69 protein-coding genes and 1 other RNA gene (1 of these 70 only partly in view) are annotated in these 55,764 nt (G+C 35.5%); 46 read left to right on the top strand and 24 right to left on the bottom strand.

What is annotated here, in order from left to right; all coding sequences use genetic code 11:
• The 3 genes in view from argJ to MVE07_RS07955 are tightly spaced (at most 9 nt apart) and all read right to left on the bottom strand, a layout consistent with a single transcriptional unit that may run on beyond the window.
• Positions 1–279, bottom strand: partial view of a bifunctional glutamate N-acetyltransferase/amino-acid acetyltransferase ArgJ gene (argJ, locus tag MVE07_RS07965; protein WP_297456103.1) — the 5' portion only. It extends 882 nt beyond the left edge of the window; the window shows 279 of its 1,161 coding nt (coding positions 1–279); it begins with the start codon at positions 277–279; the stop codon falls past the left edge of the window.
• A 9-nt stretch (positions 280–288) separates the two neighbouring features.
• Positions 289–801, bottom strand: coding sequence for a hypothetical protein (locus MVE07_RS07960; protein ID WP_297456101.1), 513 nt, complete (start codon positions 799–801; stop codon positions 289–291).
• Between the two features lies 1 nt (position 802).
• Positions 803–2,752, bottom strand: coding sequence for a 2Fe-2S iron-sulfur cluster-binding protein (locus MVE07_RS07955; RefSeq protein ID WP_297456099.1), 1,950 nt, complete (start codon positions 2,750–2,752; stop codon positions 803–805).
• A gap of 88 nt (positions 2,753–2,840) precedes the next feature.
• Between MVE07_RS07955 and MVE07_RS07950 the strand changes: the two genes are divergently transcribed.
• The 5 genes from MVE07_RS07950 to mgtE all read left to right on the top strand — a co-directional run bounded on the left by MVE07_RS07950 (position 2,841) and on the right by mgtE (position 8,407).
• On the top strand, positions 2,841–3,620 hold the full coding sequence (locus MVE07_RS07950) for a hypothetical protein (RefSeq protein ID WP_297456097.1): 780 nt from the start codon (positions 2,841–2,843) through the stop codon (positions 3,618–3,620).
• A 113-nt stretch (positions 3,621–3,733) separates the two neighbouring features.
• Entirely contained in the window at positions 3,734–5,326 is a 1,593-nt protein-coding gene (recN, locus tag MVE07_RS07945; RefSeq protein ID WP_297456096.1) for a DNA repair protein RecN, read from the top strand.
• On the top strand, positions 5,316–6,056 hold the full coding sequence (gene truA / locus MVE07_RS07940) for a tRNA pseudouridine(38-40) synthase TruA (RefSeq protein WP_297456095.1): 741 nt from the start codon (positions 5,316–5,318) through the stop codon (positions 6,054–6,056). The genes recN and truA overlap by 11 nt, the downstream gene beginning before the upstream one ends.
• 60 nt (positions 6,057–6,116) lie before the next feature.
• Positions 6,117–7,025, top strand: coding sequence for a GTPase Era (era, locus tag MVE07_RS07935; RefSeq protein ID WP_297456093.1), 909 nt, complete (start codon positions 6,117–6,119; stop codon positions 7,023–7,025).
• A gap of 8 nt (positions 7,026–7,033) precedes the next feature.
• Positions 7,034–8,407 carry a magnesium transporter gene (gene mgtE / locus MVE07_RS07930; RefSeq protein ID WP_297456091.1) on the top strand — a complete coding sequence of 458 codons (1,374 nt, stop codon included), beginning with the start codon at positions 7,034–7,036 and terminating at the stop codon, positions 8,405–8,407.
• Here the strand turns inward: mgtE and MVE07_RS07925 are convergent.
• The gene (locus MVE07_RS07925) at positions 8,404–9,699 is read right to left on the bottom strand and encodes a TrpB-like pyridoxal phosphate-dependent enzyme (RefSeq protein ID WP_297456089.1); all 1,296 of its coding nucleotides are present in this window, start codon (positions 9,697–9,699) and stop codon (positions 8,404–8,406) included. The genes mgtE and MVE07_RS07925 overlap by 4 nt on opposite strands.
• Positions 9,700–9,790: 91 nt before the next feature.
• On the opposite strand from MVE07_RS07925, the gene MVE07_RS07920 reads away from it, so the two are divergent.
• From MVE07_RS07920 to bioD, 4 genes are all read left to right on the top strand, one after another.
• A complete protein-coding gene (locus MVE07_RS07920; protein WP_297456087.1) occupies positions 9,791–10,183 on the top strand; it encodes a hypothetical protein in 393 nt (130 codons plus the stop codon).
• Between the two features lie 14 nt (positions 10,184–10,197).
• Positions 10,198–10,590, top strand: coding sequence for a rhodanese-like domain-containing protein (locus MVE07_RS07915; protein WP_297456085.1), 393 nt, complete (start codon positions 10,198–10,200; stop codon positions 10,588–10,590).
• 67 nt (positions 10,591–10,657) lie between these two features.
• A complete protein-coding gene (gene fabD, locus MVE07_RS07910; RefSeq protein ID WP_297456083.1) occupies positions 10,658–11,569 on the top strand; it encodes an ACP S-malonyltransferase in 912 nt (303 codons plus the stop codon).
• Positions 11,569–12,231, top strand: a complete 663-nt coding sequence (bioD, locus tag MVE07_RS07905) for a dethiobiotin synthase (RefSeq protein WP_297456081.1) — start codon at positions 11,569–11,571, stop codon at positions 12,229–12,231. Before fabD ends, bioD begins: the two co-directional genes overlap by 1 nt.
• On the opposite strand, the gene MVE07_RS07900 is transcribed toward bioD, so the two are convergent.
• Complete coding sequence (locus MVE07_RS07900) at positions 12,228–13,571, bottom strand: methyl-accepting chemotaxis protein (RefSeq protein WP_297456079.1); 1,344 nt, start codon at positions 13,569–13,571, stop codon at positions 12,228–12,230. The two genes, bioD and MVE07_RS07900, sit on opposite strands and share 4 nt — an antisense overlap.
• Before the next feature lie 83 nt (positions 13,572–13,654).
• On the opposite strand from MVE07_RS07900, the gene MVE07_RS07895 reads away from it, so the two are divergent.
• Positions 13,655–14,374 (top strand): DUF72 domain-containing protein, encoded by a 720-nt coding sequence (locus MVE07_RS07895; RefSeq protein WP_297456077.1) that lies wholly within the window; start codon positions 13,655–13,657, stop codon positions 14,372–14,374.
• Here MVE07_RS07895 and MVE07_RS07890 read toward each other — a convergent pair.
• Positions 14,363–15,622 carry an MgtC/SapB family protein gene (locus MVE07_RS07890; RefSeq protein ID WP_297456076.1) on the bottom strand — a complete coding sequence of 420 codons (1,260 nt, stop codon included), beginning with the start codon at positions 15,620–15,622 and terminating at the stop codon, positions 14,363–14,365. The two genes, MVE07_RS07895 and MVE07_RS07890, sit on opposite strands and share 12 nt — an antisense overlap.
• On the bottom strand, positions 15,612–16,055 hold the full coding sequence (locus MVE07_RS07885) for a RusA family crossover junction endodeoxyribonuclease (RefSeq protein ID WP_297456074.1): 444 nt from the start codon (positions 16,053–16,055) through the stop codon (positions 15,612–15,614). The genes MVE07_RS07890 and MVE07_RS07885 overlap by 11 nt, the downstream gene beginning before the upstream one ends.
• A 271-nt stretch (positions 16,056–16,326) precedes the next feature.
• On the opposite strand from MVE07_RS07885, the gene MVE07_RS07880 reads away from it, so the two are divergent.
• The 17 genes from MVE07_RS07880 to ssrA all read left to right on the top strand — a co-directional run bounded on the left by MVE07_RS07880 (position 16,327) and on the right by ssrA (position 35,125).
• Positions 16,327–17,310 (top strand): rhodanese-like domain-containing protein, encoded by a 984-nt coding sequence (locus MVE07_RS07880; protein WP_297456072.1) that lies wholly within the window; start codon positions 16,327–16,329, stop codon positions 17,308–17,310.
• Between the two features lie 53 nt (positions 17,311–17,363).
• Positions 17,364–18,500, top strand: coding sequence for a YeeE/YedE thiosulfate transporter family protein (locus tag MVE07_RS07875; RefSeq protein ID WP_297456070.1), 1,137 nt, complete (start codon positions 17,364–17,366; stop codon positions 18,498–18,500).
• Between the two features lie 18 nt (positions 18,501–18,518).
• Entirely contained in the window at positions 18,519–18,656 is a 138-nt protein-coding gene (locus tag MVE07_RS07870) for a hypothetical protein (protein ID WP_297456068.1), read from the top strand.
• Positions 18,656–19,156 carry a rhodanese-like domain-containing protein gene (locus tag MVE07_RS07865; protein WP_297456066.1) on the top strand — a complete coding sequence of 167 codons (501 nt, stop codon included), beginning with the start codon at positions 18,656–18,658 and terminating at the stop codon, positions 19,154–19,156. The genes MVE07_RS07870 and MVE07_RS07865 overlap by 1 nt, the downstream gene beginning before the upstream one ends.
• A 28-nt stretch (positions 19,157–19,184) precedes the next feature.
• A complete protein-coding gene (locus MVE07_RS07860; protein WP_297456064.1) occupies positions 19,185–22,094 on the top strand; it encodes a molybdopterin-dependent oxidoreductase in 2,910 nt (969 codons plus the stop codon).
• A 15-nt stretch (positions 22,095–22,109) separates the two neighbouring features.
• Entirely contained in the window at positions 22,110–23,267 is a 1,158-nt protein-coding gene (locus tag MVE07_RS07855) for a 4Fe-4S dicluster domain-containing protein (protein WP_297456062.1), read from the top strand.
• A 37-nt stretch (positions 23,268–23,304) separates the two neighbouring features.
• Positions 23,305–24,486 carry an ethylbenzene dehydrogenase-related protein gene (locus MVE07_RS07850; protein WP_297456059.1) on the top strand — a complete coding sequence of 394 codons (1,182 nt, stop codon included), beginning with the start codon at positions 23,305–23,307 and terminating at the stop codon, positions 24,484–24,486.
• Positions 24,487–24,500: 14 nt separating this feature from the next.
• The gene (locus MVE07_RS07845; RefSeq protein ID WP_297456057.1) at positions 24,501–24,959 is read left to right on the top strand and encodes a hypothetical protein; all 459 of its coding nucleotides are present in this window, start codon (positions 24,501–24,503) and stop codon (positions 24,957–24,959) included.
• A 61-nt stretch (positions 24,960–25,020) separates the two neighbouring features.
• Positions 25,021–25,656, top strand: a complete 636-nt coding sequence (locus tag MVE07_RS07840) for a 4Fe-4S dicluster domain-containing protein (RefSeq protein WP_297456055.1) — start codon at positions 25,021–25,023, stop codon at positions 25,654–25,656.
• A 1-nt stretch (position 25,657) separates the two neighbouring features.
• The gene (gene nrfD / locus MVE07_RS07835; protein WP_297456053.1) at positions 25,658–26,542 is read left to right on the top strand and encodes an NrfD/PsrC family molybdoenzyme membrane anchor subunit; all 885 of its coding nucleotides are present in this window, start codon (positions 25,658–25,660) and stop codon (positions 26,540–26,542) included.
• Positions 26,543–26,559: 17 nt separating this feature from the next.
• Entirely contained in the window at positions 26,560–29,850 is a 3,291-nt protein-coding gene (locus MVE07_RS07830) for a molybdopterin-dependent oxidoreductase (protein WP_297456051.1), read from the top strand.
• Positions 29,851–29,901: 51 nt separating this feature from the next.
• Entirely contained in the window at positions 29,902–30,543 is a 642-nt protein-coding gene (locus MVE07_RS07825) for a molecular chaperone TorD family protein (RefSeq protein ID WP_297456050.1), read from the top strand.
• 2 nt (positions 30,544–30,545) lie between these two features.
• A complete protein-coding gene (locus MVE07_RS07820; RefSeq protein WP_297456048.1) occupies positions 30,546–31,640 on the top strand; it encodes a 4Fe-4S binding protein in 1,095 nt (364 codons plus the stop codon).
• 89 nt (positions 31,641–31,729) lie between these two features.
• Positions 31,730–33,025: an outer membrane protein transport protein gene (locus tag MVE07_RS07815; protein WP_297456046.1), complete on the top strand. Its 1,296-nt coding sequence runs from the start codon at positions 31,730–31,732 to the stop codon at positions 33,023–33,025.
• 56 nt (positions 33,026–33,081) lie between these two features.
• Positions 33,082–33,576, top strand: coding sequence for an SCP2 sterol-binding domain-containing protein (locus MVE07_RS07810; protein WP_297456044.1), 495 nt, complete (start codon positions 33,082–33,084; stop codon positions 33,574–33,576).
• A 125-nt stretch (positions 33,577–33,701) separates the two neighbouring features.
• Entirely contained in the window at positions 33,702–34,721 is a 1,020-nt protein-coding gene (locus tag MVE07_RS07805) for a YeiH family protein (RefSeq protein ID WP_297456042.1), read from the top strand.
• A 52-nt stretch (positions 34,722–34,773) separates the two neighbouring features.
• Positions 34,774–35,125: a transfer-messenger RNA gene (ssrA, locus tag MVE07_RS07800) on the top strand.
• Positions 35,126–35,590: 465 nt separating this feature from the next.
• Here ssrA and MVE07_RS07795 read toward each other — a convergent pair.
• The 13 genes from MVE07_RS07795 to MVE07_RS07735 all read right to left on the bottom strand — a co-directional run bounded on the left by MVE07_RS07795 (position 35,591) and on the right by MVE07_RS07735 (position 41,424).
• On the bottom strand, positions 35,591–35,737 hold the full coding sequence (locus MVE07_RS07795; protein ID WP_297456040.1) for a hypothetical protein: 147 nt from the start codon (positions 35,735–35,737) through the stop codon (positions 35,591–35,593).
• Positions 35,738–36,507: 770 nt separating this feature from the next.
• Positions 36,508–36,708: a hypothetical protein gene (locus MVE07_RS07790; protein WP_297456038.1), complete on the bottom strand. Its 201-nt coding sequence runs from the start codon at positions 36,706–36,708 to the stop codon at positions 36,508–36,510.
• Positions 36,701–37,102 carry a YopX family protein gene (locus tag MVE07_RS07785; protein WP_297456036.1) on the bottom strand — a complete coding sequence of 134 codons (402 nt, stop codon included), beginning with the start codon at positions 37,100–37,102 and terminating at the stop codon, positions 36,701–36,703. The genes MVE07_RS07790 and MVE07_RS07785 overlap by 8 nt, the downstream gene beginning before the upstream one ends.
• Positions 37,089–37,304 (bottom strand): hypothetical protein, encoded by a 216-nt coding sequence (locus MVE07_RS07780; RefSeq protein ID WP_297456034.1) that lies wholly within the window; start codon positions 37,302–37,304, stop codon positions 37,089–37,091. Before MVE07_RS07780 ends, MVE07_RS07785 begins: the two co-directional genes overlap by 14 nt.
• Complete coding sequence (locus tag MVE07_RS07775) at positions 37,301–37,480, bottom strand: hypothetical protein (RefSeq protein ID WP_297456033.1); 180 nt, start codon at positions 37,478–37,480, stop codon at positions 37,301–37,303. Before MVE07_RS07775 ends, MVE07_RS07780 begins: the two co-directional genes overlap by 4 nt.
• 305 nt (positions 37,481–37,785) lie before the next feature.
• The gene (locus MVE07_RS07770) at positions 37,786–38,499 is read right to left on the bottom strand and encodes a hypothetical protein (RefSeq protein WP_297456031.1); all 714 of its coding nucleotides are present in this window, start codon (positions 38,497–38,499) and stop codon (positions 37,786–37,788) included.
• Positions 38,496–38,933, bottom strand: coding sequence for a hypothetical protein (locus MVE07_RS07765; protein WP_297456030.1), 438 nt, complete (start codon positions 38,931–38,933; stop codon positions 38,496–38,498). The genes MVE07_RS07770 and MVE07_RS07765 overlap by 4 nt, the downstream gene beginning before the upstream one ends.
• Positions 38,934–39,020: 87 nt before the next feature.
• A complete protein-coding gene (locus tag MVE07_RS07760) occupies positions 39,021–40,193 on the bottom strand; it encodes a recombinase RecT (protein ID WP_297456028.1) in 1,173 nt (390 codons plus the stop codon).
• Positions 40,190–40,570: a hypothetical protein gene (locus tag MVE07_RS07755; RefSeq protein WP_297456026.1), complete on the bottom strand. Its 381-nt coding sequence runs from the start codon at positions 40,568–40,570 to the stop codon at positions 40,190–40,192. Before MVE07_RS07755 ends, MVE07_RS07760 begins: the two co-directional genes overlap by 4 nt.
• Positions 40,551–40,781, bottom strand: a complete 231-nt coding sequence (locus MVE07_RS07750) for a hypothetical protein (RefSeq protein WP_297456024.1) — start codon at positions 40,779–40,781, stop codon at positions 40,551–40,553. The genes MVE07_RS07755 and MVE07_RS07750 overlap by 20 nt, the downstream gene beginning before the upstream one ends.
• Positions 40,781–40,993, bottom strand: coding sequence for a hypothetical protein (locus tag MVE07_RS07745; protein WP_297456022.1), 213 nt, complete (start codon positions 40,991–40,993; stop codon positions 40,781–40,783). Before MVE07_RS07745 ends, MVE07_RS07750 begins: the two co-directional genes overlap by 1 nt.
• A 12-nt stretch (positions 40,994–41,005) precedes the next feature.
• Entirely contained in the window at positions 41,006–41,179 is a 174-nt protein-coding gene (locus MVE07_RS07740; protein WP_297456020.1) for a hypothetical protein, read from the bottom strand.
• 14 nt (positions 41,180–41,193) lie between these two features.
• Positions 41,194–41,424 (bottom strand): hypothetical protein, encoded by a 231-nt coding sequence (locus MVE07_RS07735; protein ID WP_297456018.1) that lies wholly within the window; start codon positions 41,422–41,424, stop codon positions 41,194–41,196.
• 130 nt (positions 41,425–41,554) lie between these two features.
• On the opposite strand from MVE07_RS07735, the gene MVE07_RS07730 reads away from it, so the two are divergent.
• Complete coding sequence (locus MVE07_RS07730) at positions 41,555–41,857, top strand: hypothetical protein (RefSeq protein ID WP_297456016.1); 303 nt, start codon at positions 41,555–41,557, stop codon at positions 41,855–41,857.
• Here the strand turns inward: MVE07_RS07730 and MVE07_RS07725 are convergent.
• Positions 41,819–42,244, bottom strand: a complete 426-nt coding sequence (locus MVE07_RS07725) for a hypothetical protein (RefSeq protein ID WP_297456014.1) — start codon at positions 42,242–42,244, stop codon at positions 41,819–41,821. The two genes, MVE07_RS07730 and MVE07_RS07725, sit on opposite strands and share 39 nt — an antisense overlap.
• Before the next feature lie 152 nt (positions 42,245–42,396).
• Here MVE07_RS07725 and MVE07_RS07720 point away from each other — a divergent pair, with 152 nt between their 5' ends.
• Positions 42,397–43,269 carry a hypothetical protein gene (locus tag MVE07_RS07720; protein WP_297456012.1) on the top strand — a complete coding sequence of 291 codons (873 nt, stop codon included), beginning with the start codon at positions 42,397–42,399 and terminating at the stop codon, positions 43,267–43,269.
• A 22-nt stretch (positions 43,270–43,291) separates the two neighbouring features.
• Here MVE07_RS07720 and MVE07_RS07715 read toward each other — a convergent pair whose 3' ends face one another.
• Genes MVE07_RS07715 through MVE07_RS07705 form a run of 3 tightly spaced genes read right to left on the bottom strand, consistent with a single transcriptional unit; the run spans position 43,292 to position 45,592 of the window.
• A complete protein-coding gene (locus tag MVE07_RS07715) occupies positions 43,292–43,837 on the bottom strand; it encodes a hypothetical protein (protein ID WP_297456010.1) in 546 nt (181 codons plus the stop codon).
• Positions 43,834–44,937 carry a helix-turn-helix domain-containing protein gene (locus MVE07_RS07710; protein WP_297456008.1) on the bottom strand — a complete coding sequence of 368 codons (1,104 nt, stop codon included), beginning with the start codon at positions 44,935–44,937 and terminating at the stop codon, positions 43,834–43,836. Before MVE07_RS07710 ends, MVE07_RS07715 begins: the two co-directional genes overlap by 4 nt.
• Positions 44,915–45,592, bottom strand: coding sequence for an XRE family transcriptional regulator (locus tag MVE07_RS07705; protein ID WP_297456006.1), 678 nt, complete (start codon positions 45,590–45,592; stop codon positions 44,915–44,917). Before MVE07_RS07705 ends, MVE07_RS07710 begins: the two co-directional genes overlap by 23 nt.
• Before the next feature lie 134 nt (positions 45,593–45,726).
• Between MVE07_RS07705 and MVE07_RS07700 the strand changes: the two genes are divergently transcribed.
• From MVE07_RS07700 to MVE07_RS07620, 17 genes are all read left to right on the top strand, one after another.
• Positions 45,727–45,993, top strand: a complete 267-nt coding sequence (locus MVE07_RS07700; RefSeq protein ID WP_297456004.1) for a YdaS family helix-turn-helix protein — start codon at positions 45,727–45,729, stop codon at positions 45,991–45,993.
• 151 nt (positions 45,994–46,144) lie between these two features.
• Positions 46,145–46,567 carry a helix-turn-helix transcriptional regulator gene (locus MVE07_RS07695; protein ID WP_297456002.1) on the top strand — a complete coding sequence of 141 codons (423 nt, stop codon included), beginning with the start codon at positions 46,145–46,147 and terminating at the stop codon, positions 46,565–46,567.
• A complete protein-coding gene (locus MVE07_RS07690; RefSeq protein ID WP_297455999.1) occupies positions 46,564–46,929 on the top strand; it encodes a RusA family crossover junction endodeoxyribonuclease in 366 nt (121 codons plus the stop codon). Before MVE07_RS07695 ends, MVE07_RS07690 begins: the two co-directional genes overlap by 4 nt.
• Positions 46,919–47,323, top strand: coding sequence for a single-stranded DNA-binding protein (gene ssb, locus MVE07_RS07685; protein ID WP_297455997.1), 405 nt, complete (start codon positions 46,919–46,921; stop codon positions 47,321–47,323). The genes MVE07_RS07690 and ssb overlap by 11 nt, the downstream gene beginning before the upstream one ends.
• A 19-nt stretch (positions 47,324–47,342) precedes the next feature.
• Positions 47,343–47,606, top strand: a complete 264-nt coding sequence (locus tag MVE07_RS07680; protein ID WP_297455995.1) for a hypothetical protein — start codon at positions 47,343–47,345, stop codon at positions 47,604–47,606.
• Positions 47,607–47,608: 2 nt separating this feature from the next.
• Positions 47,609–48,694 (top strand): helix-turn-helix domain-containing protein, encoded by a 1,086-nt coding sequence (locus MVE07_RS07675; protein WP_297455993.1) that lies wholly within the window; start codon positions 47,609–47,611, stop codon positions 48,692–48,694.
• Positions 48,681–50,060: a replicative DNA helicase gene (gene dnaB / locus MVE07_RS07670; RefSeq protein ID WP_297455991.1), complete on the top strand. Its 1,380-nt coding sequence runs from the start codon at positions 48,681–48,683 to the stop codon at positions 50,058–50,060. The genes MVE07_RS07675 and dnaB overlap by 14 nt, the downstream gene beginning before the upstream one ends.
• Before the next feature lie 23 nt (positions 50,061–50,083).
• The gene (locus MVE07_RS07665) at positions 50,084–50,413 is read left to right on the top strand and encodes a hypothetical protein (RefSeq protein WP_297455989.1); all 330 of its coding nucleotides are present in this window, start codon (positions 50,084–50,086) and stop codon (positions 50,411–50,413) included.
• Between the two features lie 13 nt (positions 50,414–50,426).
• Positions 50,427–50,651, top strand: a complete 225-nt coding sequence (locus MVE07_RS07660; RefSeq protein WP_297455987.1) for a hypothetical protein — start codon at positions 50,427–50,429, stop codon at positions 50,649–50,651.
• Positions 50,652–50,717: 66 nt separating this feature from the next.
• A complete protein-coding gene (locus MVE07_RS07655) occupies positions 50,718–51,086 on the top strand; it encodes a phBC6A51 family helix-turn-helix protein (protein ID WP_297455985.1) in 369 nt (122 codons plus the stop codon).
• Positions 51,086–52,474 (top strand): terminase family protein, encoded by a 1,389-nt coding sequence (locus MVE07_RS07650; protein WP_297455983.1) that lies wholly within the window; start codon positions 51,086–51,088, stop codon positions 52,472–52,474. The genes MVE07_RS07655 and MVE07_RS07650 overlap by 1 nt, the downstream gene beginning before the upstream one ends.
• 2 nt (positions 52,475–52,476) lie before the next feature.
• Positions 52,477–54,399, top strand: coding sequence for a poly(3-hydroxybutyrate) depolymerase (locus MVE07_RS07645; RefSeq protein ID WP_297455981.1), 1,923 nt, complete (start codon positions 52,477–52,479; stop codon positions 54,397–54,399).
• On the top strand, positions 54,392–54,625 hold the full coding sequence (locus tag MVE07_RS07640) for a hypothetical protein (RefSeq protein WP_297455979.1): 234 nt from the start codon (positions 54,392–54,394) through the stop codon (positions 54,623–54,625). Before MVE07_RS07645 ends, MVE07_RS07640 begins: the two co-directional genes overlap by 8 nt.
• Positions 54,618–54,881 (top strand): hypothetical protein, encoded by a 264-nt coding sequence (locus tag MVE07_RS07635; RefSeq protein WP_297455978.1) that lies wholly within the window; start codon positions 54,618–54,620, stop codon positions 54,879–54,881. Before MVE07_RS07640 ends, MVE07_RS07635 begins: the two co-directional genes overlap by 8 nt.
• Positions 54,881–55,354: a M15 family metallopeptidase gene (locus tag MVE07_RS07630; protein ID WP_297455976.1), complete on the top strand. Its 474-nt coding sequence runs from the start codon at positions 54,881–54,883 to the stop codon at positions 55,352–55,354. The genes MVE07_RS07635 and MVE07_RS07630 overlap by 1 nt, the downstream gene beginning before the upstream one ends.
• Positions 55,355–55,356: 2 nt before the next feature.
• Positions 55,357–55,584: a hypothetical protein gene (locus MVE07_RS07625; RefSeq protein ID WP_297455973.1), complete on the top strand. Its 228-nt coding sequence runs from the start codon at positions 55,357–55,359 to the stop codon at positions 55,582–55,584.
• The coding region (locus tag MVE07_RS07620; protein WP_297455971.1) for a hypothetical protein at positions 55,554–55,764 on the top strand (211 nt) is incomplete at its 3' end. The genes MVE07_RS07625 and MVE07_RS07620, both read left to right, overlap by 31 nt.

The following is a 55,764-nucleotide window of genomic DNA, read 5'->3' as shown; positions in this document are numbered from 1 at the left end:
TGGAATATCTAAAAGCTGTGAAGTCAGTTGTGCCATTTGGATTGCATTCTTTAATCCCTGTTCTCCTGTTGCGGCATTAGCATTTCCACTATTTACAACAATTGCAGAGATTTTATCTGTTTTTTCTCTAAGGTTTCTGTCATAAATGACAGGTGCTGCTGCAAGGGAGTTTTGGGTAAGGACAAGGCTATAAACAGAAGGTTTAAATTTTAAAACAAGAATATCGTAATCTCCAGAAGGTTTTATTCCTGCTTTAGCAACACCCATTTTTATATCCATTTTTTACCCCTACACCATATCTATATCATCAAATCCTGTTCCAAAATCATCAAAGCCAAAATCAGTAATATCAGGCTCAATAGAGTTATCTGTTATCTCATCTATGCTCTGGTCTATTTCATCAAGTTTTTCATCTATCTGTGATATTTCTTGGGATAATTCATCAAGTTTGTGGTCTATCTCTGATAGTTCATCCTCAGAAAGTCCTGACTGCTGTGCAACTTCATGTGCAGAAATATTGTTATTAAAAAGCAAGTTGAAAAGGCTCATTCCCGCAAATGTTCCAAAAAGTGAGCTTAAAAATCCTGTTCCAAAGTTTCCTATTCCTGAGGCGCTTCTACTTTCCGGTTGTGATATTTGTTGTGATTGAGCTTGGGTTGTAGTTTCCTTTTTTCCTTCTTCTGCAAGAAGTTTCATCTCAAGTTTTGTAATTCTTTTGTCCAGTTCATCTACTTTTTTAACAACTTTGTCTAAAACAATGGCCATCTTTTTAAGTGTATTTTCAATATTTTTTTCTTCCATTTTATTCCTCCGTGTAAATTATTTGAGAACGTTTTGCTCTCATATCTGCCAGATTTTTAGACCTTCTACCTAAATATCCAAAATCCCACAGATTTATCTGGGGATAATCAAATCCTTCGTAATTATAAAATTCAATTTCTGTTTTTCTTTTTTCTCTAAGAGATACGGGAGTAGTTTTTACTATTTGTAAAATATTATCTGTAATATATTCTTCCGTAAAAATATTTTCAAATGCTTTTCTGCCTTTTCTTATACCTCCAAATCCTTCTGTTGTTTGTTCTTTTTCCATCCATAAGGCTGAACCAATTGCTATATTTGAGGACAATGCCAATCCGTCTGAGAAAGGTGTTATTACAATGCTGTTTTCCAATTGTGTATAAACTTCCTGTAATTCTTCATCTGATATATGGTCTACTATATCTTCTCCGTATAGTATTAGATTTTTGATTTTTCCTTTTTTAATTTTTTGGAGAATATCAGGTAGATAATCAAGGTCAAGTTTATTTATTACTCCGTAGGCATTTGTTTCTTGAGGAAGTATCAGGACTTTTGCCTTTGTTTCTTTATGAAGCTGTCCAAGGAGTTTTCCAAATTCATAAGCAGTTTTACCTTTTAATGCTGTGGTTGAGTAGACAACAACGGTATTTTCATCTAAGTTTATATTTTTAATTTGGAATAAATCATCTGTCTGAATATGTTTAGGGTTATATTTTTTTAGATGCCCAAGTTTTTCACCGACAAAAATTATCTCTTTGTCTTTTCCTATCTCAAATCCTTCAAGGTAGTTTTTGTGGAAGAAATAACTGATTACAGGGTTTATGTCTGCAACATCGTTTCCAACAATTATTATTCTTTCTGCTTCTAAAATATCATTTTTGTCCGGAAGTGTATAACTGCCATTTTCTTCTACAAAACCTTTTATTACTGGAAGAAGCGTGATTGAAGTTGTTGAACTTATATACATTCCTGTTTTTTCCTGTAATTCTTTAATCTTATCCAGTGCTTCATTTTCTATATAAGGTGAAACTATTATTGCTGTTTCTTGGAGTGCTTCATTTATTATCTGTGCTACTTTTTCTATGGCTTTGTTTATATCTGTAGGCTGGCCGTTTATCAGTGCACCTTTTAGTCTGTTTGAGGAATGGATATCATATCCAAGATACGCACCTGCACATATCTCAAGGTCAGCTGTTGAACGAATTCTGTAAATCTTCTGCTGGTCATGGTCTATTGCAACAGGACATTGCATTGAACACATTCCACAGTAGGTGACAGTTTCATCAAGAAGCCATGCCCTTGCATTAAATTTAAATGGTTTAAATAGGATTGCACCAACAGGGCAGACATCAACACATAATCCACAGGCTTCACAGGAGCTTTCACTATCCATAGGTTTTTTGTCAGGGGATATTAATATCTCAAATCCCCTTTCTTCCTGAAATAGTGCATCAGCCCCAACTACATTTTTACAAACACTTATACATCTAAGGCATAAAACACATCTATTGGAAACAAACTCAAAATAATCACTTTGCCAGTCTTCCTCAGGTCTAATTTTTTCAAAAGGAGTTATTGTGGAAGGATTTATCTGAGGCCCATAATAAGTTCCCCAATTTTGTAAATCACACTCACCAGCTTTATCACAGATAGGACAGTCTAATGGATGACGGGTAAAAAGCATCTCAAGAATAAATTTTCTTTCTTCAAATGTTTGTTTGTTTTCTGTTTCTATTTCCATTCCTTCTTGTGCCGGAGTTGCGCAGGCAATTATATTGGTTCTCCATCTTTTTTCATAAACAAGACACATACGGCAACCGCCGAAAACAGGCAGCTTAGGATGATAACAGAAGGTTGGAACCACTTTATTTAATTTTTTTATCGCCTCTAAAACTGTTGTTCCTTCGGGGACAGCTATTTCCTGTCCATCTATTGTAAGCTTAATTTCTTTCATTTAACCTCTCCTGAGGGAAATCAAAAATATCTTATAATCTATACAAAACCATTTCAAATAAAAATTTAGGGAGGAATAAAAGGGGAGGATGGCAAAATTAGACATAACTCTAAGGGATGTAATTCAAGAGATACCACCAAAGTTTATCCAGATATTAACAGGTAAATCTGCTACAAAACTACTTGATACATCTCTACCGGAAGTAAAAGACAGAAGAGTTGATTTCCTTGTGGAATTGGAAGATGGAAAGATTTTTCATCTGGAACTCCAGACAACAAACGATAAAAATATGCCCTTTAGAATGCTGGAATATTACACGCTGATTTCCCCAAAATATCCATCAAAGGATATTCTTCAGATGGTCTTATATCTGGGAGAAAAACCTCTAAAAATGGAAAATAAAATTGAAAAGGAAAATCTAAAATTTAGCTATATTTTAAAAGATATAAAAGAGATAAAATGTGAAGAACTTTTGGAAAGTGAGGATTTAACAGACAAAATACTGGCAGTTTTATGTGATGTCAAAAATCCTTCAAAATATTTTAGGGAGATACTTACAGAGTTATCAAAACTACCGGAAAGAAAAAGGAGAGACTATTTGAAGAAATTATTGAATTTATTATCATATAGACCTAAATTAATGGAGGAGTTAAGAAAGGAGGAGAATAAGATGCCACTTACCATAGATAAAGAGACAATGGAAAAGCATCCACTTTATAAGGATGGGGTAGAGAAAGGCAAATTAGAAGCTAAAAAGGAAGATATTTTAAATTTACATAAAAAAATTGGCTGGGATTCCAATAAAATAGCTGAAGTTTTAGAACTTCCTGTAGAATTTGTTAAAGAAATTTTAAAGAAAAATAAATAAAAGCAGGATAATATCATTTCTAACCTTATAAAAAATTTTTAACCAGATCCTATTTATTTATTACCCCCTTACAGTTTAAAATTTATTGTTAAATCCAGGAAGTAGAGGTCTAAATGCTGTCAAAAATCAAAATCGGAAAGTTTTTATACATAAAGGATATAGAGCTTGAGCTTACAGATGGCCTTAATGTGTTTACAGGAGAAACAGGGGTAGGTAAATCCCTGATTGTTGATGCCATATCTTTCGTCTTAGGTAAAAAAGGCAAATATTCTGAAGGGGATTATGTAGAGCTTAGCTTTGAAAATGTTGATAATCAGTATGCAGAAGATGGACTACTTTTTTTAGCCCGTGAGGTAAAAAACGGCAAAAGCTACTATTACGTAAATGGGAAAAGAGCAACCCTATCCACGTTAAAAGAAGCCTCTGAAGGTATTATCGCAATCCATGGCCAGCATCATCAACAGGCTTTATTTAACCGTAAAGAACATATAAAAATGTTAGACAAATACGCCCAAATAGATGATTTACTTGAAAAATATAGAAAACTTTACAAAGAGTATAAATCCCTTGAGAAAGAAGAGCAGGAACTTATCCAGCAACAATCAAATCGTTTAAGGGAACTGGACATACTTAAATATCAGCTTCAAGAACTGGAAGAAGCAGACCTAAAAGAAGGAGAAAAACAGCAACTTGAGGAAAAATATAACTACTTATCAAATATTTTAAAAATAAAAGAAGCAGTTTATAATGCCAGCTGGAATTTAGCTGAAGATGAAAACTCCGTAATAGAAAAACTATCAGAAATCATAAAAGAACTACAAAAAGTATCAGAATTTTCAAAAGAAATCCAAAATACCTTAAATGCTTTAGAAGAAGCAAAGGCAATTTTAGAAGATGCAGGATTTTCTCTATCAAAAATAGACCTTGATTATGACCAGTCATCGCTGGAGGAAATAGAAAATAGATTAAATCTGATAAACAGACTGGAAATCAAATACAACACAGACGAACAAGGTCTTATTGCACTTAAAGAGGAATTTAAGAATAGAATTGAACAGTTAGAAAACCTTGAATTTAAACTACCTCAAATTCAAAACCAAAAGGAGAAAATACTCCAGCAAGTAAAATCCCTTGCAGAAGAGATATCACACAAAAGAAAATCCGCAGCTGAAAACTTTAGCAAAGAAATAATAAAGCACCTCAAAGACCTTGCAATGAAAGAGGCTGTTTTTACAGTTGAAATTACAGAAAAACCCCTTGATATAGATGGTAAAGACAATGTTGTATTTAAATTCTCTGCAAATAAAGGTTTCCAGCCTGAACCTATAGATGAGGTTGCCTCAGGTGGTGAGATTTCCCGTTTATCTCTTGCAATCAAGCTGATAGCCGGAAGTGATGTCAGTTGTATGATATTTGATGAGATAGACACAGGAATAGGCGGAAAAACGGCACTTTATATGGCAGAAAAACTAAAGAAACTTTCTGAAAAATATCAGGTAATCCTGATAACACACTTACCTCAAATAGCAGTTTACGGAGACAAACATTTCTATGTGGAAAAATTACACAAAGAAGATTATACTGTTGCTTCTATTAAAGAGCTTGACCAGAAAGAAAGAATTGAGGAAATAGCAAGAATGCTCAGCGGCAAAAAAGATACAAAAAGTCTTCAACTGGCACAGGAGCTACTGAGCAGTGTCAGATAAGAAAAAGCATAACTACAAACTTACAATCCGATATATCGGAACAAAATACCACGGCTGGCAAAGACAACCTAATCATATTACAGTGCAGCAGGTTATAGAGGACAATCTACGCCAGCTGTTTAAAGAAAAAATCACACTTATTGCTTCAGGCAGAACAGATGCAGGAGTTCATGCTCTTGGCCAGGTTGCAAATTTCAAAACAGTTTCTTACAGAGAACCAAAGGAGATATACAAGTATCTAAATGCCACTTTGCCACGGGATATAGGAATAGTTTCTTGTGAAGAAGTTCCCCTATCTTTTAATGCTAGATTTAGTGCAAAAGGAAAGACATATTTTTACCGTATCTACACCAAACCAGACCCATTTTTATATGGATTTGGCTGGTATATTTCAAAAAGACTTAATATTCTCAAAATGCAGGAAGCTCTATCACTGATATCAAAATACAAAAACTTAAAAAGTCTTGCCAAAAAAGGAGATTACCTGCGGGAAGAGATAGATATAAGAGAGTTATTTTTAAAATATGACGGAACAATTATTGAAGTCCATATTACAGCTTCACATTTTTTAAGATATATGGTCAGAAAAATTGTGGGACATATTGTTCGGGTGGGAACAGGTTCTTTATCTATAGATGAACTAAAAGAAATACTTGATGCAACTGACCCGAATAGAGGGATATATATAGCCCCACCCGAAGGATTATTCCTAAAAGAAGTTTATTATTAATTGCAAAAAAACCAATACTGTCAGAAAATATAAAAAAAATAATATTCAAAAGGGAAAATCATGGAAGAAAACAAAAATTTTAAGGCTGGATTTGTGGCTTTAATAGGAAGACCAAATGTTGGAAAATCAACAATTATGAACAATATACTGGGAACAAAACTATCTATTGTCAGCCCAAAGCCCCAGACAACAAGAATGAGGATACTGGGAGTGAAACATGATAAAGATGCCCAGATTATTTTCTTGGATACACCAGGTGTCCAGAAAGGGAAAGACCTGCTTACAAAAGTGGTTATGGAATCTGCTGTTGGCAGCATGGAGGAAGCCGATATCCTTGTGATGATAATAGAAGCAGACAAAGGTTGGACTAAAGAGGATGAACTTATACTGAACAACTACATCAAAAAATTAAATAAGCCAACAATTTTAGTAATAAACAAAATAGACAAAATGCAGGACAAAAGACTCCTCCTTCCATTAATAGAAGAAAGCAGCCAAAAACATGATTTTGTAGAAATCATCCCAATGTCTGCAATAAAGGGAGAAAATCTGGATAGATTTGTTGAAACTCTGAAAAAATATCTCCCTGAGTCTCCACCATTATTTCCAGAAGACCAGATTACAGACTTACCACTGAGATTTTATATAGCTGAAATTATCAGAGAAAAAATATTCCACAACACAAGACAAGAGCTTCCCTACTCTGCTGCTGTTGAGGTAGAAAGTATTGAAGAAAAAGGAAACTTAGTTGTAATAAATGCCACCATATATGTGGAAAAAGAAAATCACAAAGGAATTATCATAGGTAAAAAAGGACAGATGCTTAAGAAAATAGGACAGCAGGCAAGACAGGAGCTTGAAGCATTACTTGGTAAAAAAGTTCATCTCAATTTATGGGTAAAGGTAAAACCAAGATGGAAGGAAGATATAAGACTTCTTAAAATGCTTGGATACCAGTATATTTCCTAAGGTGATGTATGCTAACACCAACACTAAATGTTTTAAAAGAAACTTTTAAGAGGCTTTTATATAAGGGAAATTACAAAGCATTAGAACGTATATTGCAAAAAACTCACAAAGGTGACCTTGTTGCTATATTCCGTTATCTTTCCCATCAGGAAAGGGTAAAAATATTTCAAATACTTATGAATGTTGATATAGAAAAAGCTTCTGACCTGCTTTACGACCTTGATGAAGATATTCAGCTTGAAATATTGAGAGCCTTACCTACAAAAGAAGCAGTTAGAATTCTAATCACCTTCTCCACAGGGGAAATTGCAAAAATTATAGATAAGCTCCCTGTTGACCTTCAAAATGCATTACTCCAAAAACTTGCTGCAGAAGAAAGAGAAGAACTGGAAAAATTCATATCTTATGGCGAAGATAGCATAGCTCCACTAATAAGTGAAGAATATATTGCTGTTGAAGAGGAAAAAACCATTGAAGAAGTTTTAAATGTTATTAGAAGTGCTCCAGAAGATGTTGAAGTTATTTATATATATGTAGTCGATAAAAAAGACAGGCTTATTGGTGTAGCTTCAATAAAAGAAATTTTAACTGCTCCTCCTAATGCCCAGATTAAAGACATTATGACCACAGATGTTATATCTATAAAAGAAAATGCAACCAAATCTGAAGCGATTGATATATTCCAGAGATATGACCTGTTAATAATTCCGGTTGTTAATGATGAAAATGAGCTAATAGGAGTTATTTATATAGATGATATTCTTGATGCCATAACAGAAAAAACAACAGAAGATTTCTTTAAAATGGCAGGGGCTCAGGAAGAAGAGCTTTTCTATACCAATCAGATATTAAAAACAGCAAAACTTCGTCTTCCGTGGCTTCTGGTCGTTGTATTCGGTGAGCTTGTTTCTGCATTTATTATCAGTGCTTTTGATTTTACGATAAAACAGTTTTTACCAATCATATTCTTTTTACCCCTTGTTGCTGCAATAAGTGGAATGATCAGCTCCCAATCTGCAATTATCACAGCACGGGGACTTGCCACAGGTAAAATAACAGAATATTTCAAAGATTTTTTACATTTTCTTTTAAGAGAAGTCAAAGTTGCTGTTATTATAGCTTTTGTTGTTGCTCTTATAGTTGGAGTTATAGCAAGTATTTGGATAAGTGCACATGTAATCGGTATCGTTGTTGGAATAGCCTTGTTTTTCAATATTGTTATTGCCGCATTTGTCGGAGGGATACTTCCCTACATATCCCTTAAACTAAATAAAGACCCGACTGTAGCTACGGGTCCTATTACTTTAACACTTAACGATATATTCGGGATACTTATTTATCTTGGGATAGCTACATTTTTCTTAGAATATCTGAAGGTTTAATCCTTTAATTTTCCTTCCAAAAATTGCTGATATGCAGATAAATCTAACAATCCATGTCCACTGAGGTTAAACAATATTACTTTTGGTTCTCCTGTTTCTCTACATTTTAAGGCTTCATCTATTGCGACTTTTACTGCGTGGGCACTTTCAGGAGCAGGAACTATACCTTCTGTTCTGGCAAATGTTATAGCAGCTTTGAATATCTCTGTTTGAGGAACAGCAACTGCTTCAATTAATCTCTCATCATATAACTTTGATATTATAGGTGCCATTCCGTGATATCTAAGTCCACCTGCATGTATTGATGGTGGAACAAAATCATGTCCAAGAGTATGCATTTTCATAAGAGGAGTAAATCCTACTGTATCTCCAAAATCATACTCATATTTACCCTGTGTTAATGTCGGACAGGAAGCAGGTTCAACAGCTATAAATCTTGTGCAGCTTTCCCCGGAAAATCTTTCAATCATAAATGGTAAAGCAAGACCACCAAAATTACTTCCACCACCTACAGAACCTATAACTATATCAGGATAATGTTTTACTTTTGCAAGTTGTTTTTTAGCCTCAAGGCCAATAACTGTTTGGTGTAATAGAACGTGGTTCAAAACACTTCCCAGAGCATAATGGGTATCTTCATTTTCCAGAGCCTCTTCAACAGCTTCACTAATTGCTATCCCAAGGCTACCGGGATTATCAGGGTCTTCTTCAAGTATTTTTTTACCTGATTTTGTATATGGGCTGGGGCTTGGAACAACTTCTGCTCCCCATGTTTCCATAAGAATCCTTCTATAAGGTTTTTGTTGATAACTGACCTTAACCATATAGACTTTAACCTGAACACCAAAATATTGACCTGCAAATGCCAGAGAGCTACCCCACTGACCAGCACCTGTTTCTGTTGTCAGCTTTTTAATTCCTTCCTTTGCATTGTAATAGGCCTGTGCTACAGCGGTATTTGGTTTATGGCTGCCAGGAGGTGCTATCCCCTCGTATTTATAAAATATCTTGGCAGGAGTATCCAGATATTCCTCAAGATTAGTAGCCCTGATTAAAGGTGTTGGACGCCAGATTGCATAAACTTCCCTCACCTCCGGAGGAATTTCTATCCATCTTTCTGTGGACATTTCTTGTTCTATCAAAGCCTCAGGGAATAAGGCTTTCAATTTTTCCGGATTCATTGGTTCTTTTGTTTGAGGATCTAAAGGTGGTTCCAAAGGTGAAGGTAAATCGGGGAGAACATTATACCAGTGAGTTGGGATTTCATGTTCATCTAAAAGTATTTTTTTCATAGCCCCTCCATCTATATTTAACAATAAATTTAAAAATTAATAATAAGTAATGTGCTACAATTTGGCAAACAGTAAAAACAAGGAGAAAATTATGAGAAAAATTATTTCTTTGTTTTTATTTTTCATGTTATTTAATTTTTCTATTGCCGAGCCCTCGCATAAAGATAAATGTAGTATATTAAATATTTTAGGTGTCTTACATTTATACTGTGGACAGATTGGAGAAGTAATAAAGGATAGAAAAGAAGGATATGAAAACTGTGTATTTGCCCCTGACGTTGCAGCTGAATACGCAAAAGAAAAGCTTGGGAATAAAAAAGCATACAACGAAATCATAGACACCCTTTTTAAAAATGAAAAGATGCGTCTAAGCTGTGTAAGAAGTTGCAGATATGGATATGAATTGCAGATGGAAGAAATCAAAAAAGAAATCAGGGAGGCTCTATCCCAGGAAAACTGCGAAATAAATAAAATATTCAGATAAAAGGAGGTAAGGAAATGTCAGAAGTAGATGTTCTGGTTAATATCAGACAGGCTATTGAAGCAGACAAAGAAAAACCAAATCTTGGAATGGTGGATATTCACAAAGCAAGGGAGCTTATTGAAGAAACCGGAGCAGTTGTTCTTGATGTAAGACCTCCTGCTAAAGTTGAAGGAGAAAATGCAGAAGAAGCAAATGTTCCAAATGCTTATTATGTTCCTGTTATTGAGTTTGTTCAGCAGTATGAAGATGGAAGAATTCCACAGGACAAAACAACACCAATTATTGTTGGCTGCAAACTGGTAAAATTTGCAAACAGGGTAATGGGATATCTTGAAGCCCTTGGATATCAAAATGTTTATGTATTAGACACAGATATTGCAGACCTTATTGAACTCTACAAAAAATAATCAGTCAGGCGGGATTTTCCCGCCACCTCTCTGGTAAAATATTCACAAAAAATCTCAGGAGAGTAAAATGGCAGTAGCATTTGTTTTTCCAGGACAGGGTTCACAAGAAATAGGAATGGGTAAAGATGCATATGAAGCTTATCCGGAGATACAAGAGCTTTACGAAAAAGCTAATGAAAGACTTGGATTTGACCTTAAAAAAATAATATTTGAAGATGAGCAAAAACTAAATCTCACAGAATACACACAGCCGGCACTTGTTTTAACATCTTACGCACTTTTATATGTGTTAAAACAGAAAAAACCTGACATCGTCCCTAAATTTGTTGCAGGCCATTCACTTGGAGAATTTTCTGCCCTTGTTGCAGCAAATTCCCTTGATATTCTTGATGCAGTCTGGATAACAAACATTAGAGGGAAACTAATGCAGGAAGCCGTTCCTGAAGGTGTTGGAGGAATGGCAGCAATCATAGGTCTTCCTGCTGAAGAGATAGAAAAAACACTAAAAGAAATCTCAGGAATAGTTGAAATTGCCAATTACAACTCTTATGAACAAACAGTTATCTCAGGTGAAAAAGAAGCAGTAGAAAAAGCAATGGAAGTTCTGAAAGAAAAAGGAGCCAAAAAAGTAGTTCCTCTTGCAGTATCAGTTCCGGCACACTCTTCACTGCTCAGGGATAAAGCTAAGGAATTTGAAAAATATCTTAATGAGATTCCAATAAAAGATGCACAAATACCTGTTGTATCAAATATAACAGCAACTCCGATACAATCTGCAGAAGAAATAAGAAAAGAACTGAGCCAGCATTTTTATTCACCTGTTAAATGGGTTCAATCTGTTGAATTTATGGCAAATAATGGAGTGGATACTTTTATAGAAATAGGTCCTAAAAAGGTTTTAACAGGGCTTATAAGGAGAATTGTAAAACCTGCGAAACTAATAAACATCCAGACAATAGAAAGTATTGAAAAACTCTAATGGGAAAGTCTATTTTTATAACTGCAACAGATACAGGGGTTGGTAAAACTACTGTGTCTGCTGCCCTTGCTTATTTATTGAAAGAAAAAGGCCATAAAGTAGGCTATTTTAAGCCTGTTGAAACTGGATGTTCACCAGATTGTTTAGATGCCTCAACACTTGCTCAAATAACAGGTCAGCCTGTAGATGAAATTGTTTTATATAAATTTAAAACCCCTGTTGCCCCCCTTGTAGCAGAAGAGATTGAGGGTGTTCAAATAAATCTGGAAAATATCTTTAGCCATTTAGATAAATTAATCTCAAAATATGACTATCTGATTGTTGAAGGTGCAGGAGGTATCAAAGTCCCAATAACCCGCAGAGATGAAGAGATATTTACATATCTGGATTTTGTTTATGAAACAAAAATGCCTGTTCTGGTAGTTTCCAGAGCTTCTCTTGGAACAATAAACCATACAACCCTAACAATTGATGTTTTAAATAGCATAAATGCAGACATAATAGGTATAGTTATGAACGGGTTTTCTGAAGATAAAAATGAACTTTATAATTCCTATATTATAGAAGAAATGACTGGTATCCCTGTTATTGCAAAATGTAAAAATTCCAATAATCCTGTGGCAGAATGTATAAAAAATATACCTACAAATCTATTCCTTTAAACATTACAGGTCTTTACATTATCAGCAAGTTTTCTCAAGGCAGCAATTAATTCATTTGATTGGTGAACCATCTTAACTCCGATTTCCTTCATTTTATCAAGATTTCCCGCCTTAAAATGTTTTATTACTTCTTCTCCAAGTTCATGGAACTTTTTATGGGGATTTTCAATTTTAATCAGCAAATCAAGACTGCCACCTCCTAAAGATTTAATTTCTTCTTTACCTACAGAATAAAACCATCTTCCGAAAGCACATTCAGTATACCCCGGAGGTTCCCACGGTTTTTCCTCAGTAATAACAGAAGATATATTACCCATATAAATAGAATGGTCTATTATTTTCTGTAAAAGACTTAAAAACATTCTAAATCTTTTATCTGGGAGAATTTCCTGTGATTTCATAACATTATCCCAAGATTGTAACTGCTCATCAAAGGTATCTGTAATAAACTGATTTAGATTTTTTATTGAATTGTATAGAATTTCAAATTCAAACTTAAAAGCATTAACAATATCTTTGATCCCTGAAGAAGTTATATTAGAAATCTCAAGGGTTTTATCAACAGTTTTTACAATTTCATCAATTAGTTTACGAATTTCCTCTGTATTACGTGAGGTTTTAGAAGCAAGACTTCTTATTTCTTCGGCAACAACAGAAAAACCTTTTCCAGCTTCACCTGCCCTTGCAGCTTCAATAGCAGCATTAAGAGATAAAAGATTAGTTTGATTTGATATATTCTCAATAATATCTAAAACCTTATGACTTTTTTCTACTTCTTCTTTAACTGTAGCAATAAAACTATTAAGTTCTTCTAAATCATCACTTTTCATCAACAATTGATTAAGTATATCCTTTAGTTTCCTTTCCATATAAACATTCAAAATATTGGTTAGGAGCTTTGATTTACTCATGTTATATACAGACATTGCTGCGTTATCTGCAAGCACGCATACAACATCATCTAACAATCTTTTCAAAGAAGTTATATCTCTGAAAACAATAAAATTTCCTTCCGGAAAGGAACGTTTTTCTACCTGATATATTACTCCGTTTACATTAATAGTATTATTTTCATCTATATAAATATCTAATCTGTCTATTTCGGCAGTAGATATCCCTAGATTTTTAAGTATTTTTTCTGCTTTAGAATTAATCTCAACTATCTGTTTATTCTTATCTAAAATTAGCAAACCATTATTAAAACTTTTCAGGAAACTTTCAAAAAGCATTATTTTTTCATCTGAAGTATCATTACAGTTGATATCTGTAGTTTCAAATGAAGTTCTAATTTCTTGGGAATTATTATTATTTTTAGAATCCTTAAAAAATCCTGATAACATTGGCCTGCTCCTGATGTGTTAATATTATTTATAAATAATTATTAATAATTGAATCGGATAATGACAACCTTATATTAAGATATATGTATACATTTATTGGAACTTCAGGCTTTTTTTATTGGGGCTGGAAAGGAAGATTTTATCCACAAGAACTTAAACCTTCCCAATGGTTTGAGTTCTACGCTTCAAAATTTAATACAGTAGAGATAAATTCCACATTTTATAACTTTCCTAAAAAAAGTAGCTTAAAAAAATGGCACAAAATTTCACCTGAAAATTTTGTTTTCTCAGTAAAGGTAAATAAGCATATTACCCATATAAAAAGATTAAAAGATATAAAACAAGAGATGAAAGAATTTTATTCAATTGTATCAGAAGCATTAGGAGAAAAATTAGGTGCTGTCTTGTTCCAGATGCCACCAAGTTTTAAATATTTTGAAGAAAATTTAAACAGAGTATTGGATGTTGTAAATCCTGAATTTACAAATGTATTTGAGTTTAGACACAAATCGTGGTGGAATGAAGAGGTTTTTAAAATCTTAGGTAAAAATAATATTGTTTTTTGCAGTGTAAGTGCCCCTAAACTCCCTGAAATTTTTGTTAAAAATACAAACATAGCATATATAAGATTTCACGGAAAAACAGACTGGTATAAATACAAGTATTCAGTAGAAGAACTTGCAGAATGGGTTAAAAAAATAAAAACCAATCCACCAGACAAACTTTTTGTTTATTTTAATAATGATTACTATGGATATGCTCCAGAAAATGCACAGCAGTTTAAAGATTTATTAAATAAGTAAATATGCAACTCCAAGAACAATTGTAATAATAGTAATAAGTGCCATCTCTTTTACCAAATTTTTGTCTCCAAAAAGGAATATATACAGATACTTAAAAATACTATTTGAAACTACAGCCAGCATTATACTTTTAGCAGCAATTATACTTTCAATATTTCCCTGTTTTGCCATATTTGATAAAGAAAGTGTTATAGCATCAACATCTATTACCCCAGACAAAAAGCTTGCTATAAAAACACCTTTCGTTCCCATGTAGTAATTTAAAGCCTTTGTTAAAAACAAAATAACTCCATAAATCAATCCAAATTGTAATGCAGATGTTATTTGAAATGGATTACTAAACTGTATTTCTTGCTCTGATGTTTTTTTAATTTCCTCTTTTTTTCTAAAGAAAATAAACCCAAGAATCAATATATAAATAATTGAAAGAAGAATTAGCGGCAAAGACAAAATAAGAGAAATTCTAAAATTTACTATACCTGCAAGCACTAAAACTCTAAAATTCATTATTAACCAGGCCAGAACAATCCCAAAAAATGCAGAATATATAACTGCAGAATATCTTTTGGATAATTTTGCAAGTTCATAAGAAACAGCAGTAGAAGAAATCATGCCACCAATAACACCTGTAATCCATAATGTTTTAGTTCCTTTCCATCTCAGGATTATATATGCAATAAAATCAATTACAGATACAAGAACAACCATTTCCCATATATTTTTGGGATTAATTGCATCAAAAGGACCATAATTTTTATCTGGTAAAAGAGGAAAAATAATAACAGTCACTAAGACAAACTTTATTATGGCAAAAATATCTTCTTCTGAAATATTCTTTGCAAATCCTTCAAGGGTTCTTTTAAGGGCAAGTAAACCGGTAGTAGCTACAGAAAGAAAAGCGGCTATATAGTAGTATTCATAATAGATAAGTAGTCCTATTACAAAGGCAATGAAAGTTGCTATCTCTGTGGTTGAACCTATATCTTTTTTATATTCCATATAGTAATTAATAACTGCAAGAATAACAATCGCACCAAAAGTAAAATAAAGAACTCCATTCCAATATTTATCAAAAATCAATCCTGATAACATTCCCAGAAGGGAAATAAGAGGAAATGTTCTGATTCCTGCAAATATCTCAGATTTTGTTCTATGCTCCCTTTCTAGTCCTATAAGAAGGCCTGCAGCCATTGAAAAAATTATTTTGAATAACAGTTCATATGTTTCAGGCGTGAGTTTAAATTCCATCAACACTCTCTTTATACTTTTTTAATTTTTCCAGAACCTTTGTCTGCGTAGATTTTTCTTTATGCTCCTTTATTTTAATAATAACACCTTCTTCACCTTTCACCACAATTTTTTCAAGAACCTGTCTATAGATTAAATTATCGTCTTTGATAATTCCTGCATAAACCAGACAATCTCCAAGGGTTTTCATAATATTATCTAAATCCCTTCTTCTTTTATTAGGCAGAATAAAAAGAATGTCCACCTCAACCGGCTTTGAAAAAGTTTCTCCGTCATGTTGATTTTGAAGTTCCCATATAGCTTTATTTATTTTCAGAGAAACATCTTTAGGAACTATATATCTTTTTCCACTTTTTGAGTAAGCTCTGAGGTTTATCTTCACCCTATTTGCTTTTGAGGGAGGGATAAAAGATAGATAAAACTCTTTTTTCATTAGTTTACCTGCCTTTTGTTAAAATTTTTTAACATACAAATACCTATATTTACTTTTTAAATACAACACCCTATTAAAAATCATATCAGCTTAAAAATTATTATTTTCTAAGGCCTTAGGAATCAAGGTAATCAAGTTATTAATTTCCAGAAAAATAAGAAATTTCAATGGTTAGCTGTTGTTAACCCCATATACTTTGAGTATATTATTGACTTAGGTCAAGAAATCTATGAATATGTGAATTAGAAATTTCCTTTCAGGAGGTAGTTAAATGAGAAAAGTAAACAAGGCAATACTCACTATTGCAGGAATGGCTGCATTCGCAGCACCATCTTTCGCTGAAGTTCCAACAGGCGAAGAGTTTGTTAAGAAGTTCATCATTGATGTTGATGGAGCTCACAAACTTCTTGGAAAACCTAATGTAAGATTTGTTGATGGTGACAGTCCTAAAAAATTCAAAGAAGGACATATCCCAGGTTCAGTAAACGCTTTTGCACACGACCTTCACCTTCTCAACGATATCAAAAAATGTGGACTTCCAATGTGTCCTGACAGAGCTGCAAAATTCATTGGAGAAGAACTCGGAATTGACAACAATACACATGTTATAGCTTATGACGATGGTAGAGGTCCAAACGCTTCAGGTGTATGGTTTTTCCTCTATCTGTACGGTGTTGACAATGTTCAAATGATGGATGGTGGTTTTGCCACATGGAAAGCTAAAGGATACCCTGTTGAAACAGGTCCAGCTAAAAAACCTCCACCTAAGAAATTCACACCTCATATTAGAAAAGAAATCATAGCTACAAAAGAAGAGGTTCTCAAAGCAATTAAAGATCCAGACCACTATTTTATCCTTGACGCAAGAAGAATTCAAGAATACACAGGTAAAAAACTTCTTGAAGCTTTAGCTGAACCAGGAAAACATGAAAAGGTTAAAAGAGGTGGACACATACCAGGAGCTGTATTCTCTGAGTGGAAAAAATATGCAGGAAACCCAAAAGGAAAACCAAACAAACATCTTTTCAAACCACTTAAAAAACTCAAAAAAGTTCTCAAAAAACTTGAGAAAAAAGGTTTAACTCCTGACAAAACAGTTATTACATACTGTCACGTTGGTTTAGGTAGAGGTTCTTTCGTATTTACAGCACTCAAAATCCTTGGATTTAAGAAAGTTAAAGTTTACGTAGGTTCTTGGGATGAATGGGGTAACGATCCAAACGTTCCAGTAGAAACAAAAATGGGAAGAAGATAATTCTAAATCTGGGGACTTTGTGTCCCCCTTTTACATAAAAGGAGGTTTTTGCGATGGAACATATAAACCATCTGCTAATGGGACTTTTAACAGGTGCACTCTTTGGAATTGTTCTTCACAAAGTTGGTGCCATCAGATATTCCAGAGTTGAAGGAATGCTTTTACTCAGAGACCTGAAAATTATGAAATTTGCTTTTATGGGTATTGCAACTGCATCCATAATATACGGACTTGCTGATATATTTGGTATAGCCGAACAAACAAATCTCCTGCCAAGAATTATGCCGTATATGGGAATTGCTCATCTTGTAGGAGGATTCCTGTTTGGTATTGCAATGGCTTCAGCAGGTTTTTGTCCAGGAACATGTGTTGCCAGAGTTGGTGCAGGAAAATTTGTTTCTATAGCCGGTGTTATCGGGCTAATAATAGGAATAGTAATTTATTCAATGATAAAACCATGGCTTGTTGATGTTGGCATCTTAGGAATGAAAGAAAAAATCACTCTATATGGTGTATTGGGTATACCTTATGGACCTCTTGCTGTAGCTTGGGGTGTATTATTCATAATATTCGCATTAATTGCAGATTGGGTTGATCCTGCTAAGAAAATAGGCTATGACCAGCCTCAAGGTGAATCACTTGCTGCTAAAATCATTAAAGGTGAGTGGCACTGGGCTATATCAGGTATATTAGCAGGTTTAATAATAGCCTGGGCTACCGCACAGGGTGAATACTTAGGTTTCTCAGGTGGTGCACTTGCTTTTGTAGGATGGGTAGCACATCTGATAGGACATCCTCTTGCTGTAGTGCCAAAAATAAGTCCTAAAATAATCTGGCACGCAGGATTAATTATGGGAGTTTTACCTGGTGCTTTTCTCTCTGCAATAATTTCAGGAACATTCAAATTTGATGTGGTTCCACCAGCATTTGCAAAAGGTGTTGCACCATTCCCATGGGTAAGACTTATACTCGTGTTCTTTGCAGGTGTTTTCCTTGCTCTTGGTGCAATGATAGGTGGTGGATGCACAACAGGAGCTTTCTTATCAGCTTATCCAACACTTTCTGTAGGCTCAATGGCACAATCTGCAACTTATTTTGTGGTAGGAGTTTTAACAGCAAACTTAATCTACTTTGGTAGATGGAGCAAATTTATTCAAGCCAAAAAAGAATCAGATGCTGTTTACGACTAATATAAGAGGTGGATTATCATGAGTATGACAGAAAGAATTTTATTCTGGATAGGAATTTTAGTCCTTATAATCGGAATAATAGGTGTTAAAGCCGATATTTCAAAACTTGAACAACAAGCACAACAAGTTCAGGCTTCTTCAGAAGGAGGAGAATAATGAGTCCTAAAATTGAAAGAGCCATTTATATCGCAGTAATAATAGTTCTATCAGGGGTTCTCCTTGCCTTTGGTAAAAAAGAAGTAGAGTTGAGAAACAATCTGCCTATGACCGTTGATGAACTGGCAGACAAAATGTCAAATCCAAAAATTAATCTTCAAATTATAGATGTAAGACCTTATAAACCATCTGAAGAAGAAGAAGATGAAGCAGAAGATACTGATTTCTACACACTGGTTCATATTCCAGGTGCTATCCCAATGCCAGATTGTGACCTTAGCAAAACTCCAAAAGACGCACGTCCACAAATAAGCCCTTATGTTCCTACAGTAATAGTATCTAAAAACGGAGACCCAAAAGTATTTGAAAAATGTAAAAAATTCTTCAAATTTGTCAGAAATCTTAAAGGTGGCATAGTTGCTTGGGACGAAGCCGGTTATCCAGAAGATGAAGATGAATATACACCACCATCCGCTGGTGGAGGCGGTGGTTGTCTATAAACCAAGACAATAAAAGGAGGTAAGATATATGGCACTGTCAAGGAGAGATTTCCTTAAAGCCTTAACAGCATCAAGCGCAGGAATAGCTTTAGGTGGAAATGCTGCTTTTGCAAAAGACCAGGCGACAATAGTAGAAGACCCAAGAAGCTCGTATCCGAACACCAGCTATACTGAAACAATGTATAGAAAAGAATTCGCATTTACTTACGGTAGCAAAGAGGATCACGGAACCGCTTATCACTGTGTAAACTGTCAGGGTAACTGTGCATGGGATGTATGGGTAAATAACGGAATAATCACAAGGGAAAACCAGGTAGCAAACTACACACCTATTAACCCTAAAATTCCAGACTTTAACCCAAGGGGATGTAACAAAGGGGTTCAACATTCACATGTAACTTATGAAAAAGATAGAATCCTTTATCCTCTCAAAAGAGTGGGAAAAAGAGGAGAGGGAAAATGGAAAAGAATCTCCTGGGACGAGGCTATCACAGAAGTAGCTAAAAACATATATGAAACAATGCTCACAAAAGGTCCTGAAGGCCTCTTTATCCACGTTGGTGCCGGAATGCTCACAGAAGGTAGAGGGGCTGCAGGAAAAAGACTTGGAACACTCCTTGGAGCTGTAAGAAACTACATAGCTTCTTATGTTGGTGATATGTTCCCAGGTGTTACAGTGGTTTACGGAGAGGGAAACGTTGGTTGTTCCTATGATTTCTTTTACACAACAGATGTAAATATCTGGTGGGGACAAGACCCTAACAAAACAAGAATTCCGGATGCCCACTTCCTCTGGGAAGGTAGATACAACGGTGCTAAAAATATAGTTATTACTCCGGACTTCAACGCATCTTGTGTCCACGCAGACTTATGGGTGCCTGTAAGAGCCGGATATGACGGTTTCTTAGCAATGGCAATTATTAATGAGATAATCAAGAAAAAATTATATAAACCTAAATTTGTAAAACACTTTACAGACCTTCCATTCCTGGTAAGACTTGACAACAAAAAACTTCTCAGACTTTCTGATATTGACCCTGAAAAAACACCGGAGTTTGACAAAGACCTTTACAAACTCTTTGAAGAAAAAGGTGAAGGAAAAGAGTGGGAACCAGAAAAAGCATTCTTCGCATGGAATACAAAAACAAATAAACTTACAGCAATGCCTGGAACTGAAGGTGCTCCTGTAAAAACACTCAAACTTAAAGATGTAGGTTGGGATATTGACCCTGCACTTGAAGGTTCTTGGGAAGTAACACTCAAAGACGGTAAAAAAGTAAAAGTCACAACAGTATTTGAGCTTGTAAAACAAGAAGCTGCTAAATTTGATGCTAAAAAAACATGGAAACTAACAGGGGTTCACCCAACAATAGTTGAAGAACTTGCTAAAGATATAGCTCTTCCAAAAGTTGTAATGATTTCTATGGGATTCACAATTGGAAAATATTTCAATGGATTATTAACACAAAGAGCTATAGCATCAATACCGGGACTCGTTGGAAGACTCGGACCTTACGGTGGATTTAACTCAGAAAATGAATGGTCAATTTCTGGAATGAGCAAACTTTCCGGATTCTCTGGAAAATACAAACAGAGATTTGCTTCCGGTTTTGTCCAAGAATTCATTTTAGGAAATATGCTTAAAGATATTGAAAAACTTTATGATGATGAAGATGTAAAAAGAGCAACAGGTCTTTCTAAAGAGGAATACCTTAAGAAAATCAAAGAAGACCTTGCAAACTTTGGAAACGACGAAAAATGGAAAGAAAACTTCCACAATAAAGATGGTAAACCTTACTGGGACACTGTAGAAACATTCCTGATTTTCGGTGACTCAAGATTCAGAAGAAGTAAAGGTGCCACATACAGAGAAGCATTCCTCAAAAAAGCTAAATTCTTCGCTTATGTTGACTGGAGAATGAACTCTACTGCTCAATATGCAGATATAATTCTCCCAGCTAAATCTATGTATGAAGTATGGGATATAAGAACAAACCCTGGATACCATAGATACGCTAATATGGCACAACCACCTCAAAATCTTAAACCTGTTGGCGAATCAAAATCTGAGTGGGAAATCTGCACACTGATTGTTGAAAAACTACAAGAACTTGCTATGAAGAAATACAAAGAAACCGGAGACAAAAAGTATATCAAGATACCTGACCCAACCCACTCTAAAACAGGATACAGAGACCTTGATAAAGTTGTTGAAGAATATACATACGGCGGAAAACTCAGAAATGACAGAGATGCAGTTGAGCTTGCACTTGAAAGTGTTGACCAATTCCAACCTAACGATATTGAAACAGTTAGAAAAAGAGGTGGTTTCATAGTTCTTAACGAGAAAGCAGGAAAATCATCCCCACTTTATCCTGACAAACCTTATAACTCATTTGAAAATAATCTTTATTTATTTGAAAGATTTGAAACACTTTCAGGAAGACTTACATACTACGTTGACCATGACAGGTGGATTGAGTTTGGTGCTAACGTTCCAACAGCAAAAGAACCAATCAGACCTAAGAGATTCCCATTTGTTATGATGACACCTCACGCAAGATGGTCTATCCACTCAACATATAAAGAATCAACACTTCTCCAAAGATTACAAAGGGGTGTTCCATACGTAATGATTAATCCGGAAATCGCTAAGAAAAAAGGAATAAAAGACGGAGATGAAATAAGAGTATTTAACGATCTCGGTGAATTCTACGCAATGGCTAAGGTTTATCCATCATGTCCAAAAGATGCAATTATACTTGAACACGGATGGGAACCGTTCTTCTTCAAAGGAAACAAATCACATAACGCTGTTAACGCATCTCCGTTGAACTTACTTGAGCTTTCAGATGGCTGGGGACACCTTATGTTTGGTGGAAACTGGGATGGTAACCAGCATGCATACGAAACAACAGTAGATATTGAGAAAGCTTAATAAGGAGGTTTAATAATGGCTAAAAGACAATTAGCAATGGTAATGGACTTAAATAAATGTATTGGTTGCCAAACCTGTACAGTTGCATGTAAAACCCAGTGGACAAACAGAAACGGTAGAGAATATATGTATTGGAACAACGTAGAAACCCACCCGGGTGCAGGTTATCCAAGGAACTGGATGGAAGCCGGTGGTGGATTTGATGAAAATGGGAACCTGAGAGACGGAATTATTCCAGATATGGTTGACTATGGAGTGCCATGGGACTATAACCATGATGAAATATTTAACACTCCAGCAGATGAATTTGTTCTTTCCCCAGACGAAGACCCTAAATGGGGTCCAAACTGGGATGAGGATGTTGGTATAGGTGACTGGCCTAACTCTTACTACTTTTATATTCCAAGAATATGTAACCACTGTTCTAACCCAGGATGTCTTGCTGCTTGCCCAAGGGAAGCTATCTTCAAAAGGGAGCAAGACGGTATAGTTCTTGTTGACCTTGACAGATGCCAAGGATACAGATACTGTATTGCAGGATGTCCTTATAAGAAAATCTACTTCAACCCTAAACTTTCTAAATCAGAAAAATGTATATTCTGTTTCCCAAGAATTGAGAAAGGCCTTCCTCCTGCATGTGCTCATCAGTGCGTAGGAAGAATAAGATTTGTAGGTTTCCTTGATGATGAAGAAGGACAGGTATATAAGCTGGTTCACAAATATAAAGTTGCACTTCCACTCAGACCGGACTTTGGAACACAGCCTAACGTTTACTATGTTCCACCTGTAATTGCTCCTCCAAAATTTGATGAAGAAGGAAAACTTATAGAAAACGAACAAAGAATTCCTATTGAATATCTTGAAAAACTCTTTGGACCTGAAGTTCATCAGGCTATTAAAACCCTCAAAGAAGAGATGGCAAAAAGAGAGAGAGGAGAAGAGTCTGAATTAATGGATATTCTGATTGCTTACAACCACGCAGATATGTTCAGACTTGATGAAAACTATTACCAAAAAGTTGCTGCAGAACAAGGATTAAAAGGAACAGAATACTTCAAGCTGATAGACCAAAGATATGTTCAAGGTGCAAATACTCCAAAAGTAGAAGGAATTTATGGAAAAGTTTACTTCCAGACACAACCTGCATTAAAAGAGGAGAAAGAAGGGGAGTAATTTCCCCTTCTTGAAAAATGGAGCAAGGAGGAAAGTAATGAAAAGAGGCATAAAATTCGCAGCATTAGGATTATCAGCATTGATACTTTCAAATGTTGCCGGTGCTACTGAAGAAGACTTTATGAAGGAAGAAGTAATAAATGCTAAAGCTGTAAATGGAACTATTCCTGCAGACCCATCTGCAAATTTCTGGAATTCAATTCCAGGAAAAGAGATTGCACTTTATCCACAAATATCTGTAAGACTTAATGATAAAAAGGCGAATGAACTTATACCTAAAAAAGATGTAGTAAAAGCAACAGTAAAAGTTGCATACAACAAAAATAACATAGCTGTTTACGTTCAGTGGAAAGATGAAACTCCATCTGTCCAGCCAACACTAACTACTAACCAGTTTGCAGATGGTGTAAGTATTGAATTTCCAAACAAATTTGGGAAAGGAACCACACTTCCATATATTGGAATGGGAGATGAAAACCATCCTGTAACTGTTTATCTCCAAAAAGATGTAGCAGGAAGAGATTATCAAAAAGTATTTATCTCAGAAGGATTTGGTTCACTTACAGAGATAAAAGAACCTGCTGAAATTGAGATGAAATACAACAAGGATACAAAACAATGGACAGCTGTATTCAAAAGACCACTTAAGACAGAAAACTCAAACTTAGCAGCAGGACTTGTTCCTATAGCATTTGCTATATGGGATGGGAACAAAAATGAAAGAGATGGAAATAAATCTCTCTCAAGCTGGAAATTTATAAAACTTGGAAACTACAGAGTAGACCCAGAATATCTCAAATATGTATCCTGGGGATACCCTGGAGAAAAATTAGGTGATCCGAAAAGAGGAAAAGAACTTATGCTTAAAAATGGATGCACAGGATGCCACAGATTTGATGACCAAAATACAGCTGTTCCTGGAATGGCACCTAATCTTTCAGACATTGGAGCTATAGCACTTCCTGTATATTTAAAAGAGTCTATAGTAGATCCAAGTGCAATAGTAATTAGAAACCTTAACCCAAATAGACATTATGATAAGAACCAGAAACCTGATAAATTCAAAGCATATCCCAACAATAGCATGTATCAATGGTATATTGTAGTTAACGGTAAAAAGCAATCCAAAATGCCTCCTTTCTCTCATCTCAGTGAACAAGATATAAAAGACATAGTTGCTTATCTTTCTACATTGAAAAACTGGAAAAACTTCAAATAATGGAGGTTAATAAAATGATTAAGCATATTTTGGCATCTGCACTTAGCTTATCATTAGCTCTTGGAATAACGGCTGTAAGTGTTCAAACTGCATTTGCAGAAGATGATGAGGATAATGAAGTTGAATTCACCAGTGCTACTATAACAGCCCTTGCCTGTGCTAAAGATGCTGAAGAAACAGGAGATGTTGATAGTCTTATTTCCTGCCCTCCACACAAAGCATGGGAAGGTGTAAAGGACATCTATACAGGAGAACCTAAAATAGTTGTATTTGATGTTACAGAAGGAGACTATTATTACATTCAAACCTCTAAAGATAGCGTATATTACTACGAATTACTTGAAGGATACGATGGTTCAATGGATGCTTCCGGTGTTATAGTAGGTAAAAAAGATGGAATTCCTGTTCTGAAATTAGATGAATATGAAATTACACCAAAACCAAAACCTGGATTCTTTAAAGGTTGTTTGTAATACGAATATGTTACGGGGAGTTTTTACTCCCCTCTGGTAAATATTATTAGGAGGGTATCCCATGAGATTAGGATTCTTGGTAGACCTGAGCAGATGTATGGGATGTATGGCCTGTGCAGTTGCCTGTAAAGCTGAAAATAATGTTCCACTGCACAGCTGGAGATTAAGGGTTAAATACATTGATCAGGGTGAATTCCCAGATGTAAAAAGACATTTTGTTCCACTCAGATGTAATCACTGTGATAATGCACCTTGTGAAAGGATATGTCCTGTATCAGCTCTTCATTATCTACCTAACGGTATTGTTAATGTTGACCATGATAGATGTATCGGTTGTGCATCATGTATGATGGCTTGTCCTTATAACGCAATCTATCTTGACCCAATTACAAATTCTGCAGACAAATGCACATATTGCGCACACAGAATTGAGGTTGGAATGATGCCAGCCTGCGTTGTAGCATGTCCAACACATGCAAACATTTTCGGTGACCTTGATGATCCAGAGTCTGAAATTTCTAAGTATCTTAAAAATCACAGAGATGTTATGGTCAGAAAACCTGAACTAAACACACATCCAAAACATTTCTACGTAAGAGGTTCTACAGTTGCATTAGATCCATTAGCATCAGAAAGACCGGAAGGTTACACATTATTTACAGAAGTTAAGTTTTTAGACCACATAGGAGGGCATTAAAATGATAGGGGCAGAAGTAACCTTTGATGTGGCTCTCCCTAAAATAGTTTGGGGATGGCTCGTTTCAACAAACATGTGGGCAAAAAGTATAGCAACAGGTTCATTCTTACTTGGATTTTATTTCATTAGAAGATATCCTGAGCAAGACAATTTCTTTAGAAAATGGCTTCCAATTTTAGGAATTATATTTATCGGTATTACGCTCCTTGTAACTGTTTTAGACCTTCATCATATGTTTAGATTCTGGCATATATTCTTCCATCCACACTTTACATCAGCAGTAACTCTCGGTGCATGGGTTGTTTCTGCATTTGTTATAGTCCTTTTGATTTCTTTCTGGGCATGGGCTACAGGAAATAAAAAATTATTTGATAGAGTAGCAATCCCAGGATTTATACTTGCATTCTTCGCAACAATATACACAGCCGGCATTATGGGAGAAGCAACTGCAAGGGAAGTATGGGTATTCCCAGCAGAAATGATTTCTATGCTCCTCAGTGCAATGATAGCCGGTTCTGCAGCATACCTGATAATAGATGCAATTTATGGACATATTTTAAAAGAGGAGATTAGGAGAGAACTTGGTTATATCCTCCTTGGAAGCACATTCCTTGCTGCAGCAATGTTCATAGGAGAACTTGTATTTGCTAAAATGCACAGTGAGTTCTCTTACGAAGTAATTAAAGTTCTTGCCTTTGGTGAAGTTGCTCCATTCTTCTGGCTTGGAATGTTATTTGCATTCATTATTCCAATTGTTTTAGTTGGAATTGCAAATGAGTTTAGAAAATACAGATATGCGTGGATAGCTGCAATTTTTGCATTAATTGGATTGTGGCTTATAAAACATGCATGGCTTATAGCTCCACAATGTTTACCATTAAGCTAATTAGGAGGGTAGTATAAATGAGGACCACAAGAAGAAACTTTATAAAAGGAATTGCTGCAACAATCGGTGGAGCAGCTTTAGCTAAAGGTGTTGTTGGAAAAATGAATCCTGCCGCACAGGCAGAAACAAATTCTGAACTTACTTTTACACCATCAAGATTAGATTATTATCCACCATTTGATAAATGGAATGACTGGAAAGAACCTGATGGGGACTACTGGAAAAAACATGGTGGTGCTTTAAGAAACGGTGTAAAACTTATTAATTATATGATTATTCCTACTGTATGTAGTAACTGTGAGGCTGCCTGTGGTCTTACAGCATGGGTTGACAAAGATAGTCTTAGAGTAAGGAAATTTATGGGTAATCCTTTCCACTCAGGCTCAAGGGGAAGAAACTGTGGTAAAGGATATGCGGCTCTTTCTCAAATGTATGACCCAGATAGAATCCCATTTCCACTGAAAAGAGCCCCAGGTTCCAAAAGAGGAGAAGGTAAATGGGTAAGAACAACCTGGGAAGAGGCTCTTGAAACTATAGGAAAAAGAATGAGAGAAGTTATAAAGAAAGCAAAAAATGGTGATGAATATGCCAAGAAAATGATAATGTATCACGTTGGAAGACCAAACTATAATGGTTTTCAGCCAAGAGTCGTATGGACATGGGGAGGAGATTACCATAACTCCCACACAAACTTCTGTTCTTCAGGTGGACGTCTTGGTTCAATCACATGGTCTGGTGATGATAGAACTTCTCCAGACTTTGCAAACTCAAGACTTATACTCCTCTCATCTTCGCACGCAGCGGATGCTGGACACTACTATCAACAGCACGCAGGATACATTGCAGATGCAAGGGCAAAAGGTGCGAAACTGGTTGTTTTAGACCCAAGGCTTTCTAACTCTGCTGGAATGGCTGATTTATGGCTTCCTGTGTGGCCTGGAACAGAGGGTGCTATATTCTTAGCAATGGCAAACAGATTGCTCCAAGAAGATAAATACAATAGAAAATTTGTTGAAAGATGGGTTAACTGGAAAACATTTATAAAAGATAAAGAGTATCTAAACTATCTTAAAAATGAAGGATTAATCTCTAAGTTACCTGAAGGTGAAACATTTGACGATTTCATAGCAGTTCTTAAAGAACTTTATGCTCCATACACATTTGAATGGGCGGCAAAAGAATCAAGAGTTCCACTTGATAGATTGGAAAAACTTTATGAAATGATACTCTGGGCAGGAGATAGAATTACTTCTTATTACTGGAGAGCACAAGCTGCAGGAAACCGTGGTGGTTGGATGAATGCAGGTAGAACAGGAGAATTCCTCCTCGTTCTTACAGGTTCTATCGGTAGTGTTGGTGGGACAGGATGGCACCACTGGCACGGATTGGGTGTTGGAAACAATGGTGGAGCTTCTACTCTCAAAGACAAGCCTAAACCTGTAGATGCATGGAGTGAGCTATTATTCCCACCTGAATGGCCTATAGCTGCTTATGAAATGAGTATAATACTTCCTCACCTCCTCTCTGATGATGAATGGAGAAAGAAATGGGAACAAAGAGGACTTAAAATACCGGATAAAATAGAAGTATGGTTTGGAAGAATGTATAACCCTGTCTGGACAAACCCAGACGGATTTAGATGGATACAAACCTTAACAGATGAAAACAAATTTGGATTAACTGTTCATCTTTCTCCAACATGGTCAGAAACAAGCTGGTTTGTTGACTATATCTTGCCTGTAGGTCTTGCAGGAGAAAGACACGATAACCAAACAGCAGAAACAAAACCAGAAAGATGGACAGCATTCAGACAACCAGTTCTCAGAGTTGCCCTTCAAAAGATGGGATGGAAACCTAAAGAACCATGGAAAGCAACTCTGGAAGCACATAAAAAAGCAGGACTTGGTGAAGTTTGGGAAGACGATGAATTCTGGATTAATCTGGCATGGGCAATAGACCCAGATGGTTCACTTGGAATTAGACAATACTGGGAATCTAAGAAAAATCCAGGACACCCTGTAACAGTTGAAGAGTGGTATAACGCTGCATTTAGCACAATACCAGGTCTTAAGAAAGTATGTGAAAAAATGGGTATTACTCCTTACGAATATATGAGAGACAGAGGTGCATGGACAGAAGAAACCAATGTTTATTACGTAATGGAAAGAGAAATTCCTTATGATCCCGAAAAAGATGCATATAAATACAAAGGAAAATGGATACCAAGAAGTGCCCTTGAGATAGACCCAATAGAAGGAACTGTATACCTTAAAGGACACGGCGGAGATAAATACCACTCAGAAAGACACGTTATCGGTGTAATGAAAGATGGAAAACTTCTAAAAGGTTTCCATACAGCCACAGGACTACTTGAATACTACTCAAAAACACTTGTAGAGTTCCACTGGCCTGAATATGCAATACCAATATATCCATACAAAGAAGAACATAAGAGAAAATGGATACATATCCTTTCTCAAGTTCACCACTCATTTATGAATGAAGAAAACGCATTCTGTTTAAACCCAATTTACAGACTTCCTTACAATATTCACACAAGGTCTGTAAACGCAAAATGGCTTATGGAAATATCACAAAACCACAACCCTGTATGGATCAATGAAGCAGATGCTAAAAGATTAGGTATTAGGAGAGGAGATGCTATTAAGCTCAGAGTGGTCGATACTCTAACCGGAATAGAAACAGGATATTTTGTTGGTATGGCAATGCCAACTCAAGCTGTAAGACCAGGTGTTGTTGCTTGCTCCCACCACCAAGGTAGATGGAGAGTAAGAAACTTTGTAAATGTAGAAGGCTTCGATCAACCTCTCGGTATAATGACATTTGGCTCTGTAAGAGTTGATATCAAGAGAGAAGGCAATACATGGAAAATGAGAACCCAAGAAGGAACTATTCCAAGAGAAATTGAAAAAGAACATAGTGAAAAATGGCTTAAATGGCCATATCCAGAATTTAACAAAGATATTAAAGAGGTATGGTGGAAAGGAACTACAGGTGTATGGCAAAACGCAGTATTCCCACCAAACCCAGATCCATTATCAGGTATGCAGTGCTGGCATAAGAAAGTTCTTATAGAAAAAGCAGGTCCAGAAGATAGAATTGGTGATGTTGTTGTTGATACAGACAAGACATTTAAAGTCTATCAAGCATGGAGAGACCAGCTTACAAGACCAGCACCTGGACCAAACGGACTGAGAAGACCAAAATGGTTCCCAAGACCATGGTATCCACATACTGATAAAGCATACAGAATGCCAGGATACGAACATAATCAATCTGAAGAATAGAAACTTGAATAGGGGGCAGATGCCCCCATTTTATTTTTAGAGGTGGTAATTATGGAAGAGAAGATTCAGGAGTTGCAAGCACGAATAAATATGTATGGTCTGTTATCAAGACTATTTATTGAGGAAATAGATGAACAAACATTAAGAAAAATAAAAGAGACACCGGAACTACTTGATTTGTTCCCTAAAACAAAAGAATGGAACAAGTTTAATGAAAAGGATATTAAACAATTGATTGAAGAAGATTTAAATGTAGATTTCACAACTGTATTTCTCCTTAATGTATATCCCTATGAGTCAGTATTTATGAATGATGAGGGGCATATAGATGCTTCCATAACAAACCCGACACTTGTTTTTTATAGAGAACATGGATACTCAATTGACCTTAATGAAACAAGAGCCTTATCACCAGACCATATTGCGGTAGAAATGGAATTTATGATGACCCTTGCAAAAGAAGAATTAGAAGCTTTACAGAAAGGAAATCAGAAAGAAGCAGAAAGACTAAGAAAAATCCAAAAACAGTTTTTAGAAGAACATCTCGCAAACTGGGGAACTATTTATCTTCTATCTGCAAAGGACATGGCAGAAACACCTTTTTATCAAGATGTTTGTGAGCTTGCACTGGAGTTTATCCTGTCAGACTATGATGCCCTTGCAGAAGAATTAGGTGAAGAAGCAGCAGTTTAATCATGAAAAACAATCCATTAAGATTTAAATTTTCAGACTGTGTTCATATCTATTACAAAGATTCTTCCTGTAATTTGTGTGCTTCTATATGTCCTATTGAGGAAACTATAACTCAGGAAGATTACAAGATAATAGTTGATTTTGAAAAATGTGTATCCTGTGGAGCGTGTGCAGGAATCTGTCCTTCAGAAGCCTTTTCTTTTGAGAATTTAGATTTTTATGGATTACATAAAAAATTAGTAGAACAAAAACAAAACACTCTCAGCTGTAAAAGAGATTTACCTTGTTTATCAGCCTTTAATATTGAGTATCTTATAGCTACTGTTTTAAAGCTTCAGGAAGATTTGGTTCTGGATATTGGCCATTGTTCTAAATGTGAAATAGGAAATCTACTTGAAAGAATAAAAAACTTAGCTGAAGAAGCAAATTATGTTTTAGAACAAATAGGTTCTGAATTTAGAGTAAGACTTGAGGAATTAAAAATACAACCTGAAAGTAAACAAGAAAATGACAGAAGGTCTTTCTTAAAAAGATTTACAAAAACAGCAGCTGGACTCACATTTTGGGCATTAATGCCTGAAATCCCGGTTAAAGAAGAAAACGAAGAGGATACTCCTAAAAATATAGTAGAGGAAAAAGTTCGCCTTAAAAAAAGAAAAGCACTAATAGAAGCATTAAATAGTCTAAACATACCTGAAGAAAAACAGAAGGAAATTAAATTTTCTGTAGAAAAAATATCTTTTACTTCAGACAAATGGATAGATAATTACAGATGCACAAATTGCTCAGTATGCTATAACATCTGTCCAACAGGAGCATTAAAACCGGGTGCAGAGAGACTACAAATTCTTTTTGAACCTGCCTTATGTATAAAATGCAGAGTTTGTCACGAAGTATGTCCTGAAGATTGTCTTCATCTAAAAGAGGAACTAACTCTCAACACATTTTTAAATGAAACAGAAATTCTTGCTAAACATATTATGATACCTTGTGAAGAATGCATGATACCTTTCTCATATAAGGGGGATACAACACTCTGTCCAAGATGTAGAGAATTGGAGGATGAAATCAGAGACCTTCTCCAAATTGGTGAATAATCAAAGTTAGTGTTTGACAACCCGCATAACACTATGATTTTTTATTAAAAATATAAAAACTATATTAAATATATTTGGAGGTTTGTATCATGAGAAAGGTGGCAGGTTCGGTAGCTCTAATTACAGCGGTGGTTTCCACAGCAGCATTTGCTACAAATGGGGATAACATGATTGGTGTATCTCCTGCATCAAGGGCTATGGGAGGACTGGGCACAGGTATTTGCCTTGAACCGACAGATTCTATTTTCAGAAACCCTGGCTGGCTTGCAAGACAAAAAGGTTTTAACCTTAGCTTTGGTGGAATTTTATTTATGCCTCATGTTAAAGGTAGAAGTAAAGGTTATTGGGATACTGATGACACAACAGCCGGAGGAGTAGTTCCGGTAGATTCCGGTTATCAAACTTCAGATGCAGATACTTTTACTATCCCAGAAATAGCAATTACAAACCAGATAAATGACAGAATAGTTATCGGTCTTGGTGCTTATGGTGTTTCCGGAATGGGTGTTGATTATAGAGATAAAAATGGTTTAAACAGAATGCATACATCTTTGCAGTTTATGAGAATTGTTCCGGCTATCGGATATAAAGTAAATGACCAATTGGCTATCGGTGGAGCCTTACATCTGGCATGGGGTTCTTTAGATTTAGGTGCTACAATGGCTTATGACGCTGATGGAGATGGTGTTCCCGGAACAACATGGAATGCAGGTGGAGGTCAGTCACAGTCTTATGGGATAGGCGCATCTATCGGTATTAATTACAAGCCTTTACATAACGTTTGTCTGGGTGCATATTATCAATCTCCAGTAAAAATGAAATACAAAAATGTATTTATTTCTAATCCTATGACAGGAAAACTTGATGATTTAAAACTTGAACAACCTCAGGAAGTCTCTGTTGGAGTTGGATTTAAACCAATTCCTGAATTAAAAATGGGTTTTGATATAAGATGGATTAACTGGTCAGATGCAGATGGATATAAGCAGTTTAAGTGGAAAGACCAATGGGTATTTGCAGTTGGTGGAGAATATAAAGCCACACCAAGACTGGCATTAAGAGCAGGTTATAACTATGCAAAATCTCCTATTAGAGATAAAAATAATTTAGATGCTGTTAATAGAAACAATACAGTTCCAGATTTTAGTGGTAGATTTTCAGATTATGAGATTGAATGGTTTAACCTAATCGGATTTCCAGCTATTACAGAACACCATATAACACTGGGATTTGGATATCAGTTTACAGAAAACTTCACTCTCAATGCATCTTATGTTCATGCATTTGAGAAAAAAGTTGAATCAACAGCAAACGGTGGAAGGCTTTTAGCAGGAGCTAAAAATGCTCAAGATTCTATAGGTGTATCTTTAGACTGGCATTTCTAACATTTTAGGGAGCTTTTTGCTCCCTTGCTTAAAAAATATCATTAGGGGAGATGAAAATGAAAAAAATGGGAGTAATATTACTTACATTCATATTCACAATTGGATTCTCATATGCGACACCAAAATTTATGGATGAAGAGTATGCAAAACAGTTTTGTGAATTATGGAACAAAACACCAAAATTGGTAGATGGTCTTGGAAAATGGGCAACAAAAGCAATTAAAGAAAAAAGAGAATATAGAATTATCAGATTTTATAGAAAAAAATGCGGAGCAGATAAAGCCGTTGAACTTCATATAGCCCCAAAAGATGGAAAGGCTATCTGTGTTTATGGCGGAAAAGCAACAGATGAAAAAGCAGATTTCATCATGTCCGCCACAGACGAAAACTGGGAATCTCTTGCAAAAGGTGAATTTGGTTTTATGGGAATGGGTATAATGTCAAAACTGGATTTTATTGGTTCAAAATGGGAAGCTATGAACAACATGGGACCTTTCAAAGCTTTTCTCCTCAATATAGATAAAATTCCTCATACAATGGAATGTCCATAATAAGAAGGGGCTTTTGCCCCCTTATTTTAAATTTTTCAATACATTTATAAAATTTCCAAATTGGATAATATCACAAACAATTCTTTATTATATTTAGCTATCAAATAAAATCTTGAGGTAAATCAATGAAATACATTCCAGGGGTAATTTTTGCGACAGTAATTGCCATTATTGCAACATTTATATCAAAGCTTGAAGTTGTAAAAGAGACTGTAAATTTTAGTCCATTAATAATAGCCATTTTGCTTGGTGTTTTTATAGGAAATATATGGAAAATGCCGGAAAGTTTTAAACCTGGAGTAACATTTTCTTTAAAGAAAATTTTGAGAATAGCAATTGTATTCCTTGGTTTTAGATTAACCTTTCAAAACGTTATGGAAGTTGGGATTGAAGGATTAATAGTTGATACGATAATGCTTACATCTACATTTCTTCTTGGTGTATTTATTTCCAGAAAATTCTTTGGCTTAGACCCAGAAATCAGCTATCTTGTTGCTTCCGGAAGTTCTATATGTGGAGCATCTGCAGTTTTAGCGACTGCTCCTGTTGTTAGGGCAGAAATGCATCATGCAGCTATGGCAGTTGCAACCGTAACAATATTCGGAACTACTGCGATGTTTGTTTATCCAGTCATATATAAATATTTTGCCTCTACCCTTGGATTTGACGATATTTTATATGGAATATGGACAGGAGCAACTGTTCACGAAGTAGCTCAAGTAGTGGCAGCTGGTTTTGCTATCTCTGAACCAGCCGGAAATACGGCGACTATTGCTAAGTTGACAAGGGTTATGATGCTTGCACCTCTTCTGATAGCACTTAGCTTTTATCTTGCCAAAAAGCATGCAACTCACGGAGCAGGTGTAACTCTGAGAGACATACCTATCCCATATTTTGTATTTGGATTTATAGCAATGGTTGGAGTTAACTCTCTTCATATAATCCCTGACAACATTGTTCATTATATAAGAATAGTTGATGGGTTTTTACTCACAGTTGCAATGGCAGCTATGGGTCTGGAAACGAATATAAACAAAATTAAAGGTGTAGGTATGAAACCTATCTATGCTGCTGCATTAATATTTGCTTTTCTTTTCTTTGGAGGAATGATAGTAACAAAAGTAGTTCATCAGATATTTGGATAGGTCTTGACAATTTTTATTAAAGGTCTAAATTTATTATGCTCAAATTGAATATGGGGGCGATCCGGGTTCGACGGGAACGGTTACGCCGGGTCAGCAGGCCGGAGAAGGATACTCCGTAAAAAACCAAACAACAACAATTCCCGAACGCGAAATCGCTCTCGCTGCCTAATTAGCGCAGCGACGTCCTCCTGAGCTTGCCCGTGGGCTCAGGAAGGGCGTAAGACACACGGGATAGGAAAGTGCTGACTGCCCTGTAGGCACTTTCCGAAACCTTACAGGGCTTGCCTGCAGATACCCTGCCTGTGGGGTCGCTGCAGGCGAGAATTTAAACACAGGCTAAGCCTGTAGAAAGCCCGAGCAACGGCCGTTCTCGGACGGGGGTTCGATTCCCCCCGCCTCCACCAAAAGAAAAGGTTGGGCGAACTTGAACATGTCCAGATTATAAAAAATCCTGAATTCATCGTTGTCATATTCAATATAATCAATCAGTTTTTCTAACTGTCTTCTAATCTGCTTGGCATTCCCAGTTTTGTAATAGTCAATGATTATGTTTTTAAATTCCTGCAGGTCTATATTTATCTCTACCCAGTTCTTGTTGGCTTGGTGTTCTAAAATCTTTAATTTGCTTTCAAGGTTTTTCTTTTCTTCTTTTAATTGCCTTCTTCTTTCTATTATTTCGTCATCATTGAAATCTATCAGTCCATTTTCTATGGCTTTCAGGATATTGTTTAATTTAGTATCTATAGCCTGAATTGCTTTTTTAATGCTTTCTCGTTCTTGTTTTATCTGCTTTATATGAGTGTTTATTTCTTCCTCTATGGCTTTTTTAATTTGAAGTAGAACTTTTTCGTTTAATATTTTGTTTAAAACTATATCCAACAGATAATTATCAACTTTATCTGCTGGTAATCTCTTCTGGTCGCACTGGTTATGTTTTCTTCTTTTGCTGCATACATAGTAGTGGTATCTATTCCCTTTTGCTGTTTCTGTGACCATTGCAGAACCGCATCTACCACACTTTAAAATGCCGATAAAATAGAGGTTTGATTTCATCTTCCCTCGGCTGTGTTTAATCCGTTTGGACAGTTCCTGTTGAATTTCTTCAAATTCTTCATCCGAAATGTATCTTAAATGCTCATGCTGAAACTTTTCTCCTCCACCGTATAATACACCTTTGTATAATTCATTTTTCAGGAGTTTTAGAATAGATTGGTATTTCCAAGGTTTTCCTCTGTTTGTTAGCCCTTCTTCATTTAATCTTTTAGCTATTTCTTTTGTTCCAAATCCTTGCTTAAACAGAGATAAAATTCTGAAATATATATGGGCTTCTTCTTCTGCTTTTATTATCTTTGATTTTGTTGTGTTCCCGTATTTGACCTTTACAGTTTTATATCCGATAGGTAAGGGTCTGCCGTTCCAAAACCCCTGTTTTGCATTTTCTCTATTCCCTCTTTTTATATGAACAGAGCAAAAGATTGGATACCATGCATCAAAAAGCATAGCTCCACCTTCTGCCCAAAATCTTGCCAACCTTTCTTCGTCATTATTAGGATTTCCGGATAAGAAGGGGTTTGAGGCATAGTGTATTTCTACTCCTAACTTATCAAAGAGTTCTTTATAGTTCATTTTATGCTTAATATTTCTGAATAATCTTGATGTGTCAAAGGTAATGATAGCTTGAATATCGTTATTCTGTATGTAATCTAACATTTGCTGAAAGGCGGGTCTTTTGTCTGTTGTCCCGCTTATTCCTTCATCTGTGAATACTTGAACAACAGTAAATCCTTTATTTTCTGCATACTTGAAGCATTCGCTTATCTGTGAGCTGATTGGTGTTTCTTTCTGTGTTGCTTGGTCTGTTGATACCCTCGCATAAATCACGGCCTTTTTCATGAGATACCCCAATAATAAAGTTTGCTATTTCTTTTATAATACTATCTTCTAAATAAAAGTTGTCATCTTTGAGGTTATCTGTGCATTTAAACATTGTTTTCCTCTAACAATTCAGGGTTTTCGTAAATGTTGCCGATGACTTCTAATACTTTCTCTGGGGCATAATTCATTATTAGTAGTTCCAGGCTCTCCAAAGCCCCACTTTTATTTTTCAACGCAAACGCTGGTGCTGAATATACTATTTGGCCAACAGTGGTATAAGGCGGTAATTCATCTATATTTACCCTCACAATATCCCCCTCATATATTTCTTTTCCGTTTTTGTCTTTTAAACCTGTGTATTGCATCAAATGAGCTTCATGTCCATCAAAGTAGAATGTGTCATTTATCCACACCATTACATCTCCAGAAGTAGCCAAAGTGAGTTTACTCACTTGAATCATAGAATTTAAAGGTTCTATAAAAGCCCTGAATTTAATCTGCCTCATCTCTCTCTCCTCCATGTTTTTTAATAAAACATTTCGAACAATAAAGAACCCACCCTGGATGCTCCCATTTCCAATTTTCTCTTCTCGCTGTTTCTCTTGCTTGCAACCTTGCTTCTTCCTCGCTATCACACCATAGTGAAGCAGGTTTTTCACAAATATCGCAGATGAATTTATATCCGAGCTTCTTATCAAATATTTTCAATTTCCTTTCCTCCCAAACACCGCCTGAAAAGCCCTGTCAAAGGCGGTGTATTTATCCATCTTTAGACTGGTAATGTTGTCAATAAACAAGGACTTCAGCCTGTCAAAGTCTTGTTGTGAATAGTTGTATATGCCCTTTAGGGCAAGTTGTTGTTTAATCCATTTATCTTTGTTCATCTTAAACCTCCTTATTTAATAAAGGGGCAAGAGCCCCATTGTATAGCTTAATCACGCTTTACCCTTGAAACTTACCCGTTTGATGAGGGTATTGCGACAAAACTATACTTTGCTCTGCATTACTGGACGCCGCCTTGGCATTACAACTCGATACATAACCCACACTAAACCCCTCACAGCAAAGCTCAGCCCTGGCCCTGCGATGCTATTCAGAACTTTACCAAGACAGTGCCTAACAGCTCTTGGCTTCACCATAACCATACTTTTCAATACTCGACCATAGCTCCACTGCGCCTATCTAATCTTTACTTAGCCGCAGCTAATTTCTTCTTATTTTTTTTAGATGTAGCCACTTCTTTTATTTCAAACCTACCGTATCCTCCAGTTCGCCACTGTAACAATCCTCCCCATTCCTCTGCTACTTCAAAGAGATCTAAGATCTTTTGCAAGTTCATTCCTTCTAAATTTGCAACTCTGACGTTGAAACTAATCTCTATTTCTGGATGTAGTAGTTCGCTTGTTGCAAGACTAACTATTGGCCCTTGAGGAGTCATAGCCCTTAGTGGTCTTGTAAGCAAGTCATCGGGCTGATAGATATATTCTCCATCTCTTTTCATTGGAATAATTCTTGGCTCAATTTTTACATAACGACTAATCAGGTTCTTGATATTTCTTTCTCTTTTGAAGTTATAGGCTGTTTCCTTGAGTAAGCCTAATATCTGATAGTGAAGTATTGAAAGTCTACCTTGCTCATCTCTTGGAAAAATAGTTATCTGTCTTTCATCGTCAAGACTTATTCCATGTTCTTCAAGGTCTTCCAATATCTGAGCTATTCTCTGTTCTATTATCTCTGCTTCTTCTGCTGTTGTGCTTCTTCTATTCAGAGCCTTTTCAAGTCTTTTTATTTCCTTTTTCGCTTCTTGTTTTTTTAATTCTTTAGCCGGGTCTGTAGAAGGACTTGACCCTAATAGGTCTGTTGTTGTTGCAAGTGTTATTGTTGCTTCTTCTTTTTTAATCATTGTTGTCCTCCTAATAGTTTTTGTGCTTCTCTAAGTTTTTGTCTAAACCTCACCCTTTCTTGGATAGGGAGAGTTTTTTCAATGCGAACTCTGGAAAGTAGATAGGTTCTCAGCTCTTCTGGTAGACCTGAAAACCAGTCTATTTGTTCCTGTGGTTCCTCATAGTTGTAAAACTGAAGCACTTCAAAAAGTTTTTCTTCTTGCTTTTCATCTTCTATGTAGAATTTAGATATTGGTAATTCCTTCTTGTATCTAAGCTCATAGGCTTTTTTGTGTATTAGTTGCTTTATGTTGTCTACTTTGTAATCAATTAGGTAGTCTATGACTGCGTCAAGTAAATCGTCTGGTTCTATTCTGTTATTTCTTGCTACAACGATTATGTAGCCTTTCCAGTTTTCATGTATCTCTTTGTATAACTCCCAAAGTTCGTTCATTTTCTCCTCCTTTTGTTTTTGCCCTGGAGGGCATCGGCAGTCCAGTTGAAAGCTGGAGGCCTTTCTGCCCTCCAGGCAGGTGCAGGGTTAAACTGTTTCTAATGTTTCTTCAAGAGTTTTCTGGTCTATCTTTTTCTCTTTCCAGCCTATTGCAGCAAGGATTTGCTCTCTTTCATTCTGAGAGAGGAAGTTCTTTATCCATGTGTATTCTTCATAGCTTGGGATTTTGTCATCCTCTATTCCGAGATATTCATAGACTTTTGCCTGCTGTTCGTCGTTGAGCTGCTTCTCTACAAATAGTTCTTCCAGTTCTTTCTGCTCTTTTGCTCCGATTAATACAGTTGCTTCCAATAAGCTCTTTCCTTTCTCTCTTAGCAACTGTGTTATTTCTGTAAGTTGTTCATCTGTAAGCTCAGCCGGTTCATTCACAAAGTATCTTGTGTAAATAATGCTTTTGAGTTCCTGAGCTGTTAAACCTGACTCTGTATATGCTTTGTTGAATGCTTTTATAAGTTCTTTTCTCTCATCTGATATTTCGGGCTCTTCTTTTCTGCTTGTTTCATGATAGAAATCTATCTTTTCTTCTGGTAGTGGTGGTAGGATTTTCCTGAGCTGCTTAATGACGGTCTTTTTATACATGTCTGCTTTCCATTTTTCCCAGAAGGAGTTTTTGCCCATGGATTTATCCGCTTTGGAAAGACTTCTAAAATCTTCTTCTATTTCTTCTGCTGACATGGCTACCCCGTTTGAAACTATCTTCCCATCTACTTTGTAGTAAACGAATGCGTAAGCACCTATTATCTTGTCTTTGCTTCTTTTGAATGGGTTAGACTTGTGTCTTTTCAGGATTAATCTACCGTGTGGGTCTTTGTCTATTTCTATATCATCATCTTCATAAACTACATCTGCTATAACATCAACAACATCGGGTCTTTTCATCAGGTCTTTGAGAATGCCTCTGTATCCTTTCTGGAACTGGATTTCTTTTCCATAAGGAATGAAATAAGCTTCTGCATCTTTGGGGTCAAAGGAGTATCCTTGCTCATAAGCTTTAGCTGTTGCAAATATCAGACTTTTTGGGTCGTATTCGGTAAGTTTGGGAACTGCTATAAGAAGCTGTGCAAGTTGTTTACGGTAGTCTATGTATCTTTCAGGTTCTTTAAATACTGGACTAAGTGTGATAGCATAGTTATAGATGTCTTTGTTTTTGAATGATTCTAAAAAGTTTTTTACCTTTAGTTCTATTGCTTTCTCGTTCATGACACTGCCTCCTCTTTTTCTTTTTTAAGTTTTTCTATCTCATAGAGCCTTTTGAGATAATCAAGCTCTATGTTTTCTTTTTTGATTTGATAGATAAGGTCTGAGATTTTTTTCTCCAGTTCTGCAATCCTGTCTAAAACTCCTAAATAAGCGTCCCATTCTTCCAATTTCTGTTGATATCTTGCTTTTCTTTGTGCTTCATTTTTGAGTTCTTTGTCAAATACAACCTCATTCCATACTGTTGCTTCTATGTCTTTTTTCTCTTTTTCTTTATCTGCTTTTACTTCTTTGAGATAAAAGAGTTCTCTTTCCAGTTCTAAAATCTTGATTTGTTGATTCTTGATTTTCTCAATGAGTTCATAGATGTATTCCATCATGATTGTTTACCTCCTTAACGATGTTTGTTTCAAAATCTATCTCGTAAACTTTCCCGCATTTGCTGCATTTTTGTCTTTTAACCTCTTGTCTTTTTGATACTTTATTCCACCAATAAGAATCGTTATATCCATACCATCTGATGGGTTCACAACAAAAAATTTCCCAACATAAATCATTCCTTAAGTGGTTAGTTTTTGCTATCTTGTTCATCACAGCTGCCCTCCTTTCATTTTTTCTATTTCTTTTTGTGAATTTGGGATGTAATTGTCTAAGAGTGCTTGGAATTCTTTGTCCCAGTCGTGTGTTTGCTGGGACTTTCTTTTTTTCTGTTGCTCTAACTCAAACTGCAAAATTCTACAGGCTGATTTGAAATCTGTTGTGTGAATTAAACCCTTACGGGTTGCTACACTAAACTTTTGCATGATAATCACCTCCTATTTTTGTAAGATTTGTTTAACTAAGTATTCTGTGTTTTTCTTTTCTCTTTCTTCATCTACTCTCTGTGCGACAAATTCCAGAGCTTTCTCCAGGAGATGAATTTTCATCTCCAGTTCATTTACTTTGGTTCTAAGGTAAATGAGTTCCTGTAGTTCTGTTGCTGTTTGCATCCTTGCCACCTCCTTTATGAAATCAAGCATTTTCTTTGTCCTCTCCTGCCTATTCTGTATGTTTTCTTCCTTGCTTTTTTACCTTCTGCTTTTTCTATGTCTTTCATTCTGTAGTTTTCTGGATAAGCAAAGTCAGAAACCAGAACATAATACCCTTCATCTACCAATGCAGCTGCCAAGAGCCCCTCATTCTCAACTTTTCTTGGAACCTCTGTTTTCTTCCTTGAGTAGTAGATGTATTGCATCTTCCTGCACCTCCTTCATGCTTTGTTGTTTATTAATATAAACAATTGTTTATAGAATGTCAACCCTTTTTGTAAACTTTTGTTTATTTTATGCTAAAATAAAGGAAACAAAGGGATTGGAGGAGATGAGATGGAAAACAAAAAACCTGATTTGCTTGTGGATGTGATACATCCATTTGTTAGGGATTTAACAGAGGTGCTTAGTAAGCATTATGATGCAGTTCTGGACCATGAAAACAAAAGTCTTGCTATAGAAACGGTAATGGAGCTTTTGGATGTTATTGTAAACCACTATAAAGAAGATTTAAAAAATATAACATACGGACAAACCTATAGTTATGCAAAATGGGCTTTAGTAGACCCTGATGTTATACAAACATTAGTAAAAATCAATTTAAAAGCTATCCGATATGAGATGGATAAAAGAAAATAAATCTGCAATCAGTGCTTCTTCTATTTGTGCGGCTATTTGGTTCAAAATTTCCGAATCTATGAGTAGAGAGAAACTATACATGGTAACGTATCCTATTTTTATAGGTTTTTCTTCCGCTAATTTGAAATTTCCTATAAACTTATCAAACAGCTTAACATCTATATATGCTGTAGAATTGATATCTTTGTATGTGAATTTTAATTCATCAACAAGTTTGAGTAAAATCTCGTCAATCACAATAGGCACATCTTCTTCATTAATTAACAAAAATTTTTCAAGTTCTTGGCAATTGGTTTTAATTCTTTCTTTAAGTCTATTTCTTATTGCCTTCTCTGCGGTTGTAAAAAACAAGTATTTGTGGTTTTGGGTGGCTAATTTCTCCAGCATAGCTGCCCTCCTTTTTGGGTTTTATTTTATCAAACTTTGGAGGAGATGGGCTATATATAGTGCTTTGACTCTTGAGATGACTACTATATGTAGTGGTATTGATTTTGTTACTAATAGGATTTAGGATTATGAAAAAATTTTTGTGGTTTAAAATGAAACCTGTTTCTGTTCAGTTTAAATATAATGGTGACATAGAAGAAATTAAGGCAAACACACTTCTTGTTTCTCTTCTTGGGTATGTTAATCTACTTGAAGAAGTTCACAGCCAATTAAATATTCCCAAGAAGCTAAATATCTATATAAGCAAAACAGAAAAAGGCAGCTTTATTGTTGATTTAAATCTCGCTCTTGACACTATTGATAAGATTAAATCCTTACTCGGAGATAGCATTTCATTAGATAATGTGAAAGATATTATAGAAATCGCTATTGGTTTAATAATCCTAAAAGTCTTTTTAAAAGGAGAAAAGCCCAAGGAAGTAAAAGAAGAGGATGGAAAAGTCATTATTATCAATGGAAGCAATAATCAATTAGAGATAGATAAAACTGTTTATAAACTTGCAAAAGAAGATGAACTAATAGATGAGGCTATTATCAAAATAGCAGAACCTGTTGCAGATGACGAAAATATAGAAGGGTTTGAAGTTAAAAGTGAAATTGGTAAATCTGTAAAAGTAAGCAATGAAGATTTAGGGTATCTAAAAATACCTAACCCTATATTTGAGGAAAGAACAAGAATAATCACAAAAGAAAATGTTTACCTCACTGTCGTAAAAGTAGTATTTGCTGAAAATAGGAAATGGGAGTTTCTATATGAAGGTAACAAAATTTCCGCTCATATAAAAGATGATAAATTCTTTACATCTATTGATAATTACTCTTTTAAAAAAGGAACCAAACTTTTATGTGATTTAGAAATACTACAAGTATATGACACGAAATTGGATGAATTTGTAAATAAAGAGTTTACTGTCGTGAAGGTTCATAAAGTCATTCCTCCTTCAGAAAATAAGAAACTGTTTTGATTAAGAGATATTTGGATTTATTTTATTCGTTGCTTTGATTTGTTTTTTTGACAGGAAGTCTGGCTCCGTATTTTTTCATTGTATTAATTAATTGGTTATATTCATCTTCTGAGATTATTTGTTCTTCTTTTAAATGAATTAAAATTCCCATTGTCCCGCCAACCCCTTCTTTGGGAGGATTTATATATCTACAAGGTAACAATTCTTTATTAGAAAAAAATTCTCTGGCGTGGCTATCATCTGACAATACACAACATCTCTCTGAATTCTCTAATTTCTTTTTAGCACATTGCCAGATACTCCATTCTCCTAAATCTATATTAGGTGGAGGTTCTTCCGAATAGAAATCAAAGGGAACCTCTTCTTTTTCAACAAACAAAAAGACTTCTTCTTTTGCTTCCTCGGGATATTTTATTTCTTCTTCATAAATGTAGGTGGTAGTAATTACTGTTTCTTGATTTTTCTTCCTATTTTCTACAAATGTTATTAAATGTCGATGTATTTGATGGTTATCTTTATAGGGTTTGATAAAATTTAAAATTACAGTTGAGTCTAAATATATTTTCATTTTCTTTTTCTTAAATCTGATATTTTTTCAAATTGACCTAATAATAACTCGTCTGCTCTTTTTTCGGTGATTTTGTTATTCTCGTATAAATCTAAAATTTTCTCTGCATATACTTTAGGAAGTAATATTTTATTTTTAGTAACAGTAGTATGTTTTTCCTTTCTTCTCTCCTCTTGTGAATATTTTTTAAACTTTTGGAACTTCCAAATTTCATCTGGAAGGTATACTGAAATAAGTTTGTAAAAAACAGCTTCGGGAGAAATATATTTGTTCATTTGTCTTACTTTCCTATAAAAAGTCCCAAATTTATAATTAGTAATATAATCTTTTAACTTTTTCCATAACTCTGGAACCAATTCTTCTGGAATTAAAACATTTGAAGCAAAGGCATTCGCATATTCTTCATCTTTTTTGAAATCGGGAGGAGCTATTAAATGTCCTATTTCATGGAGCAAAGAGAATGACCATCTATCTATTGGTTCATTTGAATTTAAAATAATGAAAAAAGGCTCTTCCTGAGGAACAGCCCCAGATTTTGATTTTAATGGTAAACCAAAAATATATATTTCTTTTTCTGAAAGAATGTCTTTTATTTTGTCCCAAGTATTAAAATCTCTGTCGGATAATTTATAATATTTTATAAAATCTCTTGCAGCCACAACTGGATTATTATCTCCTTCAAAATCAAACCTATTATGTCTAATTGCATTTAATTCTATTAAATCATTAATATTTTGTATTATAGTTTGTATTTTAATCTTATCTGAAATTGCTAATTTTTTATTCCCCCTATATGAAACTTCTTGTTTGCTACTATAAATGAAAGCACGAGGAGAAATCCCCAGTTCTTTGCATAAAAAACTTATTATTTTGTATGGTGGAGCGGTCTTCCCATTTTCTATTTCTTTCAATATAGAAACATCTATATTGATTATTTTCGCAAAATCCTCTCTTTTTTTAAATCCAAGCTCTTTTCTTGCAAGTTTTATCTTATTCCCAAGTTGAGTTAATAAATTTAAGGTTTCCATATTTTTAATTATCATATATTTTCTTTTATGAGGCAATAATAATGTAACTTCAATACCTCTTAAACACTCCAAGCACTTTATACAGATATATCGGGCTTTCTTTTAACTGGTCTTTTTTTATTATTATTGGTTCATGGTCTTTGTCGTTTACCGGCTGGAGAATTATGTATTCTCCTTTATCGTAAAATCTTTTTAATGTCCTTTCTCCATTTATAACAGCTATTACTCTATCTCCGTTTTTTATGTCCACAAATCCACCGTAAGCAACCAAAACTAAATCCCCGGGATTTATCTCTGGAGACATTGAAGTTCCTGAAACTTTCCACCATGCTGCAAACTCTTTCGGCACTCCTGCAAGCATGGATTTTGGAGCTGGTAAGTAATCCTCTATCTCTACATCTCCACTCTCAAATCCCCCAGCTGGCACATCAGCTACAACGGGCAATAATACTACATCTGTTATCTCTTCCACTTCCTCTAATTTGCTTCTCTTCTCTTCAGGACTGGATAACAACTCCGCTACACTAACCCCTAAGGCTTGGGCGATTTTTTCTAATGCATTAAAACCTATATTTCTTTTTCCAGTAAGAAAATAAGAAATAAAAACCTGCGACAATCCGCTTTTTTCAACCAAGTCTTTTTGCTTTAGCCCTCTTTCTTGCATTAATGCTTTAACTTTTTCCCTTATCTTATCCTGAATTTCCCGTCTATTAATGTCTAATTCCATATCCATATAAACCATTACTTTTCTTTCCCCTTAAGCATATAAACAAGTGTTGATAAACTCAATAAATTTTTGTTTATTTTTCTATTGACTTTATACAAACTATTGTTTATATTTTCATACAGGAGGTTAATAACATGCAGATAGAACCTAAAGAGATAATAAAGGCTTACATTGATAGGCATGAAATTCCTAAGACAAAATTTGCTGAAAATGTTGGAATTTCTTATCAATTTCTGTGGCTTTTGCTTAAGGGGGATAGAGATATTGGAGCAGACACCGCCATAGCCATAGAAAGAGCAACAGGTGGAGAAATTAAAAAAGAATGGCTTGTATTTCCTGAAGAGTATCAAAAAGAAATAGAAGAATACTTGAATAAAAACCTTACCGGAGCGGCCAAATGAGAAGCACCTCCCCCTCCCTCGGCAGTTGCCATGAGGTCCTCCTAACCTCCAATGGGGCAGAGAGGGCTCTGCCCCTGTTTTTAAGTAGCTCATTAGCGACCCTCCTTGTTAATAAGGGTAAAACAGGAAAAACTGATTGGAGTAGAACAAAATGATAGGTTTAGACCAGTTAAGCTTTAAAGCGGTTTTGTTTATTGCTTATCAAAAATCAGGCAAAACTTATGAGCAGATAGCAAATGAAAGCAACATCCCTTTATCTGCAATAAAGAAATACTTCAATCCTAATGAGGAATACCATCCAAGACCTGACCATATCATAACCCTTTCTAAAGTTTTAAATACCACATTATTGGTTGATTGGTTTGTTGCACATGTAAAGGTAGAGCAAAATCACAATTTGCTCCCTCATCTAATCACAAAAGAACTAACAGATGTAATCAACGAGATGATGAAAGCCTTAGAGGATGGGGAATTAACACTCTTTGAAAGACAAAAGCTTGTAAAAGAAGTTAAAGAAGCAAAAGAAATATTAGACAAGCTGGAAAAAGCCTTAATAAACGGGGAGTTCAAATGAAAATAATCATCCAGGGCAAAATCCCATCGGGCAACAGAAGAGCAATAGGGAAGAAAAACGGGAAACCTTTTATATACAAAACGCAGCAAAAGGAAATAAAAGACATAGTTCTGCAGATAAAACAGCAGTGGAGACTTCCAACAATCACCCAGGAAGTTGAAATATTCTATACGTTCTATTTTCCAGACCGTAAAAAAAGAGATGTAGATAACAGACTCAAAATACTAAATGACTGTCTTGAGGAAGCCGGTGTTATAGCAGACGACAACCTCATCACAGACGGACATTTCAAGAAAAGAGTTTCCAAAGAAAAAGGACATCTAACAATCATAGAAATAAAGGAGATAAACATTGCTGAATAAAGTTTTTCTAATTGGCAGACTTACACGAGACCCGGAGATTAGATTTCTTCCGAGCGGTTCTCAGGTTACAAGTTTTTCTATAGCTGTTAACAGACCTTATAGAGTTAATAACGAATGGAAAGAAGAAACATATTTCTTTGATATTGAGACATTCGGTCAGCTTGCAGAAAGACTTGGGAAGCAGCTTAACAAAGGAACACAGATACTTGTTGAAGGACAGCTCAGACAGGATAGATGGACAGATGCAGCAGGAAATAAGAAATCAAAAATAAAGATAGTAGCGGATAGGGTTAGTATTCTCTCCGGGAAATCATCCAAAGAAGAAAAATCAAAAGAATCAGACCTTGATATCGAAACTGAGGATTTTTCCTCAGATGAAGATGTTCCTTTCTAAAAACAATAGGAGGTAAAGCATGGCAGTAAAAAAGGAAACCAGAGACCTCATACTCTTGGAGGAACTCTGGCAAAAATCAACAGAGTTAGAACAAGTTGTAAAGAGACTACGAGGCTCTCTTCTACAAGCAGCCTTATTATACCAGACAACAGAAGTAAAAATCACAGAAGAAATCGTGGAGATAACAGTTCCTGAAATATTTGAAAAAGTTTTAAAAGAAAACCTTTACCAATTAAAACGAGCTTTTAACAGACCTGTCAAGATTAAAACAAAGGAGGAATGAAAATGAAAGAGCAATATTATTATGCAAACCTGCCAACAAAACTAATTAAAGAAAATTTTAAAAACAGGAGAGACAGAAATCAACATCTGCTTGCTATCACAATCATAACCAGCTGGGTCAACACCAAGACAGGAACTTTTTACCTATCAATAAGTAAACTTGCAGAAGAACTCGAATGTAGTAGAAAAAGAGCAAAAACCATAATAGATAACCTGATTAAACTGGGATATATCCAGAAAATTTCCGATGCTCCAAATCAGTATGGTCAATCTGTTTATAAGTTATTGACTTACAACTGGGAAGAAAAAATGGAAACAGCAAAAGAAACAGCACTGGAAACAGCAACGGAAACAGCACCTAACAAGGAATATCAATATCCAGAGCAAATTCAGGAAACAGCACTGGAAACAGCAACGGAAACAGCAACGGCACACCAAACTAAAAATAATATAACTAACAATAAGAAAACTAACAATGAAATAACTAACAATGAAAAAATAAGTAATAAAGAAGAATTTGAGTCTGTTAATGTAGATTTTGATTTAGAAAATCCAGAAGAACCTTTATTTGACGCTTACTTGCAAACATTTAACGCTATATGTCCAGACAAACGGGTAGTCGCTCTAACAGACAAAAGAAAACAGGCTCTTAAAAACATACAAAGCATTTTAGAAAAAAGTGGGGTGGGCTGGAAGGAAGCCTGCAACCTGTTTAAAAACTCAAGCTGGTTATACTCGCAGACCTTTGCAACCTTTGACTGGTTTATAAAACCGGAAAACTTTGTGAAGGTGATAGAAGGACAATATGTTGATAAACCGGTATCAGAACCAGAACCTGAAGAAACCCCAATCATCAAAGCCTATAGCCTTAGTCTCATACAGAAAATCAAACAACATCCGTTTGCACAGCACCACTACAAAGCAACTGAAACCCTGTCGCTTTTTAGAAAACACTACAACAGCCATTCAGGTGATAAGGTCTTTATCTCAGCACCACAGCACGTTCACTGGCAGATAGAAAGAAACCTTAAGGACCTGATAGAGGATTTTTCAATAAAACATGAGGGGGTTTACCATGCAGCTGCTTAGTGAAAAATTTGCGGATAAATCACTGGAAAGGGCGATACTGGGAGCTTTTATATTTGCTCCTGAAGAGTCTGAGAAATACCTGCACCTAATAGAACCGGAAGACTTTGCAGACCTTAAACACAGAAAGCTGTTTAACTGGCTTAAGACTCTGCTGTCTTCCGGAGAAGTAGCAGAAACATCAATTATCCTTGCCCATTTCCGTGAAGACCCGATATCAAAAGAAATTCCGGTTGAATATATACTCAGCATAGAAGATAGAGATATTTTCCCGGTAAAACTCATGCCCACCTCTATCAAACTGCTTAAAGAAAAAGCAGCAAAAAGAAAAATACTTGAAGTATCCCAGCAAATTCCCTCAGAACTGGAAAGGGAAAATGAAATATCTACAATCCTTTCAACCCTTGAACAGACTATATACGACATAGAAAAACGCTCATTTGAAGATAAAACGGAACCGATTAGTTCCGTTATCTTCAGGCTTTACGAAACGGTAGAAAAAAGAAAAGAAATAGACACCTTCATAACCGGAGTGCCTTCAGGATTTTCAGAGCTGGATAGAAGAACTGCAGGTTTCCAACCCGGAGAACTTATTATCATCGGTGCAAGACCCGGAATGGGGAAAACAGCCTTAGCAACCTCAGTATCACTTAATGCTGCCCAAGAGGGATACAGGATTGGATTTATCTCCCTTGAAATGCCAAAAGAACAGATTGCAATGAGGATGTTGTCAAACTATGCAGATATCCCCCTGTATAACATCAGAACCGGATTGCTTGACAATGAGCAGTTAGAGAAATTGCAAGACTATTCACTCAAACTTGCCCAAATGCCTATCCTGATTAACGATAAATCAGGAATGAAAATAACGGAGCTAAGGGCTTATGCAAAGAAGCTCAAAAGAGAACATGATATAGACATACTCTTTGTTGATTATCTTCAGCTTGTTCAGGCTGACAAATTCTTAGAAAGCAAAGAAAGGGAAGTATCCGAAGTCTCCAGAACCCTTAAAGCCCTTGCAATGGAATTAGACATCCCCGTCGTAGCCCTTGCACAGCTTAACAGGGTTGTGGAGATGAGGTCAGACAAAAGACCTATGCTGTCAGACCTTAGGAATTCCGGGCAGATTGAACAGGATGCAGACCTTATCATGTTTATCCATAGACCGGAGTATTACAAGAAAAACCCAATCCCTGAAGAGCTTGGCCTTGCAGAACTTATTATTGCAAAACAGAGAAACGGCGAGCTGGGAACGGTTAATCTGGAATTCCATCCTAAATATGCCAGATTCACACCTAAAGTTTCACAGACAGAAATGGATATATCCGATTACGGGCAGACTACAGAAACAGAAGATGTTCCATTTTAAAAACCACTAACCTGAGGGGTAAAATGACGGAACTACAGAAACAGATAATTAAATTATTCAAACAAGGACTAAACAAAACACAAATAATATTGGATGGAGTTTGTATGGGACACTTCCATCAACCGGCGACTATGGAAAGAGTTAACGGACCACAAATCATTAACGGAAGTCTGAAAGGACCAGATGAATACTCTCTCCAGTTTGGAGCTGCACTACCTGCCTGCCAGGTTTTATTCGGAGTATCTAAAAACTATGCAAAGACCTTTGAATTTCCTCTGTGGCTTGAAGAAAAGAAAGAACCAACAAGATGGGATATATACATCCCAGATGTTTGGGCAGATTTAAAAATTTGAATGAGGGATAAATATGATTGCAGAAATAAGACAAAAAATCTTAAGAAAGAACGGGCATGAAGCAGTTTTTATTAAACTATCTGTAGTTGCTAAGGTTTTGGGGTTTGCATCTTCTGACCCAGTAATAGACATAGCAGATAAAGAGGGAATTCAAATTCTAAAGGTCAACAAATACAGAGTGATACGAAAAGATGATTTAGACAATCTGCTCAGAGCAATCATCAAAGAGAGGGTGTAATCCCATAATTCCCTTTTTTCGCTTTTTAACTTTGAAATCATTTTAGGGATTTTATAGGTTTGAAGTATGGCAAGGAAAAGAATTGATTTAGAGCTTTTAAAAGAGTTATGGGCTGAACCTGACAACTGGGGAAAATCTTTAAAGGCAATGTGTGAGGAGCTTGGGTGGAATTATGAATCAGTTAAAAACAAGATGAACAAATATGGAACAGATAAATTTTATGAAGAAAGAAATCAGCTTTTAAAGAAAAACTTACAAAAAGTTACAGACACTATCTATAAATCTCTTTTTGAACAAATACAACAAGGAAATACAAAAGCGATAGAAATGGCTTTGAAAATGAGAGGAGATTTAACTGAGAAAGTAGAACTCTCCGGAGAAGTAAGCATAGCTCTAATTACAAAAAGAAAGATTATCTCAAAAGGTAAAGAGTAGTGAATACAGATACAGCTATAAGCTTTAATATAAGTTATCTTCCATGGGCAGATGATATATTCTTTAGCTCAGACTGGCAAAAATTAAGATACAAAGTTATTGCTAAAGGTAGAAGACTTGGTTTTACAAGGTCAACAGCTCAGTATCTTATAGAAACCATGCTCGGCTCAAATGAACTTTCCGTTTGGGACAACAAAAAAGAAGATGAAGGAATATATATACTTTGGGGAGATACTACACATTCAAACATCAGAAGATATTACCAAAGATACTTTAAGCCTGTTTTAGACCAAATAGAAAGGAAAATTAAAAACAAAGTTAAAGACTTTAAGCTTTACGAGTACAAGACTCAAGACTCAATGCTTATAGTCTATAACGGCAAGAGAAAGTCAATTATAGATTTTAGAAGTGCAGATAAACCTGAAAACTGGGAGGGATTTGGATATGACATTATAGTCCTGAACGAAGCGGGGATAATCCTGAAAAACAGGGATTTATGGGAACATTCCGTCGCCCCGATGATGCTGGATAATCCAAACTCTAAAGCTATTATTGGAGGAGTTCCAAAGGGCAAAAATCTTTTTTATGAGCTTTGGCAAAAAGGACACTCTCCAGACTATCCAAGATGGAAAAGTTATACATTCTCAACTTATGAAAACCCTCTACTATCTGAAGAAGATATAGAAGAACTCAAAAAAGGCTTGTCAGAAAAAGCAATCAGACAAGAAATTTACGGCGAATTTGTAGACGAAGTTGGAGCCGAACTTTTCTCTTATGAAGAAGTAGAAAAAGCAATGAGAATAAATCCACCTGCGGACGGCATTGTAATCTGGGGGCTTGATATAGCAAGACACGGAGATGATTCATCAGTTATAGCAAAAAGAAAAGGCAAAAGATTTTTTGAACTTAAATCTGTTGATTTTAACGACACAATGAAACTGGCGGAATGGGTAGCTAATGAATACAGCAAAGACCCTGAAAAACCTTATCAAATAAATGTTGATGTTACAGGAATAGGCTGGGGAGTTTATGACAGATTAAAACAACTTGGCATTCCTGTTTATGCGGTAAATTTTGCAGAAAAATCAACAATGGAAGGGGTTTTAAACAAAAGAGCTGAAATGTATTTAAGACTTAAAGATGAACATATTAAGCAAAACGGTAATTTACCTAAAGACAATGACCTTTTGTTGGAACTTATAAACACAGAATACGACTACACAAACAAAGGTGAAATAAAGCTAATAGAAAAAGACAAAATCAAACAGGCTATAGGTCGTTCACCAGACAAAGCTGATGCAGTTGCTTTAACTTATGCACAGCCAATTAATGAAGCACAAATCAAAAGAAAGAAAATTCAAGTTCCTAAATTTTACGCAGGAGTGTAAATATGCTGACAAAAGAGCAAGAAAAGAAACTTTTAGAGAATACCTTAAGAAAAATCAAAAAGTCAGAAGACTACTATAGAAATGTTAGAGAGCCTTTCTATATAGAAGCTGCTAAAAGATATTATGCAAATGAAGAATACCAAGAAAGATTTGGAAAACTGGCAGAAAAATCAAAAATAGTAATCAAAGATATAATGGCCAAGATTGAATGGGCTATGCCTTCTATAATGAGGCTTATCTATGGTCAGACTGATATAGTTGCGATTCAAGGCAGAACCCCTGAAGATGATGACGCAGCCGAAAAGCTCAAGAAGTTAATCAACTGGCAAATTCAAAGAGAAAATGAAGGCTTTTTAGTTTTTTACAGATTTGCAAAAGATGTTATGAAGTACCAGTTTTCTGTTTTAAAAGTTAGATGGGAAAGAGATATTAGCACTGCTACTGAAGAAATCTATATAACTTCTGAGCTTTTAGAGCAACTACAACTTCTTCAGGCAGCTGGACAACAACAAGAAGCACAATCTCTGCTTTTAAAATACATAGAAGAAAACCTACCGAGATATAAAAAACTACTGCTTAGACAACTTAAAAGTATTGAAATAGAAGAAACAACTTTTGATGAAGAAAAAGCACTTTATAAAGCAAAGGTTAAGTTTAAAAGACTTAAGAAAAATGCTCCTATTATAGAAAATCTTCTTCCGTGGGAGTTCCTTTATATCCCAGACGGAAAGACAATTAATGATGTTTCATTTGTAGCTCATAAGAAAAAAGTTTCTGTTGATTATCTTCGTAAAAAAGGGAAAGAAGGCTTTTATAAAAATGTCAAAGAAGCGATAGAAAACGCAGAAGATGCAACAACTGAAAGCTTAGAAGATGTTGTAAACAACTATGAAAATGAAGAATACAAAGATACTCAAGATGAAAGCTTAAGACAGATAGACCTTTATGAGTGTTATACAAAGTTTGATATTAACAATGATGGGATTTTAGAAGATATAATTGTATGGATAGCTGGAGAGCAGATTTTAAGAATAGAAGAAAACATAACTGGCAGACATCCGTTTTTCGGAACTCCAGCAGTAATTGAAAGTGAAAAACTTGAAGGCTCTGGATTTTCTGAAATAATAGGGCAGCTACAGGATTTAAAAACTGCTCTTTGGAAACAACTTATTATCAATGTTGCTAAAAACAATCAAAGAAAAACCTTTATAGACCCTTCCGTTGTAGAACCTGATGGGCTTGTTGATGATAGGGAAATTATTTTTGCAGATTTACAAGGAAAAGGAAGTATAAACAACTATATCCAGTATGAGCCAATAGAGCCAATCTTTCCTCAGATTGGTAATGTTTTAGAAATGCTTGAAATGACTACTGAAAACTTGAGCGGTATAACCCGCTATTCTCAAGGGCTTGACGGAAAGGCCTTGAACAAAACCGCGACAGGAATTTCAATGATAATGCAAGCCAGCAATCAGCGTATAGAACTGATTGTAAGAATTATCTCAGAAGTTGCTTTAAGACCATTGTTTAGATACTTAGTTGAACTTAATCAAAGGTATATAGACCAAGAGACCGTAATTAGACTGACAAATGAGCCCATTGTGATTAGACCTGATGACCTTGTTGGAGAGTTTGATTTTGTAGTTGACACATCTGTTGGAATGGGAACCAAAGAAACACAAATGCAGGCTATGCAAATCGTTGGACAGTTTTATCCTCAGTTTGTCCAGATGCTTCAAGTGTTTATGCAATATCCAAATCTTTATGAGAAGTTTAGAAATTACTATAAAAAGCAGCTTGAACTTATTGGGATTAAAGCTGTTGATGAGTATTTACCTACTGTCGAGGAACTACAGCAAATGGCTCAAATAATGATGCAACAACAAATGCAAGCACAAGCTATGCAAGGAGCTTTAAATGGATGATGCAAAAATAGCAAAGATTTTAAAGGAAGCTAAACTTTCACAGGAATGTTTAAAACACTTAAAAACCAAATTTGAAAAAATTGAGGAAGAATTGAAGACTCAAGCTCTAAATGCGAGTGGAGAGAATGAATTAAGAGAAATACAGGCTATGCATAGAGCAGTAAAGAGACTGGAAAAACTTCTTGAAATGGATTTAACAAAAGCAAAAGGAGTTAAAAATGGGTGAATGGTTTGATGTCCTGAAAGCTATAGCAACTATTGTTATTCTCCCAATTATCTACTGGATAGGTAGACTTCAGCAACAACACAATGATTTTCGTATTCACGTTGCAGAGAAATATGTAACTAAAGAAGACCATGATAAGGATATTTCAGGACTTAGGGACTACATCAAGGAAGGATTTAAGTCTCTTCACAAGAGGTTTGACAGATTTGAGGAGCAAATCAGAAAGGAGCTTGACGGAAAGGAGGATAAGAAATAATGGCAAGTAGGAAACTGGAAGATTTACACCCAATAACGCAACAGAAAGCAAAACAGTTTTTAGAAATTGCAAAACAAAACGGCTTAGATGTGCTTATATACTGCACTTATAGGTCGCCTGAGGAGCAGGAAATTTTATATATGCAAGGCAGATTAGAGCAATTTGGAATTACACTTGAAGAGCTAAACGAAAGAAGACTTAAACTTGGACTTTGGAAACTTTCAGAAAAAGAAGCAAAAAGAAAAGTCACCAATGCCAGAGCTTGGCAATCTTTTCATCAATACGGATTTGCCTTTGATTGTGTTCCACTTGCAGGAGGTAAACCTGATTGGAATAACAAGGAAACTTACCAAATACTTGGTGAAATAGCTAAACAAGCGGAACTTGAATGGGCAGGCAATTGGAAACGATTTAAAGAAATGCCCCATTTCCAAGACACGGAAACCTATAATCACATCGTTAAAAGGAGATAACCATGAAAACTTTTACATTTTTTTTGCTTGGGCTGGCAATTGCCGCCCAGGCACAACAAGTTTTTGAAACACATATATACAAAAACAATTTCCCGAAAACGAAGCTTGAGATGTGTAGAGAGCTCGCTTCTGTGAAAGCAGAAGCAACTGCAGAAAGTGAAAAAGAAAAAATTGAAGTGTTTCAAAGAGCATATAAAAGATGTATGAGAACAGAGACGGGAGAGATTTAGAGATGTTTTATTTGTATTTTCTGTTGCAACTTTTTTTATTAGCTTTATTGTCCCCGGTTAGATGGGGGTTAAACACAATAGTCAGATTTGCTTGGAAACCTGCATTTCAATTTAAGGCTGAAGTATTTAAAGATGCTGACATTTCATTATTAGAAAAAAAAGCAAACGAATTCCATAAAA

It is taken from the genome of Persephonella sp., from assembly GCF_027023985.1.
GTDB lineage: Bacteria > Aquificota > Aquificia > Aquificales > Hydrogenothermaceae > Persephonella_A.
The sequence above is the reverse complement of the archived record's forward strand: the minus strand, read 5'-3'. Positions and strand labels throughout refer to the sequence as shown.

Excerpts from the sequence above, each read along its gene's own strand:
- MVE07_RS07960 (WP_297456101.1), bottom strand. The coding sequence starts at position 801 with ATGGAAGAAAAAAATATTGAAAATACACTTAAAAAGATGGCCATTGTT.
- MVE07_RS07955 (WP_297456099.1), bottom strand. The coding sequence starts at position 2,752 with ATGAAAGAAATTAAGCTTACAATAGATGGACAGGAAATAGCTGTCCCC.
- MVE07_RS07950 (WP_297456097.1), top strand. The coding sequence starts at position 2,841 with ATGGCAAAATTAGACATAACTCTAAGGGATGTAATTCAAGAGATACCA.
- recN (WP_297456096.1), top strand. The coding sequence starts at position 3,734 with ATGCTGTCAAAAATCAAAATCGGAAAGTTTTTATACATAAAGGATATA.
- era (WP_297456093.1), top strand. The coding sequence starts at position 6,117 with ATGGAAGAAAACAAAAATTTTAAGGCTGGATTTGTGGCTTTAATAGGA.
- mgtE (WP_297456091.1), top strand. The coding sequence starts at position 7,034 with ATGCTAACACCAACACTAAATGTTTTAAAAGAAACTTTTAAGAGGCTT.
- MVE07_RS07925 (WP_297456089.1), bottom strand. The coding sequence starts at position 9,699 with ATGAAAAAAATACTTTTAGATGAACATGAAATCCCAACTCACTGGTAT.
- MVE07_RS07920 (WP_297456087.1), top strand. The coding sequence starts at position 9,791 with ATGAGAAAAATTATTTCTTTGTTTTTATTTTTCATGTTATTTAATTTT.
- MVE07_RS07915 (WP_297456085.1), top strand. The coding sequence starts at position 10,198 with ATGTCAGAAGTAGATGTTCTGGTTAATATCAGACAGGCTATTGAAGCA.
- fabD (WP_297456083.1), top strand. The coding sequence starts at position 10,658 with ATGGCAGTAGCATTTGTTTTTCCAGGACAGGGTTCACAAGAAATAGGA.
- bioD (WP_297456081.1), top strand. The coding sequence starts at position 11,569 with ATGGGAAAGTCTATTTTTATAACTGCAACAGATACAGGGGTTGGTAAA.
- MVE07_RS07900 (WP_297456079.1), bottom strand. The coding sequence starts at position 13,571 with ATGTTATCAGGATTTTTTAAGGATTCTAAAAATAATAATAATTCCCAA.
- MVE07_RS07895 (WP_297456077.1), top strand. The coding sequence starts at position 13,655 with ATGTATACATTTATTGGAACTTCAGGCTTTTTTTATTGGGGCTGGAAA.
- MVE07_RS07890 (WP_297456076.1), bottom strand. The coding sequence starts at position 15,622 with ATGGAATTTAAACTCACGCCTGAAACATATGAACTGTTATTCAAAATA.
- MVE07_RS07885 (WP_297456074.1), bottom strand. The coding sequence starts at position 16,055 with ATGAAAAAAGAGTTTTATCTATCTTTTATCCCTCCCTCAAAAGCAAAT.
- MVE07_RS07880 (WP_297456072.1), top strand. The coding sequence starts at position 16,327 with ATGAGAAAAGTAAACAAGGCAATACTCACTATTGCAGGAATGGCTGCA.
- MVE07_RS07875 (WP_297456070.1), top strand. The coding sequence starts at position 17,364 with ATGGAACATATAAACCATCTGCTAATGGGACTTTTAACAGGTGCACTC.
- MVE07_RS07870 (WP_297456068.1), top strand. The coding sequence starts at position 18,519 with ATGAGTATGACAGAAAGAATTTTATTCTGGATAGGAATTTTAGTCCTT.
- MVE07_RS07865 (WP_297456066.1), top strand. The coding sequence starts at position 18,656 with ATGAGTCCTAAAATTGAAAGAGCCATTTATATCGCAGTAATAATAGTT.
- MVE07_RS07860 (WP_297456064.1), top strand. The coding sequence starts at position 19,185 with ATGGCACTGTCAAGGAGAGATTTCCTTAAAGCCTTAACAGCATCAAGC.
- MVE07_RS07855 (WP_297456062.1), top strand. The coding sequence starts at position 22,110 with ATGGCTAAAAGACAATTAGCAATGGTAATGGACTTAAATAAATGTATT.
- MVE07_RS07850 (WP_297456059.1), top strand. The coding sequence starts at position 23,305 with ATGAAAAGAGGCATAAAATTCGCAGCATTAGGATTATCAGCATTGATA.
- MVE07_RS07845 (WP_297456057.1), top strand. The coding sequence starts at position 24,501 with ATGATTAAGCATATTTTGGCATCTGCACTTAGCTTATCATTAGCTCTT.
- MVE07_RS07840 (WP_297456055.1), top strand. The coding sequence starts at position 25,021 with ATGAGATTAGGATTCTTGGTAGACCTGAGCAGATGTATGGGATGTATG.
- nrfD (WP_297456053.1), top strand. The coding sequence starts at position 25,658 with ATGATAGGGGCAGAAGTAACCTTTGATGTGGCTCTCCCTAAAATAGTT.
- MVE07_RS07830 (WP_297456051.1), top strand. The coding sequence starts at position 26,560 with ATGAGGACCACAAGAAGAAACTTTATAAAAGGAATTGCTGCAACAATC.
- MVE07_RS07825 (WP_297456050.1), top strand. The coding sequence starts at position 29,902 with ATGGAAGAGAAGATTCAGGAGTTGCAAGCACGAATAAATATGTATGGT.
- MVE07_RS07820 (WP_297456048.1), top strand. The coding sequence starts at position 30,546 with ATGAAAAACAATCCATTAAGATTTAAATTTTCAGACTGTGTTCATATC.
- MVE07_RS07815 (WP_297456046.1), top strand. The coding sequence starts at position 31,730 with ATGAGAAAGGTGGCAGGTTCGGTAGCTCTAATTACAGCGGTGGTTTCC.
- MVE07_RS07810 (WP_297456044.1), top strand. The coding sequence starts at position 33,082 with ATGAAAAAAATGGGAGTAATATTACTTACATTCATATTCACAATTGGA.
- MVE07_RS07805 (WP_297456042.1), top strand. The coding sequence starts at position 33,702 with ATGAAATACATTCCAGGGGTAATTTTTGCGACAGTAATTGCCATTATT.
- MVE07_RS07790 (WP_297456038.1), bottom strand. The coding sequence starts at position 36,708 with ATGTTTAAATGCACAGATAACCTCAAAGATGACAACTTTTATTTAGAA.
- MVE07_RS07785 (WP_297456036.1), bottom strand. The coding sequence starts at position 37,102 with ATGAGGCAGATTAAATTCAGGGCTTTTATAGAACCTTTAAATTCTATG.
- MVE07_RS07775 (WP_297456033.1), bottom strand. The coding sequence starts at position 37,480 with ATGAACAAAGATAAATGGATTAAACAACAACTTGCCCTAAAGGGCATA.
- MVE07_RS07770 (WP_297456031.1), bottom strand. The coding sequence starts at position 38,499 with ATGATTAAAAAAGAAGAAGCAACAATAACACTTGCAACAACAACAGAC.
- MVE07_RS07765 (WP_297456030.1), bottom strand. The coding sequence starts at position 38,933 with ATGAACGAACTTTGGGAGTTATACAAAGAGATACATGAAAACTGGAAA.
- MVE07_RS07760 (WP_297456028.1), bottom strand. The coding sequence starts at position 40,193 with ATGAACGAGAAAGCAATAGAACTAAAGGTAAAAAACTTTTTAGAATCA.
- MVE07_RS07755 (WP_297456026.1), bottom strand. The coding sequence starts at position 40,570 with ATGATGGAATACATCTATGAACTCATTGAGAAAATCAAGAATCAACAA.
- MVE07_RS07750 (WP_297456024.1), bottom strand. The coding sequence starts at position 40,781 with ATGAACAAGATAGCAAAAACTAACCACTTAAGGAATGATTTATGTTGG.
- MVE07_RS07745 (WP_297456022.1), bottom strand. The coding sequence starts at position 40,993 with ATGCAAAAGTTTAGTGTAGCAACCCGTAAGGGTTTAATTCACACAACA.
- MVE07_RS07740 (WP_297456020.1), bottom strand. The coding sequence starts at position 41,179 with ATGCAAACAGCAACAGAACTACAGGAACTCATTTACCTTAGAACCAAA.
- MVE07_RS07735 (WP_297456018.1), bottom strand. The coding sequence starts at position 41,424 with ATGCAATACATCTACTACTCAAGGAAGAAAACAGAGGTTCCAAGAAAA.
- MVE07_RS07730 (WP_297456016.1), top strand. The coding sequence starts at position 41,555 with ATGGAAAACAAAAAACCTGATTTGCTTGTGGATGTGATACATCCATTT.
- MVE07_RS07725 (WP_297456014.1), bottom strand. The coding sequence starts at position 42,244 with ATGCTGGAGAAATTAGCCACCCAAAACCACAAATACTTGTTTTTTACA.
- MVE07_RS07720 (WP_297456012.1), top strand. The coding sequence starts at position 42,397 with ATGAAACCTGTTTCTGTTCAGTTTAAATATAATGGTGACATAGAAGAA.
- MVE07_RS07715 (WP_297456010.1), bottom strand. The coding sequence starts at position 43,837 with ATGAAAATATATTTAGACTCAACTGTAATTTTAAATTTTATCAAACCC.
- MVE07_RS07705 (WP_297456006.1), bottom strand. The coding sequence starts at position 45,592 with ATGGAATTAGACATTAATAGACGGGAAATTCAGGATAAGATAAGGGAA.
- MVE07_RS07700 (WP_297456004.1), top strand. The coding sequence starts at position 45,727 with ATGCAGATAGAACCTAAAGAGATAATAAAGGCTTACATTGATAGGCAT.
- MVE07_RS07695 (WP_297456002.1), top strand. The coding sequence starts at position 46,145 with ATGATAGGTTTAGACCAGTTAAGCTTTAAAGCGGTTTTGTTTATTGCT.
- MVE07_RS07690 (WP_297455999.1), top strand. The coding sequence starts at position 46,564 with ATGAAAATAATCATCCAGGGCAAAATCCCATCGGGCAACAGAAGAGCA.
- MVE07_RS07680 (WP_297455995.1), top strand. The coding sequence starts at position 47,343 with ATGGCAGTAAAAAAGGAAACCAGAGACCTCATACTCTTGGAGGAACTC.
- MVE07_RS07675 (WP_297455993.1), top strand. The coding sequence starts at position 47,609 with ATGAAAGAGCAATATTATTATGCAAACCTGCCAACAAAACTAATTAAA.
- dnaB (WP_297455991.1), top strand. The coding sequence starts at position 48,681 with ATGCAGCTGCTTAGTGAAAAATTTGCGGATAAATCACTGGAAAGGGCG.
- MVE07_RS07665 (WP_297455989.1), top strand. The coding sequence starts at position 50,084 with ATGACGGAACTACAGAAACAGATAATTAAATTATTCAAACAAGGACTA.
- MVE07_RS07660 (WP_297455987.1), top strand. The coding sequence starts at position 50,427 with ATGATTGCAGAAATAAGACAAAAAATCTTAAGAAAGAACGGGCATGAA.
- MVE07_RS07655 (WP_297455985.1), top strand. The coding sequence starts at position 50,718 with ATGGCAAGGAAAAGAATTGATTTAGAGCTTTTAAAAGAGTTATGGGCT.
- MVE07_RS07645 (WP_297455981.1), top strand. The coding sequence starts at position 52,477 with ATGCTGACAAAAGAGCAAGAAAAGAAACTTTTAGAGAATACCTTAAGA.
- MVE07_RS07640 (WP_297455979.1), top strand. The coding sequence starts at position 54,392 with ATGGATGATGCAAAAATAGCAAAGATTTTAAAGGAAGCTAAACTTTCA.
- MVE07_RS07635 (WP_297455978.1), top strand. The coding sequence starts at position 54,618 with ATGGGTGAATGGTTTGATGTCCTGAAAGCTATAGCAACTATTGTTATT.
- MVE07_RS07630 (WP_297455976.1), top strand. The coding sequence starts at position 54,881 with ATGGCAAGTAGGAAACTGGAAGATTTACACCCAATAACGCAACAGAAA.
- MVE07_RS07625 (WP_297455973.1), top strand. The coding sequence starts at position 55,357 with ATGAAAACTTTTACATTTTTTTTGCTTGGGCTGGCAATTGCCGCCCAG.